The following is a 56,344-nucleotide window of genomic DNA, read 5'->3' as shown; positions in this document are numbered from 1 at the left end:
CCAGCCAGGCTTCGGTCTGAACCTCGAACAGGGTGGCCAAACAAGCGGCCCCTCCGAGATCTGGCGACCCTCGCCGCGCCCTCATGTTCTGCCCTCGCGGCTGACCGATGAAGAGGCTGCGGCCCACGCCGCCTTCATCGCCAAACTGGGCGAGAACGCGATCTGGAAACGCTGACTATTTGGTAAAACATTGGCTGATCGTTATTTTTTCGTTCAATTCAGAGAGGAAATAGCGTAAAGCCCAGCCCGAGTGAGGGGTCTGGGAGGAAGCCATGCTTGATTTTACCGCGATGCGCGCGCAGCTTGCCGAGGTTTACGATCTGACACCCTCGGTCGAGCTGGCGCAATCCATGTCCGATATTCACGCGAAGATGGATCGGGTGATCCCGTTTCCGGATTTCGTGCGCTACGCGCCCTATATCGCCGCGATCAACAAGCTGAAAGCCGAGAAAAATGCGGTCATTCTGGCGCATAACTATATGACGCCGGAGATCTATCACGGAGTGGCAGATGTTGTGGGTGACAGCCTGCAACTGGCCATCGAGGCCACCAAGGTCGAGGCTGAGATCATTGTCCAGTGCGGCGTGCATTTCATGGCCGAAACCTCGAAGATCCTCAATCCGGCCAAGACCGTGCTGATCCCCGATGTCGAGGCGGGCTGTTCGCTGGCGGAAAGCATTACTGCCGACGGTATCGCGCAGATGCGCGCAAAATATCCGGGTGCGCCTGTCGTGTCCTATGTGAACACCACCGCCGAGGTGAAGGCCGCCTCCGATATCTGCTGCACTTCATCCAATGCCGCGCAGATCGTGGCAGCTCTTCCTGGAGACACGATCATCATGACGCCGGATCAGTATCTGGCGCAGAACGTGGCCAATATGGTGCCGCAGAAAAATATCGTCTGGTGGGAGGGCTCCTGCATCGTGCACGAGCAATATACACCGGAAGATATCAATGAATTCCGCGCTATGAATCCCGACACCACGATCATCGCGCATCCTGAATGCCCGCCTGACGTGGTCGATGCTTGCGATTATTCCGGTTCGACCAGCGGGATCATCGACTATGTCACCACCCATAAGCCGGCCAAGGCAATGCTGGTGACCGAATGCTCGATGGCATCCAATATATCGGATGCCCTGCCCGAGATCGAATTTACCGGCCCGTGCAATATGTGCCCCTATATGAAGAAGATCACGCTAGAGAAAATTCTCTGGGCTCTGCATACGGGCAGCGAGGCGGTCGAGGTCGATCCGCTGGTGGCCGGTAAGGCGCGCATCGCAGTCGAGCGGATGATCGAGCTGTCCAGGGCTGTCACGAAGTGACCATCCATCGGACGGACCGCGTCGTGATCGTCGGTGCGGGGCTTGGCGCGCTTTATGCGGCCTTGCGTTTGGCACCGCAGCCGGTGGTGTTGATTTCGCCCGAAAAATTGGGCGAGGGGGCATCTTCCGCTTGGGCACAAGGTGGAGTTGCGGCGGCGATGGATGCCTCCGACAGCCCTGAAGCCCATGCCCGCGATACTGAAATCGCTGGGGCAGGGACCGTCTTGCCCGAGATCGCGAACATGGTGACGGCAGAAGCCGCGCGTCATATCCTCCAGCTGACCGATATCGGTGCGCCCTTCGACCGCGACGCACAGGGCGGCTATGTCATGTCGCGCGAGGCGGCCCATTCGGCGGCGCGCGTGGTGCGCGTGAAAGGCGATCAGGCAGGGCGCGAAATAATGCAGAGCCTGATTGCCAAGGTGCGCGCCACGCCGTCGATTCAGGTGCTTGAAGGTGTGATGGCAGTCGATCTTCTGACGACGGGGAAGCGGGTAACGGGGGTGCGCCTGACCCGCGCGGACCAGCCTTCGGGGAGCCTCGCTATCCATGCGCCTGCGACCCTGCTGGCAGGGGGAGGTTCCGGCGGTCTTTACGCGGTCACCACCAATCCGGCACGAATCCGAGGGCAGGTGATCGGCATGGCCGCGCGGGCAGGGGCGGTGATTGCCGATGCCGAATTCGTGCAGTTCCATCCTACCGCCATCGCGGTCGGGCTGGACCCTGCGCCGCTGGCAACCGAGGCCCTGCGCGGCGAAGGCGCAATCCTTGTGAATTCGCTCGGTCAGCGCTTCATGCTGGGTGAACATCCCGATGCCGAGCTTGCACCGCGCGATATCGTGGCGCGGGCCGTCTACCGTGAATATCAGGCAGGGCGCGTGCCCGTTCTGGACACGCGGCAGGTGCTGGGCGCCGAGATCCATGCGCGGTTTCCGGCTGTGGCGCAGGCCTGTATGGCGGCGGGGATCGATCCTGCAGTGCAGCCCATTCCGGTGGCACCGGCCGCCCATTACCATATGGGCGGGATTGCGGTCGATGCGCAGGGGCGCAGTAGCCTTGACGGGCTCTGGGTCTGCGGCGAGGCTTCTTCCACCGGTTTACATGGTGCCAACCGTCTGGCCTCGAACGGGCTTCTGGAGGCGCTCGTCTACGGCCGGATCTGTGCCGATGATATCGTAGAAGGGCTCTCTGCCCGCTCCGCGCCGGAGCTGGTGCTCGAGTTTCCGCAAGGCGGCAGCCAGCCCGATATGGCGAAAATCGCCCGATTGCGGCAGGCAATGACCGATGGGGTAGGGGTCGTGCGGAACCGCGAGGGGCTAGAGGCGACAATCAGGACGCTTCAGATGCTCTCGCAGGGAGAAGAGAATACCGCTTTGCGCAATATGCTGGCCACGGCAACCCTGATCGCCTGTGCCGCTCACGGGCGCCGCGAGAGCCGTGGCGGGCATTTCCGCGCGGATTACCCGCAGCCCGATCCGGCGCAGGCCAATCGCAGTCTGATGACGCTTGCCCAAGCGGAGGCGCTGCGCGATGCAATCACCCTCGCGCAGCAACCCGCGTGATCATTTCACGAGATATTTGAACTCGCCCAGCACGGCCTCATAGACCCCGCGTTTGAACGGCACGATCGAGGCGATCAGCTCGGCCGAGCTTTTCCAGCCCCATTCCGAGAATTCGGGATGTTCGGTTGCGATGTTGAAGACGCTATCGTCGCCCAGATAGCGGAAGGCGAACCATTTCTGTTTCTGGCCGCGATATTTACCGCCCCATGCTTTGCCCAACAGTTCTTCGGGCAAGTCATAGGTCACCCAGTCTTCGGTCTTGGCCAGCTTCTCGACCAGATCCGCCGTTACGCCGGTCTCTTCCCAGAGCTCGCGCAGACCGGCTTCCTTGGGTTTCTCGCCATCGTCGATACCGCCTTGCGGCATCTGCCATGCGTCTGCCTTGCTATCGATGCGCTTGCCCGCCCAGATCAACCCGTCCTTATTGATCAGCACGATGCCGACACAGGGGCGATAGGGGAGAGTGCTATAATCCTGCATATCCGTCGTCCTTGAAAGAAAAGGGGCCCCGCAGGGCCCCGATTGGTCATTTTTTGGCATCGGCCTTTTCGGGTGTTGCGGCCGGCGCCTCGGTCGCATCTTCGGCGGCTTTGGTTGCCACTTCCGGTGCGATGGCGCTCAGACCCTTGAGAATGTCGATGGCGTAGGCAAGCTGGTAGTCTTCCTTGCGCAGCTCCGCCGCATCCTCGGCCCGCTTCATCTCTTCCTCGGCCTGCTTCTTCTCGTCATCGGTCATCGAGTCATTGCTCAGCACGCCGCGCAGATCCGCTTCCGACCGCATCTGGTTGCTGTCGGTATTGGCCTCATCATCCGCATTCGCGACCGGCGTGGGCTGTGCCACGACGATATCGGGCGCAATGCCCAGCGACTGGATAGAGCGCCCCGATGGCGTGTAATAGCGCGCGGTGGTCAGACGCATCGCGCCTTCATTCTTGATCGGCATGACGGTCTGGACCGAGCCCTTGCCGAAGCTCTTCTCGCCCACCACGATGGCACGGCGGTGGTCCTGAAGCGCACCGGTCACAATCTCGGAAGCAGAGGCCGAGCCGCCATTGATCAGGATCACGATCGGCTTGCCATCAGCCAGATCGCCCGGCGTGGCGTTGAAGCGCTCGCTATCCTCGGGGTTACGGCCACGGGTCGAAACGATTTCGCCCTTGTCGATGAACGCGTCAGACACCTTGATCGCCTGCGTCAGCAGACCACCCGGGTTGTTGCGCAGATCCAGCACGAAGCCCGAGACCTTGTCCATACCGCCAGCTTCCTCGACCATCTTGTCGAGCTGGTCTTTGAGGTTCGGATAGGTCTGGTCGTTGAAGGTCGAGATCCGCAGAACTACGGTCGAGCCTTCCAGACGTCCTTTCACGGCCGCCATTTTGATGGTGTCGCGGGTCATCGTCACATCGAAGGGGTCCTGCTCGCCCTTGCGCGCGATGGTCACGGTGATCTCGGAACCGACGGGGCCGCGCATCAGGTCAACCGCCTGATCGAGCGTCAGGCCAAGCAGGCTCTCGCCATTGACATGGGTGATGAAATCGCCGGTCTTCAGGCCCGCTTCGGCCGCAGGCGTGCCATCCATCGGCGAGACGACCTTCACGAAGCCATCTTCCTGCGTGACCTCGATCCCGAGACCGCCGAAGCTGCCGCGGGTCTGGACCTGCATATCCTGATAATCATCGGGCGGCATATAGCTCGAGTGCGGATCAAGCGAGCTGAGCATGCCGTTGATGGCCGCTTCGATCAGCTTCTTGGAGTCGACCTTCTCGACATAGTCCTTGCGGATACGGTCGAAAATATCGCCGAACAGGTCCAGTTGCTCGTAAGTGGCGGCCGAGTCATCCGCTTCCTGCGCCATCAGGGGCGCGGCAATCTGCGTGGAGAGCAGGACCCCTGCGACCGTTCCGCCCAGAGCCGCCATGACCAGTTTTCTCATCCTAACCTCAATCCCGTCCTGTCATTTCGAACCATGAACAAACCAATCAGCAGGATCAATCGGCTCATCGCCCTTGCGTAATTCCATATAAAGCGTTTCCGTTCGGTCGGCGCTACTGCCTTTGACGGCGCTGTCGACAAAATCGACACCGAATTCACGGGCGCTTGGCTCTTTGCCACCCATCATGCCCAATGCACCGCCTTGCGGCACAACGTCACCCGTTTCTCCATACACGGTTCCAAGGCCCGCCAGAACCAAAAGATATCCGTCGGATGGTTCGATCACCATCACATTTCCGTAGTCGAGAAGTGGGCCGAGGTAACGAATAGTTGCGGGCCAGGGCGCGGTAACCAGCGCCGATGGGGCGGTGGCGATCACCCACCCGGCGCGACGGATGCCTGCGGCATCGGCCTCGTTATACTTGCGCAGGACCGACCCGATCACCGGTAGCGGTAGGGTGCCCATCGCCGACTGGAAATTGGTCATCGGCGCACCGATATCGCTATCCAGATCGAGAATGCCGCTGGCAAAGCTTTCCAGCGTATCGGCGCTCTGCACCAGCTGCTGCAGGTCCTCGGGCGTTTCCAGATAACGACCGGGCAGGGCCTCGCGCTTGGCAATCGCCTCGGCCAGCTGGGTGCGGGCGGTCTGGACCGACTCCATGCCTTTGGCCAGCACGTCGATCGCGCCCTGCTGGATATCGCGCATCTGCTTGATCTCGTTGAGCTTTACCGAGAGATCCTTGGCCTGTTCCTGCAAGGCCGGTGTCACCGCACCGAGGATCATCCCCGACCGCGCGGTGCCCACCGGTCCTGACGGGTGTAACAGAAGCATCGGCCGTCGGTCTGCTGCATCGTGGTCATCACACCCAGCAGCCTGCCGATCTCGTCGCGCTTGCCATCGAAGCTCTGCTTGATCTCCGCCTCGCGGATCGCCAGCCGCCTGAGCCCGTCGCGCAGCGCGCTCAACCCGTGCTCATAGGCATTGATCGTGGCGGTCAGGCTCTCGATCCGCTCGGCTTTGGTCTTTGCCCCATCCATCGCCGCAATCGCGCCGCGCAGGTTTTCAGCCGCCTGCAACGCATTATCCATCGCCGGATTGGTCGCGGCACCGGCCCCCTGAGACAGGAGGCCGGACAGAAGAACCGTGGCAAGAAACCGGAAGCCGAACTTCATCAGAGGTCGATCAGGCTCTGGCCGGTCATCTCTTCCGGCACAGGCAGACCCATCAGGCCCAGCAGCGTTGGCGCCAGATCGGCCAGACGGCCTTCATGCAGCTTGGCACCTTCCGGCCCGCCCACCAGTGCCACCGGCACCAGATTGGTGGTGTGCGCGGTATGCGGACCGCCGGTTTCGGGGTCGATCATCGTCTCGCAATTGCCGTGATCGGCGGTGATGATCATCGCGCCACCCGCCTTTTCGAGCGCCTCGCGCACGCGCCCGATATCGCGGTCGATCTCCTCGCAGGCCGCCATCGCCGCCTCGAGCGAGCCGGTATGGCCCACCATATCGCCATTGGCATAATTCACCACGATCAGGTCATAGCCCTTCTCGATGGCTTCCACGAATTTGTCGGTCACCTCGGGGGCGGACATCTCGGGCTGCAGGTCATAGGTCGCCACTTTCGGCGATTTCGGCATGAAGCGGTCCTCACCCTCCCACGGCTCTTCCTTGCCGCCATTGAGGAAGAAGGTCACATGCGGATATTTCTCGGTCTCGGCCAGATGGAACTGCGTCTTGCCCTGTTTCGAGACCCATTCGCCCAGCGTATTGACGATCTTCGCCTTTGGATAGGCGGTGGTCATATAGGCGTTATGGCTATCCGAATACTCCACCATGCCCAGCAGGGCCGCCCATTCGGGACGTGCCGAGGTATCGATGCCTTCTTCCGCAAACTCGGGTTCGGCCAGCGCCTTCAGGATCTCGCGTGCGCGGTCGGCGCGGAAGTTCAGGCAGAAGAACCCGTCGCCGGATTTTGTGCCCTTGTAATCGCCAATGACGGTCGGCGCGATGAATTCATCCATCTTGCCCGCGTCATAGCTCTGTTTGACTGCCGCCTGCGGCGTCTCGGCATGGGACACATCGCCCGAAGCTTTAGTGATCGCGTCATAGGCACGGCCCACGCGCTCCCAGCGGTTATCGCGGTCCATCGCCCAATAACGGCCGATCACGGTACCCACGGTGGCACCTTCGGGAAGGCGGTCCATCAGGTCATCCATGAACCGTGCGGCGCTGTCGGGAGCGACATCGCGGCCATCGGTGATCGCATGGAGCACAACCGGCACGCCCGCCTCGGTCAATGCGCGGCAGCCTGCCAGCACATGCTCGATATGGCCATGCACACCGCCATCGGATACCACGCCGAACAGATGCGCGCTCCCGCCCGAGGCCTTCATCTTCTGGGTGAAATCCAGAAGCGCCTCATTCTTGAAGAAAGACCCGTCCTCGATCGCCAGATCGATCTGGCCCAGATCCATTGCCACCACACGACCCGCGCCGATATTGGTATGCCCCACTTCCGAATTACCCATCTGGCCGGTCGGTAGGCCGACATCGGGACCGAAGGTGATCAGCGTCGATTTCGGGCTCTCCGCCCAGATCCGGTCGATATTCGGGGTCTTGGCAAGGGCAGGAGCGTTACCGGTCGTCTCGGCGCGTTCGCCCCAACCGTCAAGAATGCAAAGAACAACGGGTTTGGGATGGGTCATGGCGGCCTCTTTCAAATCAGCAGGTTCTGCATAAGCGTTCTACCGCCATGCGGCAAGTTTATCGATGCGGATCATTCATATTGTCGCGTCAGGCAGGGGTAAAAAGCAGCCGCGCGGATTTTGGCTCGGAGCAGGGGATTTCGGTCAGCAGAGACATCTCGAACAGGGTCTCCAACGCTTTGTCGGGCGCATCTGCATAAGACCGGCGCAAGTCGAGAATGATCGCGCCGCCCTTCCGCAATGTATTTTGGAATAAGTCAATATAAGGCGTAATAGGGTAGTGGAACCCACAAGATATAGTTGATATTACAAGATCAGCATGGAGGCCTGCAAGTTGCTCGGGCGTTTTGCGCGGGTTGATAGCGCGCACCAGCCGTGCACCGTTTTCCCGAAGAAGGCCGGAGGCTTCTGCAAGCGAGGCATAGCCCGCACCGCTTTCGGCCCAGAAGTGATACTGCTCACGGGTTTCCTCGATATCGACCAGAATGAAAGCGGGATCGAATTCGATCAGGAAGAACAGATCCCCCAGCGCCTGCCCGCATCCGATATCGATGATGGATTTCGGGACGATCTCGGCCTTGGCAAGCGCTTCGGAAAGCGGATCGTAATCCGCTTTGATCTCGGCCAAGATCGCTTCGAAAATTTCGCGGCGATTGGCGGAGGTCTCTAGGATCAGGGGCGTAGGATTTCCTTCAGCCCAAGCCTTCTGTGCTTGTTTCGAGATATGCTTGGTGCGCTGATAGCCCAGAAGCGCCATGCCGCGCGGCGAGAGCGCCTTGTCCGAAATCGTCTGGAACTCGGGATCGCCCGCCATCTGTCTGATCAGGCGCGATGATAGGGGGTGCCTGCCAGAATCTGGCCCGCACGATAGATCTGCTCGGTCAGCATGACGCGCACCAGCATATGGGGCCAGACCATCTGTCCGAAGCTGATCGAGAAGTCCGCGCGCTGCCGGAGCGATGGGTCGATCCCGTCGGCGCCACCGATGATGAAGCAGACATCGCGGGCCTGATCGCGCCAATTCCCGAGCTTATCGGCGAAGTCGGGAGAAGAGATGATCTGCCCACGTTCGTCCAACGTGACGATGGCGGCGCCATCGGGAATGGCCCGCTCCAGCAGTTTGGCTTCCTCGGCCATGCCCAGATTGCGCTTGTCTTCAACCTCAACGACAGAAGCGGACCCTAACCCGAGGCTACGGCCCGCTTTGTTGAAACGGTCGAGATAGTCCGTAATCAGTGTCAGCTCGGGGCTTTTACGAAGCCGGCCCACTGCAAGAACAGTCAGTTTCATGATGTTACCGGATCAGCTGGCGTCGCTGGTCGGCACCCACATTTTTTCGAGCTGGTAGAACTCTCGCACCTCGGGACGGAAGACATGCACGATCACATCGCCCGCATCGACCAGAACCCAGTCGCCCGCATCCTTGCCTTCGATCTTGCAGAAAACGCCGAATTCTTCTTTCAGGCGCTCGCTCAGCTTTTCCGCAATAGCGCCGACCTGACGGCTGGAACGGCCCGAGCAAATCACCATATGGTCCGAAATCGACGAACGGCCTGCTAGGCTGATCGTGACGACTTCCTCAGCCTTGTCATCGTCGAGCGAGGTCAGGACGCATTGAAGGATTTGATCGCTTTTCAGGTTGGTATTGGCCACGGTATCAGCAGTCATAGGCACCACCATTGCACCGGTGTCGACCGCTGCGAGTTCAGGATGAGACAGGACATAGTCCTCCGAAAGTTGCACGCCGTCCAAGCCCCGACGCTAGGCATATTGTCAAAATAGCATCTGCGGATAGAAATCTCAACTTTGGTAGGCGCAAATTCCTTACTACAAGCAAAACAGGCTCAAATCTGCCGTAGGCGGCGATCCCGTGCCAGTGCGCGCTGCTCGGCGCGATCAAGCCGAATGAGAATATTCTGAAGCGTTTCTCCGCGTGCATGACTGCGTGACCAGATCTTGTGGCAGGATTTGGCAGACCACGGTAAAGCCGCTTGTGCAACCCATCGCCGCAAAGCGGCGGGTAGGGCGTCATAATTCTGCATCGCGTTGGATTTGTTCGGCCTTTTAAGCTTTGTCGATCCCAGGTTTCCTGCCATTTTCAAGCCCATTTTAGTAATGATATATCATATCTATAATCGGCTTGAAATCTGGTGTCGAGAGACCAGAATGAAGCCGCCCTGAGGGCGGCTTCGGTTAGTATCGGCCTTAGAAATCTTCCCAATCGTCATTTAAATCCGGTCCGTTCACCTGCTTCTTGGTCACGGGCGCCGGTTGGGGTTTGGGTGCCGGAGGTGCCATCGGCTTTTGGGCGCGCGGCGGGGCAGCGGGCTTGGACGCGGGTTTTGGCGCAGCCGGCGCGCTTTTCCAAGAACCACTGCGATCGGTGCTACTTGCAGTCGTGGATCGCAATTTGAATTGTGCCGTCGAGCTGCGCAGATCCACGGCTGCTGCGGTTAGCTCTTTGCTGGCCATCAGGGTATCCTGGAACAGGGCAGTATTCTGTTGGCTATTGGCATCAAGATGGGCCACAGAGTTATTGATCTCGGTCACTCCAGAGGATTGCTCGGTCGCGGAACGGGCAATATCGGAGACGTGATGCGAGATCCGCGACACAGAGGCGGCGATGCGCTGTAATGCACTCCCTGCTTCGTTCACCATGGTAGCACCCTTTGACACATGATCGCCACTTTCGGAAATCAGGGTGTTGATCTCACGCGCTGCCTCGGAGGATCGCTGGGCCAGTGCCCGCACTTCGGAGGCCACGACTGCGAAACCACGTCCCGCTTCGCCCGCGCGGGCAGCTTCGACACCGGCATTAAGTGCCAGAAGGTTGGTCTGGAAGGCGATATCGTCGATGACATCGATGATGCGGGAAATCCGGCTCGAGCTGTCCTGGATCTGTTGCATGGCATCTACGGCCTGTGAAACCACGTCCCCACTGCGTTCGGCCTCGCCGCGTGCTTCCTGCACGACCTTGTCCGCCTCATTGGCACCCTGAGCCGCCTGCTGCACCGAAGATGTCAGCTCCTGCAGGGCTGCAGCGGTTTCTTCCAGCGTTGCTGCCGTGGTTTCGGTTTTACGGGCAACATCTTCCGAGGAAACCGTGATATCATGGCCCTGGCGCTCGATCACTGCCGCTGTTGCACTAATCGTTCCAATCAGACCTTCCAGTTTCGTCACTGTCCGGTTGAAGTCGTTGCGGAGGGCCTCATATTCGGAGGGGAATACGGTGTCGATGCGTTGGGTCAGATCCCCTTCAGCCAACGCAGTAAGGGCGATTGCCAGTTCGGACACGACCTTGCGTTGCTTCTCGGCATGGGCTTCACGCTCGGCTTCGGTTTCGGCCCGCATGCGTTCGCGCTCGGCTTGATCAGCAGCTTTGCGCTCCATCTCGCGGCGTTCGGCTTCGATGGCTTCCTGTTCATGAGCACGGCGGTCGGCTTCGGCCTGAGCCTTCACCGCTTCCTGTTCGGCTTTCTGTCGGTTGGCCTCTTCCTCCATCTCCGCGCCACGGCGGATGGAAAGCTGGAAGGTTTCGACAGCCCGGGCCATCTCTCCGATTTCGTCTTTCTGATGGGTAAAGGGAATGGCATTATCGACGTCACCATCGGACAGGGCGCCCATACGCTCCTTGAGGCCACGGATCGGGGACGTAATGGACCGCGCGATAAGCCAGCAGACCGCTCCGACAAGAAGGAAACCGGCAATGAAAATTGCGGCCGCGATGTTGCGGATCTGCGCAATCTGCGCCTGAATATCCGCGATGTAGGAGCCTGTCGCGACGACCCAACCCCAAGGCTCGAAAGCACGGGAATAGCTGATTTTCGGGATCTGTTCGTCCGCACCATCGCCGCCAGTCCGTTTGGAGCTGTAATGTAGCAGGCCACCACCCTCTGCGGCGAGCTTACCCAGATCGCGGTAGACAAACACGCCGTTCGGATCCTTGAACTGGCTCTGGTCCTCGCCTGCACGTTGCGGGTCGCGTCCATGCGCGACGAGTTTCAGGTCCTTGCTGAACGCGAACAGATAGTTGCCATCGTCGTAACGCGCTGCATTCAAGATACGCGCGCCCTCAGTCTTGGCCTCTTCAAGCGTCCGTTTTCCGGCGGTGACCTCGGTCTGCAATGCGGCAAGCTGGCTGACACTGCTATCCACGACATCGCGCAGATGGGCCTCACGCATGTCATAGGTATTGCTGACCATGAAGCTGAACATCGTCACGGCGATGGCCAGACTCGTCAGGACGGAGAACCCAATAATCGAATAAATCCGCGTCGAGATTCGCAGATTCGAAACAAACGTCATGACAACACTCCTGAAATCGTCGGGAGTAGTCTTAATGCTCAGATATGAATCCTTCCTTTCCGCTCTGGGGAATAAGTGATCAAACCTGTATTTTCTTTATATGTTCTGGCAGTTTTCAAGAGAAAAACCCGCCCTGAGAGAGGCGGGTTTCCAGAATACACTTAAAGAGCGAGACTCACGCGTTCCACGCTTTGTCCTCGCCACCGATACCGCCGATCTGCACGCGGGTCGGCAGACCGATCCGGTCGAGGATCGTGAAGAAGGGTTTGGGATCCAGCTCCTCGACGTTCTTCATCGTCTTGGCATCCCATTCACCCGAGGCGACCAGCATAGCGGCCGCCACTGGCGGCACACCCGCGGTATAGGAGATGCCCTGCGAGCCCACTTCCTCATAGGCTTCCTTGTGATCGGCGACGTTATAGACGAACAGCTCCACATCCTTGCCGTCTTTCGTGCCCTTTACCAGATCGCCGATGCAGGTCTTGCCGGTATAGTCGGGTGCCAGCGACGACGGATCGGGCAGCACGGCCTTCACCAGTTTCAGCGGCACGACGTCCTGACCTTCGGCGGTTTTCACCGGCTGTTCGGACAAGAGACCCAGCGAGTTCAGAACCGTGAAGACATTGATATAGTGGTCGCCGAAGCCCATCCAAAAGCGCACATCGGCCTGCGGATAGTTAGTCGCCAGCGAGTGCACCTCGTCATGACCCGACTGATAGGCCTTGGACGGACCGACCACCGGAAGATCCCACGTCTTGCCGGAGGCAAACATCGAGGTTTCCTTCCATTTCTGGTCTTCCCAGTAATAGACGGTGCCGGTAAATTCGCGGAAATTGATCTCGGGGTCGAAATTGGTCGCGAAATATTTGCCATGCGAGCCCGCGTTGATATCGACGATATCGATCGATTTCACCTCGTCCATCTGGTCGATGGCAAACCGCGCAAAGGCATTCACAACACCCGGGTCGAAACCTGCGCCCAGAATGGCGGTGATGCCTTTTTCGGTGCAGGCGTCGCGGCGCTTCCACTCGTAATTGGCATACCACGGCGGGGTTTCGCAGATCTTCTCGGGTTCTTCATGGATGGCGGTGTCGATATAGGCGGCACCGGTCTCGATGCAGGCATCGAGCACATACATATTCACGAAGGCGGAGCCCACATTGATAACGATCTGCGCATCCACCTTGCGGATCAGCTCGGCCACGGCGGCGGTATCGCGCGCATTGACCTCATGGGTGCCGAACGTGCCGTCGAGCTTCATCGCGTTCTTCTCGCGAACGCTGGCAACGATCGCGTCGCATTTCGACTTGGTGCGCGATGCGATATGCAGATCTCCGAAAACATCGTTGTTCTGGGCGCATTTATGCGCCACGACCTGCGCCACGCCACCGGCACCGATGATGAGCACGTTCTTTTTCACTTCGGCTGTCTCCTTTTTCTCTTGGACAGGGGAAGGGGGCTTTTAACCCTCAGGACAACGAAGACCGGTAGTCTTCGTAGGTGAATTCACGGACCGGCGTGATGGAGCCGTCCTCTTCGCGGATGGCAATGGCGGGCATGGCCACACCGTTGAACCAGTTCTTCTTGACCATCGTATAGCCTGCCGCATCGGCAATGCTGATACGGTCGCCAATTTCCAGCGGCTTGTCAAAACGCGCATCGCCAAAGATATCGCCGGCCAGGCAGGTCTTGCCCGCGATCTGATAGTCATGCGTGCCGCCCTGCGGCAGTTTCGCCGTTTCGCGATAGATCAGCAGGTCCAGCATATGCGCCTCGATCGAGCTGTCGACAATGGCGACCTTCTTGCCGTTATCGACAATGTCCAGCACCGTCACTTCAAGGCTTGCGGTCTTGGTGATCGACGCCTCGCCCGGCTCGAGATAGACTTGCACGCTGAGGTTTTCGGAAAACGCCTTCAGACGCGCGGCCAGCTTTTCAAGCGGATAGCCCTCGCCGGTGAAATGGATGCCACCGCCAAGGCTGACCCAATCAAGCTTTTTCAGGAAGGAGCCGAATTCGGTCTCGATCCGCGTCAGCTGGCGGTCGAAAAGGTCGAAATCGCCGTTTTCGCAATTGTAATGGATCATCACGCCGGAAATTCGGTCAAGCGCGCTTTCCAGCCGCTCCAGATCCCATTCGCCCAGGCGCGAGAACTGCCGTGCGGGGTCCGCAAGATCGAATCCCGAGGTCGAAAACCGCGGATTCAGCCGCAGACCGGACTGGATGCCCTTGGCCTGCGCCTTGGCGGCAAAGCGGTCGAGCTGGCTCAGTGAGTTGAAAATGATCTTGTCGGCATAGGAAATCGCCTCGTCGATCTCGTGATCGGCCCAAGCCACGGAATAGGCATGGGTTTCCTTGCCGAATTTCTCGTGCCCCAGATGCAGCTCGTAAAGCGAGGAGGACGTCGTGCCATCCATATGGTCGCGCATCGTGTCGAAGACCGACCAGGTGGCAAAGCACTTGAGCGCCAGAAGCGCCTTGGCGCCCGACAGCTCCCTCAGGCGGGCAACCTTTTCCATGTTCTGGACCAGCTTCGCGCGATCAAGCAGATAGAAAGGCGTTTGCATAGGGCATCTCCGGCTACGGGACAGTCGTTTGGCCATATAGGGCCGATGCGACCCGCCCGCAAGCGAAGCCTTTGTAACGAAGGCACCGAAGCAGCGCCCTAATCGACCCTCAGGCGGGCAGGCTCGACCGCCAGCGTATACCCCTTGCGGGCGATATTGCGCACCAATAGCTCGGCCACCAGCTGGTTGCCCAGACTGTCGCGCAGGCGCTTGATCCGCGTGGCGCCGGCGGATTCCTCGCAATCGGTTTCGGGCTTGCCGGTAATCATCGCCTCGATCTGGGTGCCTGTCAGGATGTCGTCATCCAGCCGCGCCTCGGCCAGCACGGCCAGCGTCTCGATCGCGGCGGGAGTGAGGGTGAATCCCATATCATTGAGCATCACCATGTTTTCCGCTCGCAGGATGCGTAGCGATTGCACCTCGATCCCCTGACGGCTGATCTCGGCCATGCGCTTGTTCTGGGCGATGATCATGATCAGAAAGACCAGCGCCACGACCAGAAGCGCTGTGGCAAAGACCAGAAGGATGAAAATGATCATTCGGTAGCTTTGCAGCACTTCGGAAAATGCGGTGCCCGATTGCGCCAGCACCTCCAGAAGCCGCAGCTGGGTGGGTTGGGTCAGTGCGTCATTGGCAACAAAAATCTGCTCGACCCGCGTGTTGAAGGCATCCGCATCCGGCAGCGCCAGAAACAGCAACGCCGCCGCCAGACCCAGAATCGCGGTGATCGCCACGACACCCCAGACCAGCGCGCGCTGGCCCGCCCTGAGCCCTTCAGTAACGGAGGAAATAGCTTCCCGCACTTTGCTTCCTTTTTTCCAACCCCTCGTCCCCGAAGGTGGAGACGATATTCAAAAGCGTCCAGCCGCCACGCTTGAGGCGCGGAGCCAGCTCGGCCCGCGCCGCGTCACGGCTGCAGGCAGTGTCAGGGAGTTTCGCAACCCCGTAATGCAGCCGCAAGGGATCGTCCTGCTTGGCCTTGTAATCGGCATAACAGTCCGCCTGCGCCGGTGCTGCTATAGCGCATATGAGCGCGAGGATCAGAAAGAGATGTTTCATAGGCCGGATCTTGCGCAACTGTGCTTTGCCATTCAATAGCAAAGGCTTTTTGCGCGGACGTTATCCGATGACAGAGGCCCGATCCGCGCCATTCTGCCTATGTTATCCGATGACAGGGGGCTGATATTGCCTGTCTTGCAGCCAGAGGGGCATCTGGTCCCATCCGCTTCGGGGTCCTTCCGAAGCCTCTTTATCAGGAGTTCGATCATGTCCCTCGCGACCCGCATCATCGCCGCCACCACCGCGCTGGCCCTCAGCCTCACTGCCGTCTCGCCCGCGGCCGCCATGGATGCCGACCAGAAGAAGGCGCTCGGCATCCTTATCGGAATCGGCGCGGCCGCCGTGCTGATCGACAAGATGAACGACAAGGATGACAAGAAGAAAGACCATCAGCCGAAGCGCCCCGTCTATGGCTGGGAGAACAACCGCGATAACCATTTCAGTCGTGACCGTTATGATAACCGCCGCGATGATCGCCGCGATAGCCGTTTCGATCGTGGCCCGAGCTATTCGCAATCCTGCGTTTCGAAGGTGCGCACCCCGCGCGGCTGGAGCGAGGTTGTCGACAAGCGCTGTGCCGACCATACCGCCGACCGCCGCCTGCCGCAGAATTGCGTGATCGACATCCGTCAGGACGGGCGCCGCCAGCAGGTTTACGGCCAGAACTGCCTCGAGGATCGCGGCTTCCGCATGAGTCGTCGCTAAGGGGTCGCCGCTAACGGATCATTGTCGGGAGGCGGCCTTTTATGCCAAGACAGGATATGAGCACAAAAACCACTCCCGATTATTCTTTCGAAGCCGCGGCACACGCCCGCGGCTTTCACTCCGTGGCCGGTGTTGACGAGGTTGGACGCGGGCCGCTGTGTGGCCCTGTAACGGCAGCGGCGGTCATTCTTGATCCGGCGTATATCCCGCAGGGGTTGAACGATTCCAAAAAGCTTAGCGCGAAACGGCGGGCCGGCCTCGTCGAGGCGATCAAGGAACACTCTATATGGTGTGTCGCCCATGCCAGCGTCGAAGAGATCGATGCGCTCAATATCTACCACGCTTCGCATCTGGCGATGGTGCGGGCGGTGGCGGGCCTCTCGCGTCAGGCGGACTATGCACTGGTGGACGGGAATCGCGTGCCCAAGGATCTGCAGATCGCTTCCGAGCCTTTGGTGAAAGGCGATGGACGTTCTGTCTCCATTGCCGCCGCCTCGATCCTCGCCAAGGAAGAACGTGATGCGCTGATGGTGTCGCTGGCGCAACAGTATCCGCAGTATGGCTGGGAGCAGAATGCCGGTTACCCTACGGCACAACATCTTGCAGCACTTGCGGAATTTGGTGTGACCCCAGTCCATCGCAAAAGCTTCAAGCCCGTCCACAATATCTTGTGCCAAGTCAAAATATAGGCCTCGGAAGCAATTAAAGAAATTGACGCTCTCGGCCGGTTCCGCCATGTTTGGTCCCACAAGATCGGCAAAAATGCCGGCATGGTAAGAGCAGTAAAATCAGTCAAATCAGACCGATAAAATTCGGCGGTAACCTGTCTTTCACGGGACAGGATAGGCATGAGGCAAGTATGACAAAAGCAGGTACGCGGGCGGCCAAGGCCGATCTCCCGCTCAATCAGATCTTGGCAGGTGATTGCATCGCACAGATGAACGCCCTTCCGGAAAACAGCGTTGATCTGATCTTTGCAGACCCGCCTTACAATCTCCAGCTCAAGGGCGAGCTTCACCGCCCCGACAATTCCAAGGTCGATGCCGTCGATGACGCATGGGACCAGTTCGACAGCTTCGCCGCTTATGATGCGTTCACCCGCGATTGGCTGGCCGCTGCACGCCGCATCCTCAAGCCCAACGGGGCGATCTGGGTGATCGGATCCTATCACAACGTCTTCCGCATGGGCGCCGAGCTCCAGAACCAGGGCTTCTGGATCATGAACGATGTGGTCTGGCGCAAGTCGAACCCGATGCCGAATTTCCGCGGCAAGCGTTTCACCAATGCGCATGAGACCCTGATCTGGGCCTCGAAATCCGAGAAAGCCAAGCCGACCTTCAATTACGAGGCGCTCAAGGCGCTCAATGAAGGCGTGCAGATGCGCTCCGACTGGGTGATCCCGATCTGCACCGGCGGCGAGCGTCTGAAAGACGACATGGGCAACAAGGCCCACCCGACCCAGAAACCCGAGGCGCTTCTGCACCGCGTGATCATCGCCACCACCAATCCGGGCGATGTGATCCTCGATCCGTTCTTCGGCACAGGCACCACCGGCGCCGTGGCCAAGATGCTGGGCCGCAACTATATCGGGATCGAGCGCGAGGAGAGCTATCGCGAGGCGGCGACCAAGCGTCTGGCCCGCACCCGCAAGCTCGATGCCGAGGCGCTGGAGGTCACCACCTCCAAACGCGCAGAACCGCGTGTGCCTTTCGGCCAGCTCGTGGAGCGTGGCATGCTGCGTCCGGGCGAGGAACTGGTGAGCCAAGGCAACCGCTACACTGCCAAGGTGCGCGCCGATGGGACGCTGATCGGCAAGGATATCAAAGGCTCGATCCATCAGGTCGGCGCACAGCTCGAGGGTGCGCCCTCCTGCAATGGCTGGACCTACTGGCATTACAAGCGCGATGGCAAACTGGTGCCGATCGACACGCTGCGCCAGCAGATCCGCGCGGAGATGGGCGATCGTCCCAACTGATCTGGGCATTATGACGGAATGAGACCCTGCGGCTTTCGGGCGGCAGGGCGTTAACCGCCAGCGCCCATGTATACTGCCATTTGGGCGCTACCTTGCCCCGCCGACTGCCGGCGGGGTCTTTTTGATTCCGGGTATCGGATTATCTGCCGCTCTGGCCCACGGCTTCCAGTTTGGCGCGCAGCTCGCGCATCACCGGCAGGGCCTGACGGATTTTCTCGGGGCCGATATCGCGCACGATATCGGTGATCACCGGCATCAGTGCCGCAAAGGCGGCATCGCGGGCGGATTTCCCCGCAGGGCTGATCGACACGAATTTGCGCCGCGCATCATCCCAGTCGGGACGGATATGGACATGCCCTGCCCAAACCAGTTTGGACAGGGTGTTGGTCATCGCGCCGCGCGTCACATGGAAGGTGGCGGCAAGCTGGGCCGGTGTGCGCTCTTCGGCCAGATAGGCCAGATGGTTGAGCACCGAGAAATGAGACAGTTCCATGCCCTTGGGCAGCACTCGGCTGACCACGTTGCGCGCCAGCTGGTCGGCCATGAAGACCTCGGAAAACAGGGCCGCTGCAAGGGGGTCGAATTGCTCGCTCACCGGCATTTACCTTCAGTCGGCCAGCATCGGGTCGAGATGGCCCTTCGCCTCCAGCGCATGGAGGTCGTCACAGCCGCCCACATGGATATCGCCGATGAAGATCTGGGGCACCGAGCGTTTGCCACCCGCACGCGCGGTCATCGCCTGACGCAGGCCCGGATCGGCACCCACATCGGTTTCCTCGTAAGAGACGCCCTTCTTGTCCAGAAGGCGTTTAGCCGCCACACAGAAGGGGCAGGTGCGGGTCGTGTAGATCTCGACGCGTTTCATAGCGGTTCCTTTCGGTTACAGGCGATTTACCGCGATCTAGGTATCTTTTGCAACGCGGGCAAGGCACAGGACATATATCTTGCGTGCATCTAATGGTCGCAGGGCTTCATGGGCGGCCCTTAGCGTCGCGCCCGAGGTCATCACATCATCCACCAGAACAATCGTCCGCCCCTGCACGACGCCTGCGCGTTTTGGATGGGGGGCGAAGACCCCCGCGACATTTTCGGCACGGCCCGCGCGGTCGAGTCCCTCCTGCGGCGGCGTGAACCGGATCCGCTTGAGCAGATCGACACAGAGATCGACGCCTGTTTCGCGTGAAACGGCCCGTGCCAGAAGGGCGGCCTGATTATATTTGCGCTTCAGGAGCCGGAACGGATGCAAGGGCACCGGAACCAGCACACAATCTTTTCCCAGAATATCGCGCCCCGCCTGTGCCATCCAGCGCCCGAAAGGGCGGGCAAGCTCGGTGCGGTCGCCATGTTTGAACCCGAGGATCATTGCCCGCGCATTGTCGTCATAGCGCAGGGCAGCGCGGGCCTTAGGCCAGGGCGGCGGATCGCGCAGGCAGGTGTCGCAACGTGCTGCGCGATCGGACTGGCCGGGCAGAGGTGCGCCGCAGGTCTCACAGGAGAGCCCGCGAATGAAAGGGGTTCTGGGCCAGCAGGCGCTGCACAGGGCGCCCTCTTCTACCACGGGGGTCTGGCAGGCAAGGCAGAGCGGCGGGTAGATCATGCGTAGAAGCGCCCGTGCATGACGGCGCGCGTGGAAGTGGAGCCCTGTAATCGCCTCTGGCCTTCGCGGATCTTCGGATCTATCTTCTGGCCCTATCATGACGACACCTCCGCTTCTCACCGACCGCCAAGCCCTCGACCGCCAACGCCTGCGCGCACGGGCGCGCGGGCTTGACCTGTTCCTGCAGGAGGAAGCGGTGGGCGATCTTCAGGAGAGGCTGATCGAGGTTAATAGAACCTTTACATCACCCGCTCTCATCGCGCCTTTCCCCGAAATCTTCGCGCCCGTGCTGCCGGATGCCAAGATTGTGGCCGATACCGATGTGCTGGGTCTGGAAGAGGGAGCGCATGATCTGGTGGTGCATGCTTTCGCGCTGCATTGGGCCAATGATCCGGTGGGCCAGATCGTGCAGGCCGCCCGCGCCCTGAAGGCGGATGGGCTATTCATCGGCATTCTTTTTGGCGGGCAGACGCTGCACGAGCTGCGCGCCTCTCTGGCCGAGGCCGAGGTGGCTGTCACAGGTGGCCTGAGCCCGCGTGTGGTGCCGATGGGCGAGATGCGTGATCTGGGGGCGCTGTTACAGCGGGTCGGGCTGGCGCTGCCGGTGGCCGATAGCGTGACCCGTGATGTGGCCTATGCCAATCCGATGCGCCTGTTCGAGGATCTGCGCGCGATGGGCGAGACCAATGCGCAAGCCGCCCGCCCGCGCCATTTCACCCGCCGTGCGGTGCTGATGCGCGCGCTGGAGACCTATCTGGCCAATTATGCCGATGACGAGGGGCGCCTCCATGCAACCTTCGAGACCATCTGGCTGACCGGATGGAAGCCCCATGCAAGCCAGCAGCAACCGCTCCGTCCGGGCTCGGCCCGCGCAAGGCTGGCCGAGGCTCTGGGCACGTTCGAGCTGCCTACGGGTGACAGGCCGGTTTAGCCCAGAGCGGTCAGGAACCCTTTCGACCACCACGCAACATCCTTGCTCAGCAGCACGTCCATCAGGGCTTCATGGCGGCGTCTGCGGTCCTGGAGTGGCATGGCGAGCGCGGTCATGATGGCGGTGGCCATCTGCTCGATATCGTGCGGATTGACGATCAGCGCATCTTCCATCTGCTCGGCGGCCCCTGCGAATTGCGACAGGATCAGCACCCCAGGATCCTCGGGGTTCTGGGCTGCCACAAATTCCTTGGCCACAAGGTTCATCCCGTCCATCAGGGGTGTCACCAGTGCGATCTGCGCCGCGCGGTAGAGCCCCGCCAGTGTCTCGCGCGGCACGGGGCGGTTGATGAACCGGATGGGCGCCCATTGGATATCGGCATATTGCCCGTTCACCCAGCCCGAAAGATGTTCGGTCTCCTCGCGGATATTGTCATAGGCTTCAACCCCTTCGCGGGTGGGCGGACTGATCTGGATATAGGAGACGTGGCGGTGCCAGTTGTCATGGCGCGCCAGAAATTCGCCAAACGCCTTGAACCTCTGCGGCACGCCTTTGGTATAATCCAGACGGTCCACCCCGATGATCAGTTGCCGCTCGGGCTTGATGACGCCAGATGGAAGACGGTCGACCTGTGCCTCGGCCAGAGACCGGAATTCCTGCGCATCGATGGCGATCGGGAAGGCGGCGATCCGGCATTGCCGCGCGCCCAGCTGCACGAAACCACCCGCCATTTCCCTTCCTTCGGCCACCTCGGTAAGGCAGGCAATCGCGGCGCGGGCATCGCGTTCGGATTGCATGCCGACAACCTCGTAATTGGCCAGCCACTCGCAGACATCCCCGGCATTGGGCAACGCTTCGAGCGTGATCGGATTGGGGAAGGGGGTATGTAGGAAAAATCCCATCCGGTTCGAGGCACCCAGCTGGCGCAGATAGAGCGCCAAAGGGATCAGGTGGTAATCATGCACCCAGATCCGGTCATCGGGCCTGATCACTTCCATCAGCATCTTGGCGAAGCGGCGGTTCACCTCCTTGTAGCCATCCAGATATTCGGCGTGGATTTCAAGAAGATCGGTGCGCCCGTGGAAGAGCGGCCACAGCACCTGATTGGAAAAGCCGAAATAGTAATTCTGCTGTTCGGCCTCGCTAAGATCGAAGGCCATGCGCCGGAAAGGACCGTCATTGATCTCGCGCAGGCGGTTCTCGGGATTTTCCACGATCTCGCCCGAGGTGCCGATCCAGATGCCTCCTGTTTCCTTGATCGTGTCATGCAGGGCCACGACCAACCCGCCCGAGGGGTTCGGCCCCGAAGGAATGCGGTTCGAGATACAGATCAGACGTCCCATCTTAATGCTCCAGCCCCGCCCTCAGCCAGTCCAGAACAGCGGCTGGGTCTGGCAGATGCTGACTTGCGCGGGTCTTGCCATCGCCCACCTTGATGCCGAAACCGCCATGCGTTTCCGCCCAGGCCAGTGCGGGCTCGTCGGTTGTGTCATCACCGATATAGATCGGCGAGCGGTTCCTGAAATCGGGCTGGTCGGACAGGATCTGCAAGGCGCCATCCTTGGAAAATCCGGCCGGACGCAGCTCGAACGCCATCTTGGCGGGCTGCACCTCGAAACGCGGATTGGTGATGGCAAGGCGTTCGATGAAAGCCTCGACCTCGGGGCCCGCATCGGGAAGAGCGCGGAAATGGATCGCCCCACCCATGGATTTATGCTCGTAAAGGAGCCCGCGCGAGGTGGCATAGTCGCGCATTTCGGTCTGCGCGCTTTCCAGACCTTCGGGCAGTCTGTCCAGAGGTGGCGTCATCCCGCGCGCCTCGGAGCCATGCGAGCCGACCATGATCCCGTCAAAGCCGCGCAGGAAGCTTTCCAGCTCCTTCAGGGAACGGCCCGAGACAATGGCCAGCGCCCCGCCGAGTGCGGTGTTCAGCCGCGCCAGGAGCGACCCGAGATCCGCGGGAATGATCACGGCATCGGGGGTTGGCGCAATATCGACCAATGTCCCGTCGAAATCCAGAAACAGGGCTTTGGTCCTGCAATCGAGCGGGGGCACCTCGGTGCGTGGTTCGGTCATATCCATACCTGAGAGTAAGTCCAGAATGCTTTATGTGTCAAAGAAACGGGTGGCGCGTTCTGCCGGAGCCGGAACGCGGTTGTGCCAATTTGCGCTTTGACACTTCCACGGAACGCGTTATCTGCGGGTTGGTTCCGAAAACGCGACAGGATCTTTCGATGACAATGCCCGCCAATTCCCGCCTCGCACATGCGCCTGCAGACCACCCGAAGGTGCCTCAGGCCAAGATCGGGGTTCTGGTGGCCAATCTCGGTACGCCGGATGGAACGGATTACTGGTCGATGCGGCGCTATCTGGGGGAGTTCCTGTCCGACAAGCGCGTGATCGATATCCCGAACTGGAAATGGCAACCGCTTCTGCAGCTGATTATCCTGTCCAAACGTCCCTTTACCTCGGGTGCCAATTACAAGACCATCTGGAATAACGAGGCTGATGAAAGCCCGTTGATGACCATTACCAAACAGCAGGTGGCCAAGCTGAAACAGTCTATGGCGGCCCTGTTCGGCGAGGCGGTCGAGATCGATTTCTGCATGCGTTATGGCAATCCTTCGACACAATCCGTGGTGGACCGGATGGTGAAGAACGGCTGCGAGAAGATCCTGTTCTTCCCGCTCTATCCGCATTACGCAGGCGCGACCTCGGCCACGGCCAATGACGCGTTCTTCAAGGCGCTGATGAAACAGAAACGCCAGCCCGCCGCTCGTGTCGCCCCCGAATATTTCGACCGTCCGAACTATATCGAGGCCCTGGCGCAATCGGTCCTCAAGGCCTATCCCGACGGCGCGCAACCCGATGTTCTGGTCTGCTCCTATCACGGGATGCCGAAACGCTATCTGATGGAAGGCGACCCCTACCACTGCCAGTGCCAGAAGACGACGCGTCTTCTGCGCGAGCGTCTTGGCTGGGAGAAAGACCGCGTCCATACGACCTTCCAGTCCGTTTTCGGTCGCGAGGAATGGCTCAAGCCCTACACGGTCGAGCATGTGGCCGAACTGGCGAAAGAGGGCAAGAAACGCATCGCCGTTATCTCGCCCGCTTTCTCGGCCGATTGCATCGAGACGCTCGAGGAGATCAAGGGCGAGATCTGCGAGGCCTTCGAGCATGCGGGGGGCGAGAGCTTCACCTATATTCCCTGTCTCAACGATGACGATGCCCATATCGCGCTGTTGAGCGAGGTGATCGAGGAGAACCTGCAAGGCTGGATCAACCGTATCTGAGCCGCGATCATGGCGTTCTTGCCGCAGGGGCGGATCATTCGGTATTATCACGGAACTGTGGGTTTGAAGGCCCGTATGCCTGCGTGTATCGCTGGCGATCAACGAATTCGACGGTGGATGGTATGAAAGCACTCCCTCTCTTTGCGCTGCTCATGGCACTCGGGGCCTGCGCGACCACATCAAACGACGTCCAGCTGGCACCTGATGGCAAGCCGATGCCGCAGGTCTACCGGATCACCAAGAGTGATGCGGAGGTCATCCCGACCCGCGCGCTGGAAGCGGTGAACAGCCTGCGCGCCGCGCGTGGCACCGGCCCGATGCAGCTCAACACCCAGTTGGCGATTGCCGCGACCGTGCATAGCAAGGATATGGCGAAACAGAACCGTCCGTGGCATTGGGGCTCGGATGGCTCCTCGCCGCTCGATCGCGCCAAACGTGCGGGGTTCTATGGCGAGGTCGTGGGCGAAAATATCTCGGAGACCTACGAAACCGAGACCGAGACGCTTTCGGCATGGATGTCCGATCCGGAAACGCGCGACGTGATCCTCAACCCGGCGGCGACGCAGATGGGCTTTGCATGGTATCAGGAACCTTCGGGCAAGATCTGGTGGACCATGCTGACGGGTCGCTGACCTGCCATAAGAAGCCAAAAGAAAAGGCCCCGCGGAGGGGCCTTTTTCATATCCATCCGGTGCCTGTCTGGCGCTCAGGGATAGATGAAAATCGGGGTGCCGTTGAGCACCATGGAATAGATCTCTTCGATCTGTGCGTCGGTCACGGCGATACAACCGGCGGTCCAGTCCTTCTTGCCGCGCTTATCCGTGTTATTCTCGCCATGGATGAAGATATCCCCGCCCGGGTTCCGGCCTTTGCTCTCGGCAAAAGCGACCTGCTGCGGATTCGGATAGGACACGCGGATCGACAGGTGATAGGCCGAATTCGGATTGCGCCCGTCGATATAGTAGACGCCTTCCGGCGTCCTGCCATCGCCTTCGAACTGCTTGGGACCGACCGGCTGGCCGCCCAGAGCGATATCATAGGTCTTCACCACCTGATCGCCCGAGAACAGATACATCTTGCGGTCTTTCTTGAAGACCTGGATCTGCGTAACGGGAGCCCCGTTATAATTCTTGAATTTCGTGCTATCCCCGCCACAAGCGGAAAGAAGGGCCAGCGCGCTGAGGCCCGTCAGAAGCATTCTGCGTTGCATTTGTTTTTTGCCTGTTTGGTAGGTCTGCTCGATAGGCCTTGTAGACTTTATCTGCCTTTAAATCGAGTCTGCTTTATTCGTGGTTAACAACGAGTAAACAGCGCTGCGATTTCGATATGGGCTGACCAACGGAACTGATCGACGGCAATCAGCTTTTCCATAACGAAACCTGCTTCCAGCAAGGTCTTGGCATCACGGGAGAAAGTAATGGGGCTGCAGGAAACATGCACGATGCGCTTGGCCTTCGAGCTGCAAATTTCGGCAATCTGGGACTCCGCACCGGCCCGTGGCGGGTCGATCACGATTACGTCAAAACGGTCCAGCTCGTCGGGAAGAAGCGGGCGACGGAAAAGATCGCGGACCTCATGGGTCACGCGGTGAAGTCCTTGGGCCTTGCGCCAGCCCTGATCGAGCGCCTCGAGCATGGGCGCTTCGGCTTCGACCGCATGCACATCGGCATGGCTCGCCAGCGGCAGCGTAAAGGTGCCCGATCCCGAGAAGAGATCGACCACTTTCGCCGCCTTGCCGAGATTTTCGAGCACAAATTCGGTCAGAGCGGCCTCGCCCTCCTTCGTGGCTTGCAGGAAGGCGCCGGGGGGCGGGGCGACCTGCGCGCGGCCCATGGCCTGCCATGCGGGGCGGATCGCGGCGATCATCTCGCCATTCCACGAAATCCGCGCCAAACCGTTCTTATGGGCGATCTCGGAGAGCGTGGTGAATAGGTCGGCCGAGATCTCCTTGCCGCCCGAGCAGGCAATCTCGACGCCTGCTTCCGAGAGGGTGAGGGTCATCGACAGCTCGCCTTTGCGGCTGGCGCCCGCCATGGTCAGGGCCTCGGCGGTAGGGAGATGGGCCAGAAGTTCGGGGCGCAGCAGCGTGCAGCCGGAGATCTCGGTGATCGTGCCGGAGGCGCGTCCGTGGAAGCCTACCTGCGCGCCCTTCTTGGTGCGCCGCCCCGACAGCGTGGCGCGGCGGCGCGAGTTGGCGGGCGAGGTCATGACCTCGGTCACCTTGGCCTGGATATCGCGAGCGCTAAGGGCGGTCTCGACCACGCTGGCCTTCCAGTTGGCGACGAACTCGTCCGCGCCGTGTTGCAGGCTGCAGCCCCCGCAGCTGCGGTAATGCGGACAGGGAGGCCGGACCCGGCTGGCCGAGGGCGTGACGATCTTCGGTTGTGCGATCCGGCCAGCAGCGACCTCGCCGGTAATCTCCTCGCCGGGCAGCGTGAGGGGCGCGTAGATCGTGCCATCCTCGGTGCGGATAACGCCATCCGCCTGAATGGAGAGGCGGTCGATGATATGGGTCTGATCGGTCATGATGGCTATCCGGCTGGCTTTGGCTGAGGGGGCTTTAGCAGCCCTTGGCCGTAACGCAAAGCCTATTGCGCCGCATCGAGCGCGTCCTCTGCGCCGATGAAGCCTCCCGACTGGCGGTTCCAGTATCGCGCATAGAGCCCGTTCCGGCCAAGAAGTTCGTCATGGGTGCCATCCTCGGCGATCCTGCCTTTATCCATGACCACGATCCGGTCCATCTCGGCGATGGTCGACAGGCGGTGGGCGATGGCCAGCACGGTCTTGTCTGACATGACATTGGTCAGCGCTTCCTGCACTTGTGCCTCCACCTCGGAATCGAGTGCGGATGTGGCCTCGTCCAGCACCAGAATGGGTGCGTTCTTGAGGAAGGCGCGTGCGAGGGCAATCCGCTGGCGCTGTCCGCCCGACAGTTTCACGCCGCGCTCGCCCAGCATCGCGTCATAGCCGCGATTGCCCTTGTGGTCCTCGAGATCGAGGATGAACTCATGGGCTTCTGCGGCTTTTGCGGCTGCGATAATCTCGTCCTCGCTGGCATCGGGGCGGCCATAGAGAATGTTCTCCCGCGCGGAGCGGTTGAACATGGCCGTCTCCTGCGTGACCATCGCGATCTGGCGGCGCAGGCTCTCCTGGGTGAGGGTGCGGATATCGGTATCATCCAGCCGGACAGCCCCTTTTTCGGTGTCATATAGCCGCAGAAGGAGGGCCACGAGCGTGGATTTTCCCGCGCCCGACGCCCCTACGATGCCGACGCGCTGGCCTTTGGGAATATCGAGATAGACATCCTGCAGCCCGCCCTCGCCACGACCATAGGTGAAGCTGACATGATCGAAGCGGAGCGCCCCTTGTGCACGCTCGATATCCGCAGCGTCAGGGCTGTCGGTCAGCCCATGGGTGGCGGCGAGCGTGTTCATCCCGTCCTCGGCCTCGCCGATCGAGCCATAGATCTGCATGAGCGACATCGAGACCCAGCCCGACATCTGCGCGATACGCATGGCGATGGCACCGGCCGCAGCGACATCCCCCGCACTTGCCCCGCCCTGCCGCCATAACAGCACCGTGCCCCCCACCAGAATGACCGGCAGGAGCCCCGATAGGGCCATCTGGGCGGTGCGGTAGCTGGTCGAGACGCGCCCGAAGGAAATGGCCCGCATGCGGAAGCTCTCCATCGCCTCCAGGGCTTCGCGGTCCTCATGCTGGGTATTGGCGAACAGTTTGACGGTCTTGATATTGGTGATCGTATCTACCACCTGACCCGAAACCATCGCGCGGGCCGAGGCGCGATCTTTCGAGCGCACGCGCACACGGGGCAGGAAGGCGCGGATTACCAGAACCATCGCGATCATCCATAACAGCAGCGCCAGCGCTGACCAGCCGTCGATTGCGGCCAACATTGCAGCCGAGCCCAGGATAGAGGAGAGCGCGAACATGCCGGTCTCGATACTGCCCTGCGCGACATCCGTGACCGCGCGCGCCGTTTGCATCTGCTTTTGCGCGATGCGGCCCGCGAAGTCGTTATCGAAGAAGGTAACGGACTGGCCCATCGTATGGCGGTGCAGGCGCGAGAGCACCTGAGGGAAGATATTAGGTTGTAACAGCAGGTGGTTGGCCGCAGAGGACAGGCCGAAGACCAGCGGCCGGATCACCAGATAGAACAGCACGAAGCCGCCTAGGATGACCGCGTGATCGGACCAGAGACTGCCAGCCGTCGTAGAGATCAGGCTGTCGATCACGCGGCCCAGAAGCCATGCGGAGACAACCTCCATCGCGCCTGCCGCAGCCGAAAGCACCGCCGAGAGCGTAATCACGCCCCATGCACCACGCAGGCACCAGACGAGAAAGCGGCCCAGACGGGTGGGGGGCGCGGAACTGGCATGGCGGAAGGGGTTTATCATAAGCAGGCTCCTTTGGCGCTAGGCTAGACTGCGCATCCCATATGGCAAGAGGCTGCGCGTGCGATCAGTCCAGCAGTTGCGCACGATCAAGTGTGAACCCGCTGCCGATCCAGCGGGTTTCGAGCTCGGCCAGTTTTTCTCCCAGCGCCTTGCCCTGCACCTGCGGCAGCAGGTCTTTGGCGCTGACGGGAAAGACCTGTGCGGCCCCATGGGTGATTTGCGCGGCCCAGTCCGGTGCAACCGGCATTTCCAGCAGAGCCGAGCGGATGAGCCATGCGTCACGCCCGTCGCCGGCGCCGAGCCGGTAGCCCATCTCGGTGGCCGAGCCGATCTCCTGAGCGGCCTCGCGCAAGCGCGCCAGCCGTTTGGCCTCGGCGCGGGACAGTCGTAAAGATGCGGTTGCAGGTCCCGGGGTGAGGCAGGCCAACCGCCGTAGCGGATCGGGGGGAAGGCCGTCCTCGAGATAGATCAGGATCGGAAGGGCCTTGGGATCCGCCTCGGGCAGGATGCGGGTCAGGATGCCGCTCCGGGCCATTGTTGCAAGAACAGGCGCAGGGTCGGGGGCTGCCAGTAGTTTGCGCATCTCCGCCCCGATCCGTTCGCGGGCCAGCTCGTCGATGCCCTCGGCCAAGGTGGCGCAGGCGGCCAGACCCTCGGCATCGGGGCCGTTCTCGGGCGCGCCATACCACGCGGTGAAGCGGAAAAACCGCAGAATGCGCAGGTAATCCTCGCGGATACGGTCCTCGGGGACGCCCACAAACCGCAGATGACGGGCCTGCAGATCCGCCAGACCGCTGCCCAGAGGATCGAGGATCTCGCCATCCGAACGGGCATAAAGTGCGTTCATGGTGAAATCGCGCCGCGCGGCATCTTCGGCAATATCGTCCGAGAAGGCCACGACGGCATGGCGCCCATCGGTTTCCTCGTCGCGGCGGAAGGTGGTGATCTCGTGCGGGATGTGATCCGAGATCACCGTCACCGTGCCATGATCGATCCCTGTGGGAATGGGCTTCAGCCCCGCTTGTTCGGCCAGTTGAATGACCCGTTCGGGCGGAGCGTCGGTGGCGATATCGAGATCACTGACCTCCGCACCGAGGGCCGCGTTGCGCACACATCCCCCGACGAACAGCGCCTGATGCCCAGCCTCTTCCAGCATGCGCATGACGGCCCGTGTGGCGGGGGCCTTCAGCCAATCATCGTTCAGCCTCATACCTGCGCCAGCCTGTCTGCCAGAGACCGCAGGATCCGCCCCGTCGCGCCCCATATATAATAGGGTCCATAAGGCGCGGCATAATAACTGCGCCATGTGCCGCGCCAGCGCCGGCCCTCGATACGGAAATTGGCGGGGGTGATATGCGCGAACGGCACGGTAAAGACCTCCTCTACCTCGCCCGGCTCGGGGTTCGGGATGAAGGGTGTGGTGACGCGGGCCAGAACCGGCACCATCGAGAAGCTGGTCACCGTCTCATGCGGGTCGAGCTGGCCCAGAATCTCGACATTCTCGGAGGGCAGGCCGATTTCCTCGCGCGCCTCGCGCAGAGCGGTCGCCACGACATCGGCATCACCGGCATCGACCTTGCCGCCCGGAAAGGCGATCTGGCCGGGATGGTGCTTGAGATGCGAGGAGCGCTTGGTCAGATAAAGCTGCGGTCCCCGAGCCGTGTCCTCGAAAGCCACCAGCACGGCCGCAGGGCGCAGGACGCGCCCCGCAGGCAAAGTCATCGCCTCGTTCAGATCATAATCCGAAGAGGGCCGCCCCGGTCGGGCCAAGGCGGCCTGTAACCGGGACGAGAGGTCACTCATCCTTGGCCTCGACGGACGATCCATCGGGGTTGATCGTGGCCTCGAAGCCGAGCGATTTCGGGTCGAACTCGTAATGCGCACCGCAGAACTGGCAATCGGCGGTGACAATGCCGGCTTCGGTGGTCATCGTGCCGATATCGCGGGCCGAGTAGATCGACAGGCTGTTGCGGACCTTGTCGGCCGAGCAGGTGCAGCCAAATTCCACGCGCTGCGGATCGAAGACGCGCGGTTGTTCCTCGTGAAACAATCGCACCAGAAGATCGGTCGCATGGATGCGCGGCCCGATCAGCTCGATCTCGTCGACCGTGTCCAGAAGGATATTCGCGCGGTTCCAGTTCTCGCCTTCCTCGCCATCAAGGATGTCCTCGGCGGTCAGCAGGCCCTCGCTCTCGGTGCCGCCCTCTTCGGGCGCGCGCAGGGGCGAGGCGGGCGGCATATGCTGCAGCATCACACCACCGGCGCGCCATGCTTCGGACTGGCCTGGCAGGGTGGCGCGGCCGAAGGCCAGCTGGAAGCGGGTCGGCAGCTGTTCGGATTGCGCGAAATAGGCCTGCGCGCAGGCGGTCAGCGAGCCACCAGCCAGAGGCGTGATGCCCTGATAGGGGGTCGTGCCTTCGCCCTGATCCATCAGAACGGCGAAATAGCCTTTGCCGATCTGCTCGAAACCGGGGCCCGCCTCGTCGAGGCGTTCCTTGTCGAAGCTCGCCCATGCGCGGATACGGGCAGGCTCGCCATCGGCGGTGGGGGCATAGTAATCGGTCGCGATAATGCGGATCGGACCGTCACCACGCACCTGCAGCGACAGTTTCCAGCGCAGCTTGATGGTCTGGCCGATCATTGCGGTCAGCAGGGCGACCTCTGCCACGAGCGCCTCGACGACGGCAGGGTAGTCATGCTGCATCAGGACGTTCTCCAGAACCCCGTCCAGCCGTGCAACACGTCCACGGATGTCGGAACGGTCGAGCTGGAATGGCAGAACTGTATCGTCCCAGGCGATTTGGGATAGCGTACTCATATAGATCCTCGAGGGGTTTGCCTTTGGCTTGGCGGCGGGATTACCCTGCCCATATGGGCGCGACAACCCGTGATCCCAAGGGGGGCAGGGGTTTGGCGCTATTTTGTCGGGATATGGAGAAGGATTCCAGAGATGATTCCACGTTTGGGGGAGGCGGCGCGCCGCGGGCAGAAATACCGGATGCGACCGGGAGCCTATGCGTTGCTATGTCGTGGTGATCAGGTCCTGCTGACCCATCAGGCTGCTCCGGTGCCGGAATTCCAGTTGCCCGGCGGGGGCATAGATCCGGGCGAAAGCGCGATCGCCGCACTGCATCGCGAGGTCCGCGAGGAGACCGGATGGGGCATCGCGGAGATCCGCCGTATCGGCACCTATCGGCGGTTCGTCTATATGCCTGATTATGATATGTGGGCTGAGAAAATCTGCCATATTCACACCGCCAGACCAACGATTTGCTATGGGCAGCCGAGCGAGGCCGGACATCAGGCAATCTGGCAAACTATTGGTAATACGATGAAAATTCTTTCATCCAAAGCGGATAAGGTATTTCTGGAGCGATTTTTTGGCACGTTTAAAGCCTAAAATTCCGGCTCTGAATTTTGGCGTATTTTTGTCACATGCGTGTCGCCTGTGTCATAAGTATGGCTATTAATTGACGTTAAGAAACTTTTAGCTAGGCGTATCAGCAAAATTCCGCTACCGATGACCTCGAGCAAGAATAATAGCGGTCAAAAGAGCCGCATATCCTTTGAGGCGGAGCAGACATCATGGCGAAGTCAGTCGACTTTGCTGTCCGTGATATTGCGGGCGGCGTTTCTCGTGGTACGGTAGCCGGCGACGGCGCCGGTGATTTCATTCAGGTGGGTGATGGCGACGCGATCTCGCTCAACCTGCGCAAAACCAACATTCTCAAATACGAACGCGCGGGCAGCGACCTGCATGTTGTCTTGACCGATGGGCGTGTCGTCGAGCTGACGGGCTATTTCGATGTGCCCTCCAACAAGCTTTATATCTCCGCCGATGGCGAGATTACGCAGGTCAATCTGGAAGACAGTGGCGAAGGTGTCCTGTTTGCCAATTATTCCGAGCCGGAAATTATCGGCAAATGGAGCCCGAATGACGAACTCGCCTTCCTTGATGGCGACGACATTCTGGCACCTGTAGAGGAAGATACGGCCGGTATGGCCGGATTCGCGCCCCTGATGGGGGTCGGACCGCTTCTCGCGGGCGGTGCAGCCTTGGCTGGCGCTGCGGCTCTTGGCGGCGGGAGCGGTGATGACGATGACACCACCGATGAAGACGATGATGGCACCACGGATGACGGCAATGAAGAGCCGGATGACGAGGACACCACCGACGAAGACGATGATGACACCACGGATGACGGCAATGAAGAGCCGGATGACGAGGACACCACCGACGAAGACGATGATGGCACCACGGATGACGGCGATGACGAGCCGGACGACGAGGACACCACCGACGAAGACGATGATGACACCACGGATGACGGCGATGACGAGCCGGATGACGAGGACACCACCGACGAAGACGATGATGACACCACGGATGACGGCGATGACGAGCCGGACGACGAGGACACCACGGATGACGGCGATGACGAGCCGGATGACGAGGACACCACCGACGAAGACGACGAGGATCCTGATGATGAAGATCCGGATGATGACACAGATCTCGGCGCGGATCCTGTCATTACGCCGACCGTCAACGATCCCGATGCGGATTATACTCTGACCACCAATACCGAAGACCCCAAAGCCGAGGTGAGCGGGACGGGTGAGACGGGTTCGACCGTCGAGGTGATACTGGGCGATCAGATAATCGAGACGACCGTTGACGAGAACGGCGACTGGTCTGTCGTGTTTGAGGACGAGACCTTCCCGTCCGACGGAGATCTGACATCGACGGTTGTTGTCACGGCGCCGGGCGGCACCGAGTACACGCTCGACGGCCCCGATTTCCTCATCGACATGACCCCGCCCGAGGTGACGATAACCTACGGCGCGGAATCGACCTCGGATGTCGAGAATCTTGCGGAATATGCCGATGGTATCTCGGTGGGCGGCACTGGCGAGATCGGCGCGAGCATCACCGTGACCATTAATGGCGAGGAACAGAGCACTGCCGTCGATCCGGATGGCAACTGGAGCGTGACCTTCACACAGGACCAGCTCGCCGGTGGTGAATATTCGGTGGAAATGGTTGTGACCGCGACTGATGTGAATGGCAACGTCACCGTTCTCAACGATGTGCTCGTGGTTGATACCGAGTTGAATGTGACCTTCGACGCCGATGCCGTCACCTCGGATAACATCGTGAACGAGGCGGAAGTATCCTCGGGCTTCACGTTAAGCGGGACGACCGATACGGACGCCACCTCGGTGAGCGTCACGCTGAATGGTGCGAGCTATGAGGCGGTCATCGCCGAGGATGGCAGCTGGAGCGCGGTCATCGACGACGCGAGCCTTGTGACGGGCGATTACACGGTCAGCATCACGGCGACGGATGCGGCGGGCAACGTCTCGACAATCACCGATACGGTGAGCGTCGATACCGATATGGATGTGGCCTTCTCTTCGGCCAGCGTCACCTCGGACAATATCGTGAATGCTGCCGAAGCCTCTGCGGGCTTCACGCTAAGCGGCACGACCGATACCGATGCGGCCTCGGTCACCGTCACGCTGAATGGCAAGAGCTATGACGCGGTTGTGGCCGAAGATGGCAGCTGGACGGCGACTGTCACCGATAGCGCGCTTGCGGATGGCACCTATACGGCGACCGTTACGGCAACCGATTTCGCGGGCAACGTAGCCACCGATACCAAGGCCGTGACGGTCGACAGCTCGATCTCGGTTGGAATCAATAGCACGCAAATGGCCGATAATGTGATCAGCGGCTCGGAAACCACGGGCGTGATCCTGACGGGGACGGCGGAAGCGCTGTCGACCGTGACGATCAGCTTCGGCTCCGGCACCCGCACGGTCGTGGCGGGCGAAGATGGCACATGGAGCGCGAATTTCGCCGCCAGCGAAGTGCCTGCCGATAGCGATATGGCCGAGATTTCTGCAACGGCAACCGACAGCTATGGCAATACCGCGACCACCAACCAGACCATCAAGGTCGATACGGTGCTTGATACGCTGACAGTGGCAACCGGCACGCCGGACAGCGTGCTTGCGGATGGGGTTGTCAATGCGAGCGAAGCTTCGGGCGGTTTGCTGCTGACCGGCACGGTCGAAGTCGGGGCGCAATCGGTGACGGTTGCGCTGGCGGACGGGACCACGGTGATTGCAACGGTCGATGCCGAAGCCGGCACCTGGACCGCAACCATCGATGCGGCGGATCTGCCCGATAGCGGTGATGCCACCGAAACCCTGACCGTCACTGCCGTGGATGCCTATGGCAATAGCGGCTCGACCACACTGGATGTTGTGTTCGACACGGTTGTCGAGAATTTCTCGGTCGCATCCGTGACCGCCGACAATACGGTGAACGGCGCGGAGGCGACTGAAGGCTTCGCGATCTCCGGCACGGTGGAAGCAGGATCGACCATCACCGTGACCATCGACCAGACGGGCGCGACCCAGACGATCGTGGTGGGCGAGGATGGCACATGGTCTGCTGCCTTCGACGTGGATGATCTGCCCGAGGGCACCGGCACGGCGACCTATTCGATCAGCGCGACGGATGTGCATGGCAACGTGCTTGACGGCACCAATGCCAGCGCGGCCAATGGCAGCTTTATCTATGATCTTGAAGCGCCGGACTCGCCCGATGTGACCTGGGCCACCATCCAATCGGGCAAGGTCCGCGCGATCTATACCGATAGTGACGGCGAAGCCGACAGCTATACCGTGTCCGGTATCAACAGCGATGGCACTGTGACCGAGCTGGATAACTCCGCGACCGCTACGGATGACGGTTCGGGCGAGGATATCTACTCCTTCGACTCGCAAGCGATGAGCACCTATTTCGCGGTGACCGATGTCGATGCGGCAGGCAATGAAAGCTCGACCCTCACAGTAACGAGCGAGTCGGAAATCACGTTGAACCTCGATCGTGACGGGCTGGACCAGTTCGACTTCTCCAAGATCGATCTCGACCTTGCGGATGTGAACCTGACCATCTCGGCAGACCAGATCATGGCCATGACCGGTCATGAGAATACGCTGGTGATCGAAGGGGATAGCGATGATAGCGTGAATGTGTCCGGTATGACTGTTGCGACCGATGACGCACAGGATATGGACGGCTATACGCTCTATACGCTCGATGACGGAGACGCCAAGCTCTATGTCGACAATAGTATTTCAACCACCGTCATCTAAGGCATTGGCCAATGGATAAAATGTGCAATTCCCGGACAGTCCTCGTCCGGGCGGCACTTCTGAGTGTCGTGATGACCTCGCTTTCCGGTTGTCTGGGCGGGGGGACGCCGTTTCCCTCCGGTCGGGCCGCCTATGCGCCCGCGGGTAACGGCTTTGCCGAAACCCAGCCGGGCACCACGGCGCAAAGCTCCGCCATCATCGGCGATCTGGCGGCGCGGCGGTCGATCCTGCCGCAGGGCGGGGCCTATGATCAGGTCGCCAAGGCTGTCCTGGCCTATCAGAAAAGTGCGGCCCAGTCCGAGCTTCTGGTGAAGCAGCTGACCGCCAAGGCCAAATCCAAGAACTGGCTGCCGTCGCTGAAACCCGGGGTCAGCCTGACCTCGCTGGGTGATCTGGCGACCTCCATCGTTCTAGATCAGGTCCTGTTCGACAATGGCGCCAAGCGGGCCGAGCGCGAATATGCCGCAGCCGATGTCGAGCTGGCTGCTGTGAACCTTTCGGCCGATTACAACGACAAGGTCTATACGGCGCTGTCGCATTACATCAAGGCCCGTCAGGCCGAAGCCGAGGGCGTGGCTGCAACGCAGGCCGCCAACAAACTGGCCGAATATGATGACATCATGCGTCAACGCGTGGAGGGCGGTCTGTCGGACATGTCTGAACGCCGAGTTCTGGCGCAGAAGCTGATCGATATGGAAGCGACCGAGGCGACCCTGCGCGATACCGTGCGCTCGGAGACCGCGCAGCTCGACAGCCTCACAGGCGGCGTGTCGGTGCGCGGACAGGGGATCGAGCCGCTGAAGGTTCCTGAGCCATTGCCTGAGGCGCTCGCCATCAAGACCGCACAGGGGACCCGCAACCTGACCGTGGCCCAGGCCAAGATCAATCGCGCCGGTCTGCTGCCGGGCCTCTCGGCCAGCGCCTCTGTCGGTACCGGCAAGCCCGATGTCGGGGTCGATCTCGGCACGAGCGCAGGCTTCGGTTTTGGCACCGGCGACCAGCTGAAGGCCTATGATGCCGCACGTCAGGCGGCGCAGCAGCAGGTCGACCAGACCCGTCAGGAAGCCTTCCAGGACTATGTGACGCTGAAATCCAAGCTCGATATGGCCGAAGCCAAGCAGAGCCGCGATGCAGGCGTGGTGGCCGAGATGGAAAAGAGCCTCTCGCTTTATACCGAACAATACCGTCTTGGGGGCCGCACCCTGATGGAGCTTGTTAATCAGTTTGAAAATTATGCCCAGATGCGGCAAGACCTTGCTGGACAGAAATACGATATAGCGTTGATAAGGCTGGAAATCGCCCGCCGACACGGACTTCTCGTCGACGGGAGCGTCATCTAACAAGGTAAAGAGATTTGGCAGAGCGCATCATCCCCTTTGATATCAACGCGTCCCATGTGAATGGGGCGAAGGGAGAGGTGCGCGCGACGCGGAGCGAGGCCGAGACGGCCCAAGCCGCCCCTGCGCAATCCGCGACCGGTCGGGCGCGGGCGCGCGCCGAACTGGCGGCCATCTATGCGGGGCTTCTGGGGGCCGACATTCCGGCTCTCGATATCCTCGAACAGATGTTGCGCGCGGTGGGCGAGGCGACGGCGGCGCTGACCGGCGATGCCAAGGAGGCCGCCGAGATCAAGCCCGAGCATATCGCTGCCGTTCTGCGCGTGGCGGGGCTCGTGTCCTCGGTCGAGAAGATCCCCTCGATCACCCCCGATCAATGGCCTGCACTGGCACAGATGACCAATGGCCAGATGGTGCTGGTGATCGGACAGGAGGGACAGACCCTCTTCGTCTATGACAAGACCTGCAAGGATCAGCGCGCCGAGGTGCCGGTCAGCGATTTCCTCAGCTTCTTCTCGGGGACGGTGATCCGCGCGCGGACCTCGCTGAAACAGCTCGAGGAGCGCCACAAGGTTACTCCCGAGCGTGAACACTGGTTCTGGGGCGCTTTCCACAAACAGCGCCGCGCCTTTATCGAGGTGGCCGTGGGATCGCTCTTTGCCAACCTGCTCGCGGTGGCCGTGGCGCTCTTCAGCCTGCAGGTCTATGACCGCGTGATCCCGCACCAGTCCACGGCGACCCTCTGGGTGCTGGCGATCGGGGCATTTCTGGCCTTGGGCCTTGAGATGGCGCTCAAGGTGGCGCGCTCAGGGCTGATGGATATGGCGGGACGCAAGATCGAGCTTTCGGTCCAGCAGCTTCTGATGGAGCGCCTGCTGGGGATGAAGGTCGCGCCGGGTAAACGATCGCCCAGCCAGCTGTTCTCGGCGATGCGCGAATTCTCCTCGGTGCGCGAGTTCTTTACCGCCTCCACAATCGGAACACTCGCCGATGTGCCCTTCATCTTTGTGTTCCTGTTCCTTGTGGCCTCCATCGGGGGCTCGCTCTTCTGGGTGCTTCTTGCAGGGGCCGTGCTCATGGTGCTGCCGGGGTTCTTTTTCCAGCGCAGGATGATCCGGCTGACCGAGGCGACCCAAGGCGCCTCGGTGCGGGCCTCGCGCCTCTTGCACGAGGCGATCTACGAGCACGAGACCGTGGCCACCTCGCGCGGGGCGGACCGGTTCAAGCGTGTATGGGAGGAGCTGATCACCCTGTCGGCGGTCAAATCCTCCGAGCAGCGCAAACTGGCCGCAGCCCTGACCTATTGGGCCCAGATGGTCCAGCAGGGCACCTATATCGCCGCCGTGGTAATCGGGGCCTATAAGGTCTTTGCGGGCGAGTTTACTGTGGGCTCGATCATTGCCATCGGCATTTTGACCTCGCGCACGCTCTCGCCGCTCACGCAGCTTGCGGGCACGCTGTCGCGCTGGTCGAACGTGAAACATGCGTTGAACGGACTGGATGCGATCATCGAATCCGATCAGGCGCAGGCCGATGACCGGTCCTATCTGCGGACCTCGCAGGTGCGCGGTGAATACGAGATGCGCCATGTGAACTTCCAGTATGATCAGGACAGTTCGCTGACTCTGGATATCCCCAACCTGAAGATCCCGCCGGGCCAGAAAATTGCCGTCCTGGGGACCAACGGATCGGGTAAATCCACGCTTCTGAAGCTGATGGCGGGGCTGTATGATCCGCAATCGGGCCGCATTCTGCTGGATGGCATCGAGATCAGCCAGCTACATCCGCGCGATCTGCGCCGCTCGCTGGGCTATCTCAGTCAGGATGTGCGGCTGTTTGCGGGCACGCTGCGCGAGAACCTGAACCTGACCCAACTCGAACGCGATGACAGTCGCCTCTACGAGGCGCTCGACTTCGCAGGGCTCGGCCCGTTCGTGCGCAGCCATCCCAAGGGGCTGGATCTGCTGTTGCGCGATGGCGGGGAGGGGCTGTCGGTCGGCCAACGCCAGTCGATCGGCTGGGCGCGGCTCTGGCTGCAGGATCCATCGGTCGTGATCCTCGACGAGCCGACCTCCGCACTGGATACGACGCTTGAAAACACGCTGGTCAGCCGGTTGCAGACGTGGCTGGAAGGTCGCACTGCGATTATCGCGACGCACCGCGTCCCGATCCTGACTTTGACCTCGCGCACCCTTATCCTGCAGAATGGGAAACTGGCAGTGGACGGCCCGCGTGACGCCGTTCTTGCCCATCTCACCAAAGCAAAAACCGGAAGCTGATAAATGGCCACGATCGATCCCAGCGTGATTGTCACCCGCACCAAGCGGATGAGTCTGACGGTCTGGCTGGTCGGTATCGCGCTTGCGGTGTTTCTGGCCTGGGCCTCGATGGCCTGGGTCGATCAGATCGTGCGCGGTCCGGGTGAGATCGTGTCCTCTTCGCGTCCGCAGATCATCCAGAACCTCGAGGGCGGTATCCTTGCCGAACTGGATGTGGCCGAGGGCGATCATGTCGATGCAGGGCAGGTTCTGGCCAAGCTTTTTGCCACGCAATACCAGACCCAGACCGATGATCTGCGCGACCAGATCGCGGCGCTCGAGGTGCGGCAGTTGCGGTTGGAAGCGGAGATGAACGACACGCTCGTCTTCAATCCGACCAAGGAGCAGATCAAGTTAGTGCCGGATATGATTGCGTCTGAATCGGGGCTGCTGGAGGCTCGGCTCGAGGATTACCATGCCCGCGTTTCGGGTGCGAAAGCGGTCATCAAGCAGGCCAAGGCCGAGCGGGATCTTGTCGAGCGGATGTATGACAAACAGGTCGCGCCGCTGATCGAGGTGACGAAATCGCGCAAGGCTTTCGAGGATGCGCAGAACCAGCTCAACGAGATCCTGACCAAGACCGATCTGGACCGCGCTTCGGATTACTCCGATACGCTCTCGAAGCTGGGGACGCTGCGCCAGCAGCTGAAACTGTCCGAAGACCAGTTGGGACGGACGACGCTGGTGGCGCCGATGCGCGGCATCGTCAACCAGCTGTCGGTGACCACTATCGGCGGTGTCGTCCAGCCCGGCCAGCAGATTATGCAGATCATTCCCGAGGGCGAAGAACTTTATATCGATGCAGAGATCGCGCCCAAGGATATCGCCAATGTCCGTGCCGGTCAGGACGCGACCATCAAGCTATCGGCTTATGACTATACGATTTATGGCAGTCTTCAGGGGCAGGTGGTCGTGGTGTCGGCCGATACGTTCAAGGATGACAAGGATCCGAATGCCCAGCCGCATTACAAGGTGACGCTGAGCGTGGATCTGGATGATCTGACGGAGCGCCAGCGCAATCTGGAAATCCGGCCCGGTATGCAAGCCACGGTCGAGCTGCATACGGGCGAGAAGACGATCCTGCAATATCTTCTGAAGCCGCTCTACAAGTCGCGCGAAGCGTTGCGGGAGCCGTAAGGCTCAGTCCGCGTTACGCTTCGCGCCATTGAATTCGAAGAACACCGCCGAGACGTCATCGGTCAGGCTGCCATCGGCATAGTTCTCGACCTCCCAATAGAGCGCGTCGAGAAACGCATTGCCATTGAGGCCCGAGAGCTTTTGGAGCATCCCGTCGAGCCCGTTCTCCATCAGGAGCTGACCGTCAGGTGCGGTGGCTTCGGTGATACCATCCGACATCAGGATGAGCCGCTCGCCCGGCGCGAGGATGGTGGAGAAGGTCTCGTATTGCGCCTCCTCGATCAGGCCGACGGGCAGGCCGCCTTGCCCGAGATGTTCGACCGTACCATCCACCCTCTGTTTCACGGGATGGGGGTGCCCGCCCTGCACCATCTGGACTTCGCCCGAGACCAGGTCGACATCCGCATAGACCAGCGTGAAATAGCTCTCGGTCTGCATCTCGTCGAGCACGAGTTTGTTGAGATAACCTGCCAACTCGCCCGGATCCATACCTTCGTAGATCCCGAAATCCGACAGCACGAGCGCGATATTCTGGTCGGGCGAGGAGCCCGAGAGATAGCCCGCAAGACGAGCCGTCATCAGCGCCGAGGTGATCCCGTGGCCCGAGACATCGATCCCGTAGAGACCGACGCGACGGGCGTTGATCGGGAAAAAGCCCACCAGATCGCCGCCGACCTGTCCGCAGGGGCGTAGCATCAGGGTCACCTCGGAACTCCCGAAGCTCCGGTAGCGCTCCTTGACGAGGCTCTGTTGCAACTGGCGTGCCTCGGACAGATCGCGCCTGATTCCGTCATGGACGGATTTCAGCTCATCCAGCGTCGAACTCAGTAGCTGGTTCTTGCGGGTCAGTTCCCGTTCCATGCGCAAGATACGGTCGCCCGCTTGCAGACGGGCGCGCAGTTCATTCCCGTTTACGGGCTTGGACAGGAAATCATCCGCCCCGCTTTGCAGACCTAAAGCGACCTCGGCTTTTTCGGATTTCGAGGTCAGGAGGATGAAATACCCATAGCTGCTCCGCTGCATCTCGCGGAATTTGCGGCAGAAGTCGACGCCGGACATTCCTGTCATCATCCAGTCGGAGATGACGATATCGGGTTCGAACTGGTTACATATTTCAAGGGCTTCTTCGGCAGAGGCCGCTTCTGTCACGTCATATCCAGACCGCGATAGCTGCGCCGAGAGAATGCGGCGCTGCATCTTGCTGTCATCGACAACAAGCACACTGCGACGCGCAGTCTCGTCCGGCTTGGGTGTTGCCGTCGAAAGCTTATACAGAGGATCCTGCAAGCCGATTCCGCTCCTCGTAACACTACTGTTGGCCATCTTTGGCGCAGGCAGTCTTAATTTGGGGTAAACCCGAGTAAGTTTCCGAGCTTAAGTTTTTGGCAAGCTTTATTGCCTAGCCTCAAGCAAGGTGGTGATGCCCTTTGGTGGAGGTTGAGATGATTGATTGGGATCGGGTTGCCGAGTTGCAATCCGAAATCGGTTCTGATGGCTTCGGCGAAGTCGTCGAGCTGTTTATGGATGAAGTCGAAGGCGTTGTTATGAAATTGGGAACGCGTCCGGACAGGCTCGAGGAGGATCTGCATTTCCTCAAGGGCTCTGCATGGAATCTGGGGTTCCGCGCGTTCGGCGTCATGTGTCAGGAAGGCGAGCGTCTGGCGGCAATGGGCCGCTCCGGCGATGTCGATATCCAGGCCGTTCTCGATGTCTATTCCGCATCGAAGAAGGATTTCATGGCGCGGGTAAACGAGTTCCTGAGCGCGGCCTGAACCGCTGGACATAAAACATCGGCCCCGAAAGCGGCCGATGTTTCGATGCCGAAGTCCCCGAGCGGGATTAGATCAAAAACTCCGCGAGGATCGCGTCTTCGGTAATGTCGCGATAGAAAAAGCCTGCCTCGTCCAACTGCTGCGTCAGGCGGCCAAAGCTGGTCGGATCACGGGTTTCAATCCCGATCAGCACAGATCCGAAATTCCGCGCGGATTTCTTCAGATATTCGAAACGCGCGATGTCGTCCTGCGGTCCGAGCATTTGCAGGAAATCTTTCAGCGCGCCGGGGCGTTGGGGCATACGCAGGATGAAATATTTCTTAAGCCCCGAGTAGCGTTGCGCCCGCTCCTTCACATCAGGAAGCCGCTCGAAATCGAAATTCCCGCCCGAGACGATACAGACCACCGTCTTGCCTGCGATCTCCTCACGCATGTCTTGCAACATATCGATCGACATCGCCCCGGCGGGCTCGAGCACGATGCCCTCGACATTGAGCAATTCCAGCATGGTCCGGCAGATCCGGTCTTCCGGTGCGCCGAGGACGTGATCGGCAGGAATGGCACGCAATGTTTCGAAAGGCGTCTGGCCGATCCGCGCCACGGCAGCGCCATCGACGAAACTATCGACATGCGGCAGTGTCACAAGCTTGCCCGCCTCTAGGGCGGCATGCAGGCTGCGCCCGCCCATCGGCTCGACATAGCGGAATTGGGTGCTAGGGCTCGCCGCGCCCAGATAACGCGTCACACCTGCCGAAAGGCCGCCACCGCCCACGGGGATCGTCACGAAATCGGGCGCATGGCCGAGCTGATCGAGCATTTCCACGGCCACGGTGGCCTGACCTTCGATCACGTCACCATTGTCGAAAGGCGCCAGAAAATGCGCGCCCGCCTCGGTGCAGAAGGTCTGGCTCGCGGCCAGTGTGTCGTCGAAATAATCGCCCGTCAGGACAATCTCGACATTCTCGCCGCCAAAGCTGCGGGTTTTGTCGATCTTCTGCTGTGGCGTGGTCACCGGCATGAAGATCGTGCCCTTCACTCCGAAATGGCGGCAGGCATAGGCCAGACCCTGCGCGTGATTGCCCGCGCTCGCGCAGACGAAATGATCCGCGGTAGGATCTGCGGCCCGCAGCTTGCGCATGGCGGTGAAGGCGCCGCGCAGCTTGTAGCTGCGCACGGGCGTCAGATCCTCGCGCTTGAGCCAGATCTCCGCCCCGTAGCGCTCCGACAGAAAGTCGTTGCGCAAAAGCGGCGTAGGTTCAAACAGATCGCGCAGCGCGCGGGCGGAGGCTTGGGCATTGAGGGCAAAATCGGTCATGGCGTATCGGATCGCTTGTTTGGTCAGGGGGCAAGCCAAATCGGTGATAGGAGTGCGCCTATGGCTATATGGTCCCCGTGATCCTAAGCCTGCGGCAGATTGTCAATCGGCTTGGCACGGGATCTGCGCAATCGGGTGCCGCTTTTCAGGCCATTCCGGCAAACATCGGCGCCAGAGAGCGCATTTGATGGGGGGAAACCCGCCCCGCCCCTTGTGGCACAGAAAAAAACGCTCTATCCCCACGTCAAAATCTGTTCCTCGGGAGATGTCAATGTCCGCGCCCAAGAAAGTCGTGCTCGCCTATTCCGGCGGCCTCGATACCTCGATCATCCTCAAATGGCTGCAAACCGAATATGGCTGTGAGGTCGTGACCTTCACCGCCGATCTGGGGCAGGGCGAAGAGCTGGACCCCGCGCGTAAGAAGGCCGAGCTGCTGGGCATCAAGCCCGAGAATATCTTCATCGAAGACGTGCGCGAAGAGTTCGTGCGCGATTTCGTCTTCCCGATGTTCCGCGCCAATGCCGTGTATGAGGGTCTGTACCTTCTGGGCACCTCGATTGCGCGTCCGCTGATCTCCAAGCGTCTGGTGGAAATCGCCGAGGCGACCGGCGCCGATGCTGTGGCGCATGGCGCAACCGGCAAGGGCAATGATCAGGTGCGTTTCGAGCTTTCGGCCTATGCGCTTAACCCCAAGATCAAGGTTATCGCCCCTTGGCGTGAATGGGATCTGCATTCGCGCACCGCACTTCTGGACTTCGCCGAGAAAAACCAGATCCCGATTGCGAAAGACAAGCGTGGCGAGGCGCCCTTCTCAGTGGATGCAAACCTTCTGCACACCTCCTCCGAGGGTAAGGTTTTGGAAAATCCGGGTGATATGGCGCCCGATTACGTCTATCAGCGCACCAATGATCCGGTTCTCGACGCTCCCAACGAGCCCGAATATATCGAGATCGGGTTCGAGAAGGGCGATGCCGTCTCGATCAATGGCGAGGCAATGAGCCCCGCGACGATCCTGACCAAACTCAACGAGCTGGGCAAGAAGCACGGCATCGGTCGTCTTGACTTCGTGGAAAACCGCTTTGTCGGGATGAAGTCGCGCGGCGTCTACGAGACCCCCGGCGGCACCATCCTGCTGGAAGCGCACCGTGGCATCGAGCAGATCACGCTCGATTCCGGCGCAGGCCACCTGAAAGACTCGATCATGCCGCGCTATGCCGAGCTGATTTATAACGGCTTCTGGTTCTCGCCCGAGCGCGAGGCGCTGCAGGCGCTGATCGACAAGACGCAGGAATATGTCACCGGCACTGTGAAGCTGATGCTGTTCAAGGGCGCGTCGCGCACCGTGGCGCGCTGGTCGGACTATTCGCTGTATTCCGAGAAGCACGTGACCTTCGAGGAAGACGCAGGCGCCTATGACCAGAAAGACGCGGCGGGCTTCATCAACCTCAACGCCCTGCGCCTGAAGCTGATCGCCACCCGCAACGCTCGCGTGGCAAAATGAGCAAATCGCAGCCCCATGCCGCCATCGTCACCGTCTCCGACCGCGCCTTTGCGGGAGAATACGAAGACAAGGGCGGTCCGGGCTGCGAGGACTGGCTTGGCGGCGTGGTCACCTCGCCGCTGAGCATTACGCGTCATATCATCCCCGATGGGCGTGAGAGCGTGGCAGAAAAGCTGCGCGAATTGGTGGCTCAAGAAGCCTGCCTGATCCTTGTGACTGGCGGCACCGGCCCTGCGCCGCGCGACGAAACGCCCGAAGGCGTGGCCGACGTGCTGGAGAAAGAGCTTCTGGGTTTTGGCGAGGAGATGCGCCGCGCCTCGCTCGAAGAGGTGCCGACTGCGATCCTCTCGCGCCAGACCGCCGGCATTGCCGGCAAATCGCTGATCATCACGCTGCCGGGCAAGCCCTCGGCGATTGCGACCTGTCTCAACCGCGTCTTTGCCGCGGTGCCTTATTGCCTCGATCTGATCGGGGCGGGGTATATCGAGACAGACCCCGCCAAGATCAAAGCCTTCCGCCCGAAGGCGAAGTAATCAGCGCGCTTTTTCGACCGCTGCTTTCCAGAAATCCGGATCGTCATAGACGGTCGGATCGGTGACGCCCGCCAGATCGAAAGCCTCGCGCCGTTCGACGCATGTGCCGCAACGCCCGCAATGATGCGCGCCGCCCTTGTAGCAGGACCATGTCTGCGCAAAATCCGTGCCCAACCGCGCGCCTTCCTCGACGATTGCCGATTTCGGCACCCGCACGAAGGGCGTGTAAAGTGACACATCGGCATAGCCATCCAGTGCCTGTTTCTGCATGGCCTCGAATGCCTCGGTGAAGGCGGGGCGGCAGTCGGGATAGATGAAATGGTCACCGCCATGCACGGCCGTTGCCACGGCATCAGCTTGGCGCGCTGCCGCAATCCCGAAAGCGATGGTCAACATGATCGCATTGCGGTTGGGGACCACGGTAATACGCATCGTCTCTTCGGCATAATGGCCGTCTGGCACGTCAACATCATCGGTCAGCGCGGATCCGGTCAGGGACGCGCCGATGCCGCGCATGTCGATGATGTCGTGTTTCACACCAAGACGCTCTGCAGCACGGGCGGCATAATCCAGCTCCTTGCGATGGCGCTGGCCGTAATCGAAGGAAACGAGCCCGACAAGCTCATGCTCGGCGGAAATCTTGTCGGCAAGGGTGACGGAATCGAGGCCGCCGGAACAGATGACGATGGTTTTCATGAAGACTTCCCTGTTTTGAAGACATCCGGGTGGGCTGCGACCGGAACTCTGCCACTACCGCGAAATGCAGCCTAACCCAAGGGTCTTCACGAAAGTCTTATTCGGCAATCTTGGTGGCCATCAGCCGCTCTGCCTGACTTTCGGGCATGCTGTTGGTCAGCACCAGTCCCCAGAGCAGTAGCGGAATGGCGACGATACCGCCCACCGGTCCCCAGAGCCAGATCCCGAAGATCAGCGCGAGGAAGACCAGAAGCGGGTTCAGGCGCATATGTTTGCCGATCATGGCAGGGGTAATAAACTGGCCCTCACATCCGTTGAGGCAGGCATAGAGCAATGCAGGCAGCACCGCATAGAACCCGTCAAAGGCCGCCACACCCGCAAAGAGGAGTGCCACGATCAGGCAGGCAGGGCCGATATAGAGGACATAGTTGATGAGGAAGGCCACAAGCCCCCAGAGCATGGCACCGGGCATACCAAGCGCTGTCAGCACCACACCGGTTGCGACGCCCAGCCCCGCATTCACCACCGTGATGGTCAGGAAATAGCGCGACACTTTCCGCTCTGCGGCCCGCAGGCGTTTGGCGGTGGAGGCGCGCTCGGCGGGTTCCGACAGATGGCGCGCGGCCCATGCGTAGATCTCGTTGCGGGTCAGCAGGAAGAAGAAGAGCGTCCCGATAAACACCAGAAACTGTGCGAAAAATGATGGCGCCAGCATCAGCGCATCCGAAAGGGTTGGCATCTGCACGCCGCCCTTGTCCTCGCCCGCCTTGGCCGCAGTATCGCTGACAGCTTCCTGAATGCGGTCACTCATGGAATTGAGGTTCTGGATCGCATCCTTGTAGCTGTCGATGGTTGAGCGCATATCCTGCCAGACCTTAGGCGCCTGATCGACGATCTGATAGACCAGTGGCTGGAAGATCAGGAAGACCATCGCCACAATCAGTAGTGAAAACAGTATCGAAGTCATCGCACCCCAGACCTGCGAAAACCCCATTCTCTCCCATGTGTCGGAAACGGGTGAAAGGACGATGCCCGCGACAAGAGCCAGTATCATCGGGGCAAAGATGCTTTCCACCTGCACAAGCGCAAAGACAACGCCGATCGCTCCGATAAGGATGATGGCGATCCGTGACAGGGTCTCTAGGCGACTCATGAAGATATCCTCTGTTTTGCGCCCAACGCGCGGGTTTCAGGAATTGTTCCTGACAATATCAATAGTTATATCAGTATGTTGAGTAGTTTTCCGGCAATAGAAAAGCCGGGAAAATCCCGGCTTTCCGTTTCACGATATGTCGTCGCTCAATGCGCCACGCCATTGGCGTGCAGATGGCTGCGGAGGTTCTTTACCGAAGCGCTTGCCTCTTTGGAAAATTCCTCGGCCAGACGGTCGCCCAGATCGGAGCCCTCTTTCTCCGCTGCGCGTGCAACATCACGCGCAGCGTCATAAGCTTCCTTTTTCAGGCGGGCGGCGAGTTCTTCGGCGCGCTTTTTCTCTTCGCGGTAAAAGGAAAGGGCTTCCTCTTTTGCGCGGTCGATATAGGGACCAGCGGCCGAGTTGCGCAGCCTGTCCTTGGGTAGCGCTGCGATCACGGCTGCGCCTACGGCCAGGCCGAGCACTGCGATCACGACCGGATGGTCGGCCACAAACTGGCGCGTCTCGGTTGCGGCGCGGGTGCCGTATTCCTGCGCTTTCAGCTTGGCGGCGTAGGCGCGCTCGCGCGCTTCGATCACTCGCTTACGGGTCTCCGCCGAAAGCTCGTCGAGATCTTTCGACAGCTTCGCCCGCACATCTCCCGAGAATTTCGAGATGGTTTCGGCGCGTTCTTTCACGAAATCGCGGCCCGACTGCTTGTCATCGGCGGCTTCGTTCTCCAGTTCGCGCAGACGGAGGGTCGCGCTGGCACGCAGGCGGTCGATCTCGTCGGACCAGTCCTCGGCAACGGCGTCAGCGGTCTGCACGGCCTCTTCGGTCTTGCTGTCTTCGGTGCCATTCTTGCGGCCCAGCAGGAACCATGCCAGACCGGCACCCGCCAGCGCGAAGGCCACCGGATTTTCGCGGATCGTTGCTTCGGCACGTTTCGCATAGGGGGTCGCGTTCTCGCGGATGAAGTCAGACACATGATCCGCCAGAAGGCCCGGTGCAACGCGGCCGGTCAGATCGGCCAGCGTGCCTGCCAGATCGGCCTTGTCTTGGTTCAGACGGCTCTCGATTTCTTTAAGAGTAGTTTTCTCGCTCATTTCAGGCTCTCCTTGAGATTCTGCAGATCGGCAGAGATTTTGGTAATGATGGTTTGCGGGGTGGCGGCCGCGCGGCGCAAAAGCACAAAGGCCCGCAGCGCAAGAAGACCACCAAGAACGAGGAGGATCGCAGTGGTGATCAGCGCCGCCCAGACAGGCGCAAGGCCCGCGGTCTGGATCGCAAAGATCAATGTCTGCGTCAGCGCGCCGAGCAATGCGATGGCCGTGGCAAAAGCCACACCCAGGCAGATCGCAGCAACGCGCAGATTGGACCCGGCCTGCGCGATCTCGGCGCGGGCAAAGGCCATCTCGTCACGACCAAGCTGGCGCCCTTTCTCGAAGGCACGCAGCGCGGTATCGGTCAGGCCGGTTCCGACGCTGGACGTGTTTTCGGGGTTATGCTCGGTCATAATCGTCTCGTTTCTGGTCGTCTCTATCTCGAGGCGCGGTCATCCGACCCGCTTCTGAATACCCAACGCCGGTCCTGCAGGAAGGTTCCCGTCTCCCGAGGGCATGTCCGGCGATATTTTCCGTCAAGCTAGCGCGTGCTGGGGCGAAGGCTGCGGAAAGACAGACCGTGCGCGAACGCCTGATGAGGCCATTGGGTTCCAGTAGGAAGCGGCGATCTTTTCAGGGAACCTTGGCCGGAAAGCCGGCGTTGACCTGCCAGAACGCAAGATAATTGCTTAGAAACACTCAATGGAGGCTCCTATGCTTGGCTGGGCTCTTACATTTCTGATCATCGCGCTGATTGCTGCCGCTCTTGGTTTTGGCGGCATTGCTGGCGCATCTGCCGGGATCGCTCAGATCCTCTTCGTCGTCTTCCTGATCCTGTTCGTGGTTGCGATGGTCGCCCGTGCGGTCCGTGGCAAACCGCCGGTCTGACGGAAACGACATGCGATAACGCATCTGGAAAGGGCCGTATCCGCAAGGATGCGGCCTTTTTTGAATGTTTTTGCGGGTTTTCTGGCCTGCGGTTGGGTTTGGGGGCAATCTGCGCTAGGTAATGATGCGCCATGGACCGGATCCCGCATCCGGCCACGAACGACGACGTTCAAGAAACGCAATGCCTGTGCGGTAATCTCCGGCAGGCCCGAAACAGGGGGAACGACGTGCAGTCTCTTGTGCGCAAGCTCGGTTTGCGAACCGATCCTTATATCTTCTTCATCTCGGCAATCTTCACGGTTGTCTTTGTTCTGCTTCTGGTGATCGCACCGGGCCCGATCGGCGATGCTTTCGCTGCGGGGCGCGAATGGATCACCGTTAATCTGGGGTGGTTCTTTATCCTCGGGGTTAATGTCTGGCTTGGGTTCCTGATCTGGGCCGCCATGTCGCGCCACGGCCATATCCGGCTAGGGCCGCGCGATTCCCGTCCCGAATATTCCAATCTCAGCTGGTTCACGATGCTCTTTGCCGGTGGTATCGGCACGGTGCTGATGTTCTGGGGTGTGGCCGAACCGATCAGCCATTTCTCGAACCCGCCTCTTCCGGGGGTCGAGCCCTATAGCGCGCAGGCCGCCGATGACGCGATGTCGATCGCGATCTATCACCTCGGTCTGCATACATGGACAATTTTCACCCTTCCGGGGCTGGCATTTGCCTATTTCATCAACCGTTACGACCTTCCGATCCGCGTAAGTTCGGTCTTCTATCCCCTCCTGAAAGAGCGGATCTACGGCCCTATCGGCAAGGCTATCGATATTGCGTCCATTCTAGGCACGTTGTTCGGTGTGGCGGTCTCGCTCGGGCTTGGCTCCAGCCAGATTGCGGCTGGCCTCTCGGCGCTCTTCGGACTGGAAGATGGCACGGTGCTGAAGGTCATCATCCTGACCGTCCTGACGGCGGTCGCCGTTCTGTCGATCACCGCAGGGCTCGACAAGGGCGTAAAGTTCCTGTCGAATCTCAATATCGGTATGGCCGTGGCGCTGATGGTCTTCGTGCTGGTGACAGGCTCGACATTGTTCCTGCTGCGCGGGATCGTCGAGACCTTCGGGCTTTATTTCGACAATCTGCCGCGGCTTGCCTTCTGGAACGATATGCTGGCCGACGAGAACCCAGCCACGCCCGGTTGGGGCTGGCAGGGTAGCTGGACGGTGTTCTACTGGGCATGGACCGTCACATGGTCGCCCTTCATCGGTCTGTTCGTCGCGCGGATCTCGCGCGGGCGCACGATCCGCGAGTTCGTTTTTGGTGTGCTGGCCGCGCCCTCGCTCTTCACCCTCATCTGGTTCGCCATTTTCGGCTGGCAGGCGATGGAGTTCGACGGGATCGGATCGGCGGCGCGGGCCGCGATGGGCGATCAGGCAGGCCAGATCAGCGAAGCGGTGGCCAATTCTGTCCCGTTAGCGATGTTCGCCTTCTTCGAGCATTTCCCCTGGTCGGGGTTCCTGCAGGGCTTCGGCGTGGTGATCGTGGCGATTTTCTTTGCAACTTCGGCGGATTCGGCCTCGTTGGTGGTGGATATGCTCTGCACCGGCACGCCAGAACCGGGCCCGGTGCCTCAGCGCGTCTTCTGGGGCGTAGCACAGGGTCTGGTGGCCGTAATGCTGATCGTTCTGGCGGGCGATGCCGGTCTGACCGCGCTGCAACAGGTGATCACGGTGGTCGGGCTGCCGATTTTCATCCTCGTGACGATGATGATTCCGTCGCTTATCCGTGGCTTTGCGGCCGAGGATATCGACCATGTGACCATTGGTAAAAGACCGAAACTCTCGGAATTCGACTGATAAGGAAGGGCGCCACTGGCGCCCTTTTCTTGTCCAGCACCATTTTGGCAAAAGAAAAAGACCCGTAATGCGGGTCTTTCTTACGAACGGAACACTAAAACGGGTTCAGTTGGTCGCGTCGTTTTTCGGCTCGCTATCGAGAAACTGGCGCAGGGCTTCCTCCAGTTGGTGCCCCCAGACGGGCTTCTCGCAGAAGATCGCACCAGGAAAACGGTCCTCGATCTCTTCGGCACGGCTATGACCGGACTGGAACACGAGCCGCGTGCCGCATTCATGGAGGCGCTTTGCCAGCGGGAATACCTCGCCATCGCGCAGTTGAACGTCGAGGATCGCCGCATCGGGGCGTTCCTTGATAATCATCAGCCGCGCCTCGGATCGCGAGGCGCAGGGGCCTATCACCCGATAGCCCATATCCCCGACCATCATCTCGAGATCCATTGCAACAATGGGCTCGTCTTCACAGATCAGGACCGTTTTTTGTACATGCTCGTTAGTCTGACAGCCCATAACCTAGCCTAGTGGTTCGTTTCTCTTCGCTCGTTTCGACCTCGATATCGCCATGCAGTTGCGCGGCGGACAGTTTGATCAGTGTCGATCCGAAGCCGTTTCCAATCTTCGATTCACTGGGCTCAACGCGCGATGTGTAGAGTTCGTTCCATTCAAGAATCAATTTGTTTTGGCGGGTCACCGACCAAGTTACTTGTAGCGTGCCATCCGCAGGTCCCAGAACCCCATATTTGGCTGCATTGGTTGCCAATTCGTGGAAAAGTAGGGACAGCGCATTAATTTCCTTGGTCTGGACATAGACATCAGGCCCTTCGATCCGCAGAACAGCCTGTTTCTCGTAGGGTTCGAGGGCGACCTTCACCACCTCGCGCAGCATCAGCCCATGGCCATTGCTGCCCGATTGGGTGAGCGAATGCGACCGTGCGAGGGCGGCGATCCGGCGCTCGAGTTCGGTGGTGAACTCACGCACCGAGCTGGCTTTGCGTCCCGCGATCCGCGTCATGCCCGAAATGATCGAGAACATGTTCTTCACGCGGTGATTCATCTCGCGCAGCATCGCCTCGCGGATCTGCATGGCTTCCTGCGCATCGGTCACATCGAAGATGACCCCGACGCGCCGTCCCAGCGCATCATGGTTCAGCCTGCGCCCGACAAGCCTCAGCGTGGGGGGCGAGAGATCTTTGGTATCGATCCGGATTGTGATATCCATCGCGCCTTCCGGCCCCGCCATCTGGCGCAGGCCCTGCCGCAGGATCTCGCGATCCTCGCGTAGCACATGGCGCAGCAATGTGCGCGGCTTGGACAGATCGTCCTCTTCGGTCAGGCGGAACATCGAGCGGCAGCGTGCATCCATGTCCAGCAGGTTCGAGCGGCGGTCATATTCCCAGACGCCCAGCCCGGCCACATCCAGTGCCAGCTTCAGGCGCTCGCCCTCGCGGGCCAGCTCCTGTTCCAGCGTCAAGGCCTGCGAGATATCGGTAAAGACCAGCGTCGCCCCGTCGATCTCGCCATTGCGGATCCGGTAGGGGTTGATCACCAGAGACCATGTCTTGTCGCTCTCGCGCTGGGTGACGGTCAGCTGCTGCACTTCCTGATTGCGGATCACATGCTCGACTGCGTGGAAGATCTCCTCGTTCTCGGAGAGATAGCTCGTCACATCGGTCAGCGGTCGGCCACGGTCGCCATGGCGGAACGGATAGAGCGTCAGGATCGATTCCGTATAGTTGCGGATATGCAGGCGCTGGTCCACCACGATCAGTGGCAAAGCGGTCGAAGCAAAGAAGTTCTGCAGATCGGCATTGGCGACCGAAAGCTCTTCGATCTTGTTCTTCAGTTCGTCATTGACCGTAGAGAGCTCCTCGTTTGTCGATTGGAGCTCCTCGTTCATCGACATCATTTCTTCGTTCGAGCTTTTCAGCTCCTCATTGGCGGTTTCCAGCTCCTCGACCGTGGTATGCAGGCGCGCGCGGGTGGCGCGCAGCTCTTCCTCGAGGCTCTGCACATGGCTGTCGGAGGGTTCGACATCGTCATAATCATGATCGTCGATCGGGCTGAAACGCCCTTCGTCGCGGAAGATCAGCAACACCGTGTGGTCGGGAAGGGGTTCGCCGACCAGTTCCAGGTTCTGTAGCCCGAATTCGGAATGCGCCGACAGATTCCTGTTTACTGTTTTGCGACCGGTCTCGGACACATGCCGGATCGCTGCAGAGATTGCCTCTTTCAGACCCGGACGGGCCACAGACTGCGCATGACGCACATGCGTGTCCATCAGATCGAAATCGACATATTTGCCCAGCTTGCCCGTTGTCTTCAGGATCTGGCCGGACCGGTCAACCACCATCGCGGGGTTGGTGTAGGCAGCCAGAAGGCGGGTCTCGGCATCGGTGGTGTCGATGCTGCGTGTTGCCTGACGGTCATCGGAATTCGTAATGTCGGTCTTGCCGGCTTGCGGATTGCCGACTTGCCCCTTGATGATGCCCGGATAGCCCGAACGGCTGTCATCGCGGGTAAAGAGTCGCGCGCCCACGGTCGCGGGCGTGAAATGCTTGTCATACTGGCCGACCGTTTCCGAAGGACCCAGAAACAGCGTGCCTCCCGGACGCAGGGCGAAATGGAAGATCGGCATGACTTCGGCCTGCAGCTTGTCGCCGAAATAGATCAGCAGGTTGCGGCAGGACAGGAGATCGATATTGGAGAAGGGCGGATCTCGGACCACGCTATGTAGCGAGAAGCGCACGCAATCACGCAGCTGCGAGGTGATCTGGAACTTGCCGTCACGGCCCACCGTATACAGTTCGCGGAAATGCTCGGGAATATCGGCAAGGGCGGCCTGCGGATAGGTGCCCTGCCGCGCGAGGCGCAGCATCTGCTCGTCGATATCGGTGGCGAAGATCTGCAGCTGCTGGTGACGTCCGGCGCGGGCCTGGGCATCGTGGAACAGCATGGCCAGAGAATAGGCCTCCTCGCCGCTCGAGCAGCCCGGTGCCCAGATCCGGATCTCGTCGCGGGTGCTTTCCTGCACCAGAGGTTCCACCACGCGCTGGCGCAGGATCTCGAACTGTTCCGGATCGCGGAAGAACCGTGTGACATTGATCAGCAGCTCGCGGAAGAGCTTGTCGCATTCGTTCGGATCGACCCGCAGGCGGCGCAGATAGTCTATGGCATCGGCCAGCCCCAGAACGCGGATACGTCGCTCGATCCGGCGCACCAGTGTCGAGACCTTGTAGAGCGTGAAGTCGTGACCCGAGGTCTTGCGCACGACGGCGCAGATATCAGGGACCAACTCCTCGATAGAGCGGCCGAGCTTGTCGTCATCGAACTGCAGGGAGCTATGGGAATAGAACTGGCTGATGGTCTCGATGATGCGACCGGGCGGGCGGATGAAGTCGACAAGCCCGGTGGCCTTGGCCGACATCGGCATTCCATCATATTTGGCCGATTCCGGATCCTGCGCGATACATAGCCCGCCAAATTCCTTGATGGCACGCAAACCGGCACTGCCATCGGCGCCGGTGCCGGACAGGATCACACAGGAGGCATAGCGCCCCTGATCGCGGGCGAGGCTCTCGAAGAAATCGTCGATCGGTCTGCGCAAGCCGCGCGGTTGCGCGAAATCGGTGAGGTGGAGCACGCGGTTATGCACTGTAAGCCCGTGTCCGGGGGGGATGATATAGACACGCCCACGCTCGATGGTCACCCCATCTGTGGCCTGGGTAACCTGTAATGATGTCTGGCGCCCGAGCAGTTCCGCGAGCAGACTCTCGTGATTGGGGTCGAGATGCTGGATCACGACATAGGCAAGGTTGGCATCCGGCGAGGCCTGCGCCAGCATTTCACGGATCGCTTCCAACCCGCCCGCCGAGGCACCGATGCCTACAACGCAAATCCGGTCTTTATCAAGTTCGGCCATCGGCTCTTCAGGTCCTTGGAACACTCAAACGGGCAATCAACGAAATCGAATCCGCGATCAACTGGGCAGAACTTATCATGGCGAGCCCGTATTCCTTGGCGATCTTGTCGATATCGGACAGGTTCCGCGCCAGTGTCACGTCATTCGAATCAAGCCGCGCACGGTCAAGCACGGGTGACATGTCGAATTGCGAGGCAAGCATGTAGCGTGTGAGGCCATCCTCGTCACGCAGGCGCGACATGAAAACGAGGTTATGGAAGGTCGAGCCATCCTTGCGGTAGTTGAGAACATGGAAACGTCCACTGTCACGCATATCGTCATGGACGAAGCGGCTCAGTTCGGCCTTGTCTTCCGCGTCGCTCTTCTCCCCTTGCAGGAAGCGGCAGTTGATCCCCAGCACCTCTTCGCGTGTGTAGCCGGTGAGCGCCAAGAAGGCGTCATTGACCAGACATAACGGGACATCCTCGCCAACTTCGGAGAGGGCAAGTGCGATCCGGCTTCTCTCGAAATAGCGTTCGAGCGCGGGGGGCAGATCCTGAGGATCATGAATGGGGGCATCTATCTGGCTCATGAGGACACAATGTGCATCGACCGCGGCACTTGGCAAGCGCAGACCGGCGCGCGCGGCCAACTGTGATCGGCGAGACGGAGGGCGGATCAAGACGGTCTGAAGGTTCGCCTGCTCGTATCTGCGTTGATGTTTGTGTGTGGTGATTCCGGTGTGTCGGTGTTGCGGGTGTGTCAGGATGGTGGCTGTGTCATAAAACTGATCGAAATAACTATATACATATCAGTAAGTTATTTGAATTTTTGTATGAATTTATGATTTTCGTTGAAAAAGGGGTTGCGGTGTTTGGGTGTTGTCCGTAAATACCGCTTCACCGCAGCGGCAGACGACGCAGCGGGGCGCGGAGGCCGCGGCAGACGGGATCGAGAGAGACGGTTTGGGGCGGCTGAGGCGATAGACATTCGGAAGATGAGGTTTGCGGTTCGCACCTGAGGGATTGGGTGCTGCTGTTGATTTTTGTCTTCGGCTCTTTGACATTGATGGTTTTACTGAAGAGATATGCGGGCGGTTTGGTCTATGATCGACTAAATGAACGTCTGTATATCGGCTCACTAGGGTTTCGGCTCGATGATGTGAGTGTCAGCTTCACTGTTTGTCGGTATCACGCAAGTGGAACGATAAGCAGAAGCGTTTATTCTTTATGGATAGACGATGTGCAGTGGTTCATACGTCAAGGTTAGCGATGCAAATCGCTTTCAACTTGAGAGTTTGATCCTGGCTCAGAACGAACGCTGGCGGCAGGC

Annotated in this window: 53 protein-coding genes and 1 rRNA gene (2 of these 54 running past the window's edge); 20 read left to right on the top strand and 34 right to left on the bottom strand. The window is 60.3% G+C overall.

Features of this window, described 5'->3' with window-relative positions:
• The 3 genes from dnaQ to WDB91_RS04175 all read left to right on the top strand — a co-directional run.
• Positions 1-175, top strand: partial view of a DNA polymerase III subunit epsilon gene (dnaQ, locus tag WDB91_RS04185; RefSeq protein ID WP_339113903.1) — the 3' end only. 512 nt of this gene lie to the left of the window's left edge; the window shows 175 of its 687 coding nt (coding positions 513-687); the start codon falls outside the window, past its left edge; its stop codon occupies positions 173-175.
• A gap of 97 nt (positions 176-272) precedes the next feature.
• A complete protein-coding gene (gene nadA, locus WDB91_RS04180) occupies positions 273-1,325 on the top strand; it encodes a quinolinate synthase NadA (RefSeq protein WP_339113902.1) in 1,053 nt (350 codons plus the stop codon).
• Positions 1,326-1,327: 2 nt separating this feature from the next.
• Positions 1,328-2,887, top strand: a complete 1,560-nt coding sequence (locus WDB91_RS04175; protein ID WP_339114442.1) for an L-aspartate oxidase — start codon at positions 1,328-1,330, stop codon at positions 2,885-2,887.
• Here the strand turns inward: WDB91_RS04175 and WDB91_RS04170 are convergent, their stop codons facing one another.
• From WDB91_RS04170 to WDB91_RS04105, 14 genes are all read right to left on the bottom strand, one after another.
• Positions 2,888-3,367 (bottom strand): RNA pyrophosphohydrolase, encoded by a 480-nt coding sequence (locus WDB91_RS04170; RefSeq protein WP_339113901.1) that lies wholly within the window; start codon positions 3,365-3,367, stop codon positions 2,888-2,890. It lies immediately after the preceding gene.
• Between the two features lie 46 nt (positions 3,368-3,413).
• Entirely contained in the window at positions 3,414-4,820 is a 1,407-nt protein-coding gene (locus tag WDB91_RS04165) for a S41 family peptidase (protein ID WP_339113900.1), read from the bottom strand.
• Positions 4,821-4,841: 21 nt separating this feature from the next.
• The gene (locus WDB91_RS04160; RefSeq protein WP_339113899.1) at positions 4,842-5,654 is read right to left on the bottom strand and encodes a peptidoglycan DD-metalloendopeptidase family protein; all 813 of its coding nucleotides are present in this window, start codon (positions 5,652-5,654) and stop codon (positions 4,842-4,844) included.
• Positions 5,603-5,995 carry a hypothetical protein gene (locus WDB91_RS04155; protein ID WP_339113898.1) on the bottom strand — a complete coding sequence of 131 codons (393 nt, stop codon included), beginning with the start codon at positions 5,993-5,995 and terminating at the stop codon, positions 5,603-5,605. The genes WDB91_RS04160 and WDB91_RS04155 overlap by 52 nt, the downstream gene beginning before the upstream one ends.
• A complete protein-coding gene (gpmI, locus tag WDB91_RS04150) occupies positions 5,995-7,527 on the bottom strand; it encodes a 2,3-bisphosphoglycerate-independent phosphoglycerate mutase (RefSeq protein WP_339113897.1) in 1,533 nt (510 codons plus the stop codon). Before gpmI ends, WDB91_RS04155 begins: the two co-directional genes overlap by 1 nt.
• 88 nt (positions 7,528-7,615) lie before the next feature.
• Entirely contained in the window at positions 7,616-8,341 is a 726-nt protein-coding gene (locus tag WDB91_RS04145; RefSeq protein WP_339113896.1) for a hypothetical protein, read from the bottom strand.
• Between the two features lie 8 nt (positions 8,342-8,349).
• Entirely contained in the window at positions 8,350-8,817 is a 468-nt protein-coding gene (gene rlmH / locus WDB91_RS04140) for a 23S rRNA (pseudouridine(1915)-N(3))-methyltransferase RlmH (RefSeq protein WP_339113895.1), read from the bottom strand.
• A gap of 12 nt (positions 8,818-8,829) precedes the next feature.
• A complete protein-coding gene (rsfS, locus tag WDB91_RS04135; RefSeq protein WP_339113894.1) occupies positions 8,830-9,195 on the bottom strand; it encodes a ribosome silencing factor in 366 nt (121 codons plus the stop codon).
• Between the two features lie 176 nt (positions 9,196-9,371).
• Positions 9,372-9,569, bottom strand: coding sequence for a DUF6525 family protein (locus WDB91_RS04130; protein WP_339114441.1), 198 nt, complete (start codon positions 9,567-9,569; stop codon positions 9,372-9,374).
• A 163-nt stretch (positions 9,570-9,732) separates the two neighbouring features.
• The gene (locus tag WDB91_RS04125; protein ID WP_339113893.1) at positions 9,733-11,832 is read right to left on the bottom strand and encodes a methyl-accepting chemotaxis protein; all 2,100 of its coding nucleotides are present in this window, start codon (positions 11,830-11,832) and stop codon (positions 9,733-9,735) included.
• Between the two features lie 175 nt (positions 11,833-12,007).
• Positions 12,008-13,252, bottom strand: coding sequence for a saccharopine dehydrogenase family protein (locus WDB91_RS04120; RefSeq protein ID WP_339113892.1), 1,245 nt, complete (start codon positions 13,250-13,252; stop codon positions 12,008-12,010).
• A 49-nt stretch (positions 13,253-13,301) separates the two neighbouring features.
• On the bottom strand, positions 13,302-14,399 hold the full coding sequence (gene nspC, locus WDB91_RS04115; protein ID WP_339113891.1) for a carboxynorspermidine decarboxylase: 1,098 nt from the start codon (positions 14,397-14,399) through the stop codon (positions 13,302-13,304).
• Positions 14,400-14,497: 98 nt separating this feature from the next.
• A complete protein-coding gene (locus WDB91_RS04110) occupies positions 14,498-15,202 on the bottom strand; it encodes a hypothetical protein (protein ID WP_339113890.1) in 705 nt (234 codons plus the stop codon).
• Positions 15,174-15,458, bottom strand: coding sequence for a hypothetical protein (locus tag WDB91_RS04105; protein WP_339113889.1), 285 nt, complete (start codon positions 15,456-15,458; stop codon positions 15,174-15,176). Before WDB91_RS04105 ends, WDB91_RS04110 begins: the two co-directional genes overlap by 29 nt.
• 207 nt (positions 15,459-15,665) lie before the next feature.
• Here WDB91_RS04105 and WDB91_RS04100 point away from each other — a divergent pair, with 207 nt between their 5' ends.
• The 3 genes from WDB91_RS04100 (at position 15,666) to WDB91_RS04090 (ending at position 18,138) form a co-directional block, all read left to right on the top strand.
• A complete protein-coding gene (locus WDB91_RS04100; RefSeq protein WP_339113888.1) occupies positions 15,666-16,163 on the top strand; it encodes a hypothetical protein in 498 nt (165 codons plus the stop codon).
• 56 nt (positions 16,164-16,219) lie between these two features.
• Complete coding sequence (locus tag WDB91_RS04095; RefSeq protein WP_339113887.1) at positions 16,220-16,852, top strand: ribonuclease HII; 633 nt, start codon at positions 16,220-16,222, stop codon at positions 16,850-16,852.
• A 170-nt stretch (positions 16,853-17,022) separates the two neighbouring features.
• A complete protein-coding gene (locus tag WDB91_RS04090; RefSeq protein ID WP_339113886.1) occupies positions 17,023-18,138 on the top strand; it encodes a site-specific DNA-methyltransferase in 1,116 nt (371 codons plus the stop codon).
• A gap of 139 nt (positions 18,139-18,277) precedes the next feature.
• Here WDB91_RS04090 and WDB91_RS04085 read toward each other — a convergent pair whose 3' ends face one another.
• Genes WDB91_RS04085 through WDB91_RS04075 form a run of 3 tightly spaced genes read right to left on the bottom strand, consistent with a single transcriptional unit; the run spans position 18,278 to position 19,834 of the window.
• Entirely contained in the window at positions 18,278-18,733 is a 456-nt protein-coding gene (locus WDB91_RS04085) for a MarR family winged helix-turn-helix transcriptional regulator (protein WP_339113885.1), read from the bottom strand.
• A 12-nt stretch (positions 18,734-18,745) separates the two neighbouring features.
• Positions 18,746-19,003, bottom strand: coding sequence for a glutaredoxin 3 (gene grxC, locus WDB91_RS04080; protein ID WP_339113884.1), 258 nt, complete (start codon positions 19,001-19,003; stop codon positions 18,746-18,748).
• Between the two features lie 36 nt (positions 19,004-19,039).
• Positions 19,040-19,834 (bottom strand): ComF family protein, encoded by a 795-nt coding sequence (locus WDB91_RS04075; protein ID WP_339113883.1) that lies wholly within the window; start codon positions 19,832-19,834, stop codon positions 19,040-19,042.
• On the opposite strand from WDB91_RS04075, the gene WDB91_RS04070 reads away from it, so the two are divergent.
• Entirely contained in the window at positions 19,833-20,666 is an 834-nt protein-coding gene (locus WDB91_RS04070) for a methyltransferase domain-containing protein (protein ID WP_339113882.1), read from the top strand. The two genes, WDB91_RS04075 and WDB91_RS04070, sit on opposite strands and share 2 nt — an antisense overlap.
• Here WDB91_RS04070 and WDB91_RS04065 read toward each other — a convergent pair.
• Both WDB91_RS04065 and otsB read right to left on the bottom strand, forming a co-directional pair.
• A complete protein-coding gene (locus tag WDB91_RS04065) occupies positions 20,663-22,009 on the bottom strand; it encodes a trehalose-6-phosphate synthase (protein WP_339113881.1) in 1,347 nt (448 codons plus the stop codon). The genes WDB91_RS04070 and WDB91_RS04065 overlap by 4 nt on opposite strands.
• A gap of 1 nt (position 22,010) precedes the next feature.
• Positions 22,011-22,742 (bottom strand): trehalose-phosphatase, encoded by a 732-nt coding sequence (gene otsB / locus WDB91_RS04060; protein ID WP_339113880.1) that lies wholly within the window; start codon positions 22,740-22,742, stop codon positions 22,011-22,013.
• A 158-nt stretch (positions 22,743-22,900) separates the two neighbouring features.
• Between otsB and hemH the strand changes: the two genes are divergently transcribed.
• Together hemH and WDB91_RS04050 are read left to right on the top strand one after the other, a co-directional pair.
• The gene (gene hemH, locus WDB91_RS04055; RefSeq protein WP_339113879.1) at positions 22,901-23,959 is read left to right on the top strand and encodes a ferrochelatase; all 1,059 of its coding nucleotides are present in this window, start codon (positions 22,901-22,903) and stop codon (positions 23,957-23,959) included.
• Positions 23,960-24,081: 122 nt separating this feature from the next.
• The gene (locus WDB91_RS04050; protein WP_339113878.1) at positions 24,082-24,591 is read left to right on the top strand and encodes a CAP domain-containing protein; all 510 of its coding nucleotides are present in this window, start codon (positions 24,082-24,084) and stop codon (positions 24,589-24,591) included.
• Between the two features lie 74 nt (positions 24,592-24,665).
• On the opposite strand, the gene WDB91_RS04045 is transcribed toward WDB91_RS04050, so the two are convergent.
• The 6 genes from WDB91_RS04045 to WDB91_RS04020 form a co-directional block, all read right to left on the bottom strand.
• The gene (locus WDB91_RS04045; RefSeq protein ID WP_339113877.1) at positions 24,666-25,169 is read right to left on the bottom strand and encodes a L,D-transpeptidase family protein; all 504 of its coding nucleotides are present in this window, start codon (positions 25,167-25,169) and stop codon (positions 24,666-24,668) included.
• Between the two features lie 83 nt (positions 25,170-25,252).
• Positions 25,253-26,485, bottom strand: a complete 1,233-nt coding sequence (locus tag WDB91_RS04040) for an RsmD family RNA methyltransferase (protein WP_339113876.1) — start codon at positions 26,483-26,485, stop codon at positions 25,253-25,255.
• A 62-nt stretch (positions 26,486-26,547) separates the two neighbouring features.
• Positions 26,548-28,374: an ABC transporter ATP-binding protein gene (locus WDB91_RS04035; RefSeq protein WP_339113875.1), complete on the bottom strand. Its 1,827-nt coding sequence runs from the start codon at positions 28,372-28,374 to the stop codon at positions 26,548-26,550.
• A gap of 64 nt (positions 28,375-28,438) precedes the next feature.
• A complete protein-coding gene (locus WDB91_RS04030; protein WP_339113874.1) occupies positions 28,439-29,584 on the bottom strand; it encodes a CCA tRNA nucleotidyltransferase in 1,146 nt (381 codons plus the stop codon).
• A complete protein-coding gene (locus tag WDB91_RS04025; protein ID WP_339113873.1) occupies positions 29,581-30,177 on the bottom strand; it encodes a CoA pyrophosphatase in 597 nt (198 codons plus the stop codon). Before WDB91_RS04025 ends, WDB91_RS04030 begins: the two co-directional genes overlap by 4 nt.
• Positions 30,170-31,192: an Hsp33 family molecular chaperone HslO gene (locus tag WDB91_RS04020; protein WP_339113872.1), complete on the bottom strand. Its 1,023-nt coding sequence runs from the start codon at positions 31,190-31,192 to the stop codon at positions 30,170-30,172. The genes WDB91_RS04025 and WDB91_RS04020 overlap by 8 nt, the downstream gene beginning before the upstream one ends.
• Before the next feature lie 132 nt (positions 31,193-31,324).
• On the opposite strand from WDB91_RS04020, the gene WDB91_RS04015 reads away from it, so the two are divergent.
• The 5 genes from WDB91_RS04015 (at position 31,325) to WDB91_RS03995 (ending at position 40,336) form a co-directional block, all read left to right on the top strand.
• Positions 31,325-31,774 carry an NUDIX hydrolase gene (locus tag WDB91_RS04015; RefSeq protein ID WP_339113871.1) on the top strand — a complete coding sequence of 150 codons (450 nt, stop codon included), beginning with the start codon at positions 31,325-31,327 and terminating at the stop codon, positions 31,772-31,774.
• 185 nt (positions 31,775-31,959) lie between these two features.
• A complete protein-coding gene (locus tag WDB91_RS04010; RefSeq protein ID WP_339113870.1) occupies positions 31,960-35,544 on the top strand; it encodes an Ig-like domain-containing protein in 3,585 nt (1,194 codons plus the stop codon).
• 71 nt (positions 35,545-35,615) lie between these two features.
• Positions 35,616-36,884, top strand: coding sequence for a TolC family protein (locus WDB91_RS04005; RefSeq protein ID WP_339113869.1), 1,269 nt, complete (start codon positions 35,616-35,618; stop codon positions 36,882-36,884).
• Between the two features lie 14 nt (positions 36,885-36,898).
• Positions 36,899-39,160, top strand: a complete 2,262-nt coding sequence (locus WDB91_RS04000; RefSeq protein WP_339113868.1) for a type I secretion system permease/ATPase — start codon at positions 36,899-36,901, stop codon at positions 39,158-39,160.
• 3 nt (positions 39,161-39,163) lie between these two features.
• Positions 39,164-40,336, top strand: a complete 1,173-nt coding sequence (locus tag WDB91_RS03995) for an HlyD family type I secretion periplasmic adaptor subunit (RefSeq protein ID WP_339113867.1) — start codon at positions 39,164-39,166, stop codon at positions 40,334-40,336.
• 3 nt (positions 40,337-40,339) lie between these two features.
• Here WDB91_RS03995 and WDB91_RS03990 read toward each other — a convergent pair whose 3' ends face one another.
• Positions 40,340-41,623 carry a SpoIIE family protein phosphatase gene (locus WDB91_RS03990; RefSeq protein WP_339113866.1) on the bottom strand — a complete coding sequence of 428 codons (1,284 nt, stop codon included), beginning with the start codon at positions 41,621-41,623 and terminating at the stop codon, positions 40,340-40,342.
• Positions 41,624-41,778: 155 nt separating this feature from the next.
• Between WDB91_RS03990 and WDB91_RS03985 the strand changes: the two genes are divergently transcribed.
• Positions 41,779-42,108 carry an Hpt domain-containing protein gene (locus WDB91_RS03985; protein ID WP_339113865.1) on the top strand — a complete coding sequence of 110 codons (330 nt, stop codon included), beginning with the start codon at positions 41,779-41,781 and terminating at the stop codon, positions 42,106-42,108.
• Between the two features lie 67 nt (positions 42,109-42,175).
• On the opposite strand, the gene ilvA is transcribed toward WDB91_RS03985, so the two are convergent.
• A complete protein-coding gene (gene ilvA, locus WDB91_RS03980; protein WP_339113864.1) occupies positions 42,176-43,423 on the bottom strand; it encodes a threonine ammonia-lyase IlvA in 1,248 nt (415 codons plus the stop codon).
• Positions 43,424-43,694: 271 nt separating this feature from the next.
• Between ilvA and WDB91_RS03975 the strand changes: the two genes are divergently transcribed.
• Both WDB91_RS03975 and mog read left to right on the top strand, forming a co-directional pair.
• Complete coding sequence (locus WDB91_RS03975; protein ID WP_339113863.1) at positions 43,695-44,924, top strand: argininosuccinate synthase; 1,230 nt, start codon at positions 43,695-43,697, stop codon at positions 44,922-44,924.
• Positions 44,921-45,457, top strand: coding sequence for a molybdopterin adenylyltransferase (gene mog / locus WDB91_RS03970; protein ID WP_339113862.1), 537 nt, complete (start codon positions 44,921-44,923; stop codon positions 45,455-45,457). Before WDB91_RS03975 ends, mog begins: the two co-directional genes overlap by 4 nt.
• Here mog and queC read toward each other — a convergent pair whose 3' ends face one another.
• The 4 genes from queC to WDB91_RS03950 all read right to left on the bottom strand — a co-directional run bounded on the left by queC (position 45,458) and on the right by WDB91_RS03950 (position 48,801).
• Entirely contained in the window at positions 45,458-46,153 is a 696-nt protein-coding gene (gene queC, locus WDB91_RS03965; protein ID WP_339113861.1) for a 7-cyano-7-deazaguanine synthase QueC, read from the bottom strand.
• Between the two features lie 97 nt (positions 46,154-46,250).
• Complete coding sequence (locus tag WDB91_RS03960; RefSeq protein WP_339113860.1) at positions 46,251-47,306, bottom strand: AI-2E family transporter; 1,056 nt, start codon at positions 47,304-47,306, stop codon at positions 46,251-46,253.
• 146 nt (positions 47,307-47,452) lie between these two features.
• On the bottom strand, positions 47,453-48,391 hold the full coding sequence (locus tag WDB91_RS03955; protein WP_339113859.1) for a hypothetical protein: 939 nt from the start codon (positions 48,389-48,391) through the stop codon (positions 47,453-47,455).
• Positions 48,388-48,801, bottom strand: coding sequence for a phage holin family protein (locus tag WDB91_RS03950; RefSeq protein ID WP_339113858.1), 414 nt, complete (start codon positions 48,799-48,801; stop codon positions 48,388-48,390). The genes WDB91_RS03955 and WDB91_RS03950 overlap by 4 nt, the downstream gene beginning before the upstream one ends.
• Before the next feature lie 301 nt (positions 48,802-49,102).
• Between WDB91_RS03950 and WDB91_RS03945 the strand changes: the two genes are divergently transcribed.
• The gene (locus WDB91_RS03945; RefSeq protein ID WP_038075379.1) at positions 49,103-49,276 is read left to right on the top strand and encodes a DUF1328 domain-containing protein; all 174 of its coding nucleotides are present in this window, start codon (positions 49,103-49,105) and stop codon (positions 49,274-49,276) included.
• A gap of 227 nt (positions 49,277-49,503) precedes the next feature.
• Positions 49,504-51,117, top strand: coding sequence for a BCCT family transporter (locus tag WDB91_RS03940; protein WP_339113857.1), 1,614 nt, complete (start codon positions 49,504-49,506; stop codon positions 51,115-51,117).
• 105 nt (positions 51,118-51,222) lie between these two features.
• On the opposite strand, the gene WDB91_RS03935 is transcribed toward WDB91_RS03940, so the two are convergent.
• From WDB91_RS03935 to WDB91_RS03925, 3 genes are read right to left on the bottom strand one after another with little or no spacing between them, the layout of a single operon-like run.
• The gene (locus tag WDB91_RS03935) at positions 51,223-51,555 is read right to left on the bottom strand and encodes a response regulator (protein WP_339113856.1); all 333 of its coding nucleotides are present in this window, start codon (positions 51,553-51,555) and stop codon (positions 51,223-51,225) included.
• A gap of 52 nt (positions 51,556-51,607) precedes the next feature.
• Positions 51,608-55,033, bottom strand: a complete 3,426-nt coding sequence (locus tag WDB91_RS03930) for a chemotaxis protein CheB (protein ID WP_339113855.1) — start codon at positions 55,031-55,033, stop codon at positions 51,608-51,610.
• A gap of 7 nt (positions 55,034-55,040) precedes the next feature.
• Positions 55,041-55,604 carry a PAS domain-containing protein gene (locus WDB91_RS03925; RefSeq protein ID WP_339113854.1) on the bottom strand — a complete coding sequence of 188 codons (564 nt, stop codon included), beginning with the start codon at positions 55,602-55,604 and terminating at the stop codon, positions 55,041-55,043.
• 693 nt (positions 55,605-56,297) lie between these two features.
• Here WDB91_RS03925 and WDB91_RS03920 point away from each other — a divergent pair.
• A 16S ribosomal RNA gene (locus WDB91_RS03920) occupies positions 56,298-56,344 on the top strand; it runs 1,421 nt beyond the window's last position.

Origin of the sequence: Thioclava sp. GXIMD2076 (assembly GCF_037949795.1) — a bacterium.
In the GTDB taxonomy this organism is placed as follows: domain Bacteria; phylum Pseudomonadota; class Alphaproteobacteria; order Rhodobacterales; family Rhodobacteraceae; genus Thioclava; species Thioclava kandeliae.
This window is presented reverse-complemented; position numbering and strand designations above follow the sequence as displayed.

What these genes read in the sequence shown, in the direction of transcription:
- nadA (WP_339113902.1), top strand. Translation starts at nt 273, where the DNA reads ATGCTTGATTTTACCGCGATGCGCGCGCAGCTTGCCGAGGTTTACGAT.
- WDB91_RS04170 (WP_339113901.1), bottom strand. Translation starts at nt 3,367, where the DNA reads ATGCAGGATTATAGCACTCTCCCCTATCGCCCCTGTGTCGGCATCGTG.
- WDB91_RS04165 (WP_339113900.1), bottom strand. Translation starts at nt 4,820, where the DNA reads ATGAGAAAACTGGTCATGGCGGCTCTGGGCGGAACGGTCGCAGGGGTC.
- WDB91_RS04160 (WP_339113899.1), bottom strand. Translation starts at nt 5,654, where the DNA reads ATGCTTCTGTTACACCCGTCAGGACCGGTGGGCACCGCGCGGTCGGGG.
- WDB91_RS04155 (WP_339113898.1), bottom strand. Translation starts at nt 5,995, where the DNA reads ATGAAGTTCGGCTTCCGGTTTCTTGCCACGGTTCTTCTGTCCGGCCTC.
- gpmI (WP_339113897.1), bottom strand. Translation starts at nt 7,527, where the DNA reads ATGACCCATCCCAAACCCGTTGTTCTTTGCATTCTTGACGGTTGGGGC.
- WDB91_RS04145 (WP_339113896.1), bottom strand. Translation starts at nt 8,341, where the DNA reads ATGGCGGGCGATCCCGAGTTCCAGACGATTTCGGACAAGGCGCTCTCG.
- rlmH (WP_339113895.1), bottom strand. Translation starts at nt 8,817, where the DNA reads ATGAAACTGACTGTTCTTGCAGTGGGCCGGCTTCGTAAAAGCCCCGAG.
- rsfS (WP_339113894.1), bottom strand. Translation starts at nt 9,195, where the DNA reads ATGACTGCTGATACCGTGGCCAATACCAACCTGAAAAGCGATCAAATC.
- WDB91_RS04130 (WP_339114441.1), bottom strand. Translation starts at nt 9,569, where the DNA reads ATGCAGAATTATGACGCCCTACCCGCCGCTTTGCGGCGATGGGTTGCA.
- WDB91_RS04125 (WP_339113893.1), bottom strand. Translation starts at nt 11,832, where the DNA reads ATGACGTTTGTTTCGAATCTGCGAATCTCGACGCGGATTTATTCGATT.
- nspC (WP_339113891.1), bottom strand. Translation starts at nt 14,399, where the DNA reads ATGCAAACGCCTTTCTATCTGCTTGATCGCGCGAAGCTGGTCCAGAAC.
- WDB91_RS04105 (WP_339113889.1), bottom strand. Translation starts at nt 15,458, where the DNA reads ATGAAACATCTCTTTCTGATCCTCGCGCTCATATGCGCTATAGCAGCA.
- WDB91_RS04100 (WP_339113888.1), top strand. Translation starts at nt 15,666, where the DNA reads ATGTCCCTCGCGACCCGCATCATCGCCGCCACCACCGCGCTGGCCCTC.
- WDB91_RS04095 (WP_339113887.1), top strand. Translation starts at nt 16,220, where the DNA reads ATGAGCACAAAAACCACTCCCGATTATTCTTTCGAAGCCGCGGCACAC.
- WDB91_RS04090 (WP_339113886.1), top strand. Translation starts at nt 17,023, where the DNA reads ATGACAAAAGCAGGTACGCGGGCGGCCAAGGCCGATCTCCCGCTCAAT.
- grxC (WP_339113884.1), bottom strand. Translation starts at nt 19,003, where the DNA reads ATGAAACGCGTCGAGATCTACACGACCCGCACCTGCCCCTTCTGTGTG.
- WDB91_RS04070 (WP_339113882.1), top strand. Translation starts at nt 19,833, where the DNA reads ATGACGACACCTCCGCTTCTCACCGACCGCCAAGCCCTCGACCGCCAA.
- WDB91_RS04075 (WP_339113883.1), bottom strand. Translation starts at nt 19,834, where the DNA reads ATGATAGGGCCAGAAGATAGATCCGAAGATCCGCGAAGGCCAGAGGCG.
- WDB91_RS04065 (WP_339113881.1), bottom strand. Translation starts at nt 22,009, where the DNA reads ATGGGACGTCTGATCTGTATCTCGAACCGCATTCCTTCGGGGCCGAAC.
- otsB (WP_339113880.1), bottom strand. Translation starts at nt 22,742, where the DNA reads ATGACCGAACCACGCACCGAGGTGCCCCCGCTCGATTGCAGGACCAAA.
- hemH (WP_339113879.1), top strand. Translation starts at nt 22,901, where the DNA reads ATGACAATGCCCGCCAATTCCCGCCTCGCACATGCGCCTGCAGACCAC.
- WDB91_RS04050 (WP_339113878.1), top strand. Translation starts at nt 24,082, where the DNA reads ATGAAAGCACTCCCTCTCTTTGCGCTGCTCATGGCACTCGGGGCCTGC.
- WDB91_RS04045 (WP_339113877.1), bottom strand. Translation starts at nt 25,169, where the DNA reads ATGCAACGCAGAATGCTTCTGACGGGCCTCAGCGCGCTGGCCCTTCTT.
- WDB91_RS04040 (WP_339113876.1), bottom strand. Translation starts at nt 26,485, where the DNA reads ATGACCGATCAGACCCATATCATCGACCGCCTCTCCATTCAGGCGGAT.
- WDB91_RS04035 (WP_339113875.1), bottom strand. Translation starts at nt 28,374, where the DNA reads ATGATAAACCCCTTCCGCCATGCCAGTTCCGCGCCCCCCACCCGTCTG.
- WDB91_RS04030 (WP_339113874.1), bottom strand. Translation starts at nt 29,584, where the DNA reads ATGAGGCTGAACGATGATTGGCTGAAGGCCCCCGCCACACGGGCCGTC.
- WDB91_RS04025 (WP_339113873.1), bottom strand. Translation starts at nt 30,177, where the DNA reads ATGAGTGACCTCTCGTCCCGGTTACAGGCCGCCTTGGCCCGACCGGGG.
- WDB91_RS04020 (WP_339113872.1), bottom strand. Translation starts at nt 31,192, where the DNA reads ATGAGTACGCTATCCCAAATCGCCTGGGACGATACAGTTCTGCCATTC.
- WDB91_RS04015 (WP_339113871.1), top strand. Translation starts at nt 31,325, where the DNA reads ATGATTCCACGTTTGGGGGAGGCGGCGCGCCGCGGGCAGAAATACCGG.
- WDB91_RS04010 (WP_339113870.1), top strand. Translation starts at nt 31,960, where the DNA reads ATGGCGAAGTCAGTCGACTTTGCTGTCCGTGATATTGCGGGCGGCGTT.
- WDB91_RS04005 (WP_339113869.1), top strand. Translation starts at nt 35,616, where the DNA reads ATGACCTCGCTTTCCGGTTGTCTGGGCGGGGGGACGCCGTTTCCCTCC.
- WDB91_RS03995 (WP_339113867.1), top strand. Translation starts at nt 39,164, where the DNA reads ATGGCCACGATCGATCCCAGCGTGATTGTCACCCGCACCAAGCGGATG.
- WDB91_RS03985 (WP_339113865.1), top strand. Translation starts at nt 41,779, where the DNA reads ATGATTGATTGGGATCGGGTTGCCGAGTTGCAATCCGAAATCGGTTCT.
- ilvA (WP_339113864.1), bottom strand. Translation starts at nt 43,423, where the DNA reads ATGACCGATTTTGCCCTCAATGCCCAAGCCTCCGCCCGCGCGCTGCGC.
- WDB91_RS03975 (WP_339113863.1), top strand. Translation starts at nt 43,695, where the DNA reads ATGTCCGCGCCCAAGAAAGTCGTGCTCGCCTATTCCGGCGGCCTCGAT.
- mog (WP_339113862.1), top strand. Translation starts at nt 44,921, where the DNA reads ATGAGCAAATCGCAGCCCCATGCCGCCATCGTCACCGTCTCCGACCGC.
- queC (WP_339113861.1), bottom strand. Translation starts at nt 46,153, where the DNA reads ATGAAAACCATCGTCATCTGTTCCGGCGGCCTCGATTCCGTCACCCTT.
- WDB91_RS03960 (WP_339113860.1), bottom strand. Translation starts at nt 47,306, where the DNA reads ATGAGTCGCCTAGAGACCCTGTCACGGATCGCCATCATCCTTATCGGA.
- WDB91_RS03955 (WP_339113859.1), bottom strand. Translation starts at nt 48,391, where the DNA reads ATGAGCGAGAAAACTACTCTTAAAGAAATCGAGAGCCGTCTGAACCAA.
- WDB91_RS03950 (WP_339113858.1), bottom strand. Translation starts at nt 48,801, where the DNA reads ATGACCGAGCATAACCCCGAAAACACGTCCAGCGTCGGAACCGGCCTG.
- WDB91_RS03945 (WP_038075379.1), top strand. Translation starts at nt 49,103, where the DNA reads ATGCTTGGCTGGGCTCTTACATTTCTGATCATCGCGCTGATTGCTGCC.
- WDB91_RS03935 (WP_339113856.1), bottom strand. Translation starts at nt 51,555, where the DNA reads ATGGATCTCGAGATGATGGTCGGGGATATGGGCTATCGGGTGATAGGC.
- WDB91_RS03930 (WP_339113855.1), bottom strand. Translation starts at nt 55,033, where the DNA reads ATGGCCGAACTTGATAAAGACCGGATTTGCGTTGTAGGCATCGGTGCC.
- WDB91_RS03925 (WP_339113854.1), bottom strand. Translation starts at nt 55,604, where the DNA reads ATGAGCCAGATAGATGCCCCCATTCATGATCCTCAGGATCTGCCCCCC.